This window comes from Nocardia sp. NPDC050413, assembly GCF_040655475.1.
GTDB lineage: Bacteria > Actinomycetota > Actinomycetes > Mycobacteriales > Mycobacteriaceae > Nocardia > Nocardia coubleae.
Map to the genome: position 1 here is coordinate 1 of NZ_JBFAJZ010000008.1, position 57,671 is coordinate 57,671.

Here is a 57,671-nt window from a genome sequence, read left to right on the forward strand (position 1 = left end):
GCATGCGCGAAGCGCGAGTCTCGAGCGCTGTTCGCGCGGCCCCCCAGGGGCCGCGCTCGAGCGCGCCAGCGCTCCAAAAACACAGCCCAATACCTTTGTGGTGCACAAAACACCGAGCGCTTTAGCCCACCATCCTCAGCACTCTAAATAACTCACCCGTCGAGGTAGATCGTCACACTCTCGATACGCGAAGAGCCCGCCGCGAAGCCCACGAACACCACCCCACCCGACTCCCCCTTCCGCACACTGACACTCACCGTCCGCCCGGCCGCGATCATCTTGTCCCACTGCATAGACCGCACCATCTCACCGAATTCCGCAGGGCCCAACGTGTCCCCCGACGCCACCCGCACACTCGCCCGCCCGAGCAACTCCTGAACCCGCCCCGAGTCCCCGCCGGCCGCCGCCACGAACAACCCCCGCACGATCCGCTTCCCGTGCCCACCCACCCCACGCAACGCCCGCATCATCCCCATCGCCCCACCCACCCCGAGCTCCCCGACCAGCTGCGCCCCGAGTTTCGCCCCCGCGAGCACACCGGCCGACCCGGTCCGCATCAACCGCGCGACCATCACCCCCAACTCCCAGTGCGCGGCGAGCCGGATGATCCGCCACCCACCATCGGACGCCACGAGGTCGTAGCGCAGATGCATCGGCACGACAACGGTCGCGCCCGTCGACATGGTCGTCTCGATGTGCAGGTCGCGCACCACCGTGTGCCCGGCGACGATGTCGCGCTCGACGCGAAAGGCGATGGTGTTGGGCGCGATGAAGACGTTGTAGAAGCGCGAGATCGCCTCGGGCCCGATGTGCGCACGCGAGCCGTAGGGGTCGTGCACCGCCGCCTGCTCAGCGAACAGCCCGACCCAGGCGGTCTTGTCGTGGGCAGCCACGGCGCGCGGGGATGCCAGCACCGCCGCCAGCAGGTCTTCAGCGGTCCGGTCGAGCGGCATCTGCGTCCTCCATTGTCGCGTTCCCCCTGCGCGATCCATGATAGAACGTGTTCTAGTTTTGCGTCGGCGATCGTGCCTGACGCCTGGACAGAGGATCTCGATGGACTGGTACACCGGGAACACGACCTACGACACGGTGCTGACCATCGCGTTCGGCTTCGCCGCGTTCGTCATCATCGGCGGGCTGTTCGCGCAGAGCCCGTACGGCCGCTTCGCCTCGAACGCGGTGGGCTTCAATCTGAACCCGAAGCTGGGCTGGTGGCTGATGGAGTTGCCCGCGACCGTGGTGTTCGCGGTGTTCTATCTGAGCGGACCCCACCGCTTCGAGCCCGTCCCGCTGGTGCTGGCCGCCATCTGGGTGCTGCACTACGGCAATCGCGGCTGGTTCTTCCCGCTGTCGATCCGGCACGTGCCGGGCAAGAAGAGCACCTTCAATGTGTCGGTGGTCGGAGCGGGCGTGTTCGTGACTGCGCTGCACGGCTACCTCAACGGCGCGTTCTTCAGCAACGACTACAAGAACCAGTACGGCACCGCCTGGCTCACCGACCCGCGTTTCCTGATTGGGCTGGTCGTGTACCTGGGCGGGTTCGCGCTGCTGGTGCGGTCGGAGTCGATCGTGCGGAATCTGCGGGACAAGAACGACCCGGGCGCCGCCGAGTACCGGGTACCGCACGGCGGCGGCTTCCGCTTCGTCAGCAGCCCGGCCTACCTCGGCGAGCTGATCGCGTGGGCCGGGTTCGCACTGCTCACCTGGTCGCTGGCGGGCGTGGCGATCTTCCTGATCACCGCGGGCAACCTGGTGCCACGCGCCTTCGCCACGCACCGCTGGTACCGCGAGAAGTTCGCCGACTACCCACCGAACCGAAAAGCCCTGATCCCCAAGCTCCTCTGACCAAACCGGCCCCCCGCACTCCCCGACCCCGAGGAGGGGACGCCGCGAAGCGGCGGTCGGCGGCCGTCCCGACGATCAGGCGCCGTGGCGTAGGCGACGAAGGAGCAAGCCACGGTGCCTGATCGTCGGGACCTCATGGGCCGCCGACTCGAGCGCGCCAGCGCTCCAATAACACAGCTCAGTTCTTGGGGAACTTCAGCTGGGACAGGTCGATGCCTTCGAGACCGGGCGGCAGCTGGTCGAGACCGGGCGGCATCTGCGAGAGATCCATCCCCGGCGGCATACCGGCGGGCATACCGGGGAACCCACCGCGCATCTTCGGCGGCGTGGGACCGCGCCCGCCCTTCTTGCCCTTCTTACCCTTCTTGGTGTTGCCGCGGCGCCCGCCGGGCAGACCCATCTGACGGCCCATCATGGCCATCATCTTCTTGGCCTCGAAGAACCGGTCGACGAGCTGGTTGACCTCGGAGACCTGCACGCCCGAACCGTTGGCGATGCGCAACCGGCGGGAGGCGTTGATGATCTTCGGGTTGTCGCGCTCGGCGGGGGTCATACCGCGGATGATGGCCTGCACGCGGTCGAGCTGCTTGTCGTCGACCGCCGCGAGCGCGTCCTTCATCTGACCCGCGCCGGGCAGCATGCCGAGCAGGTTGCCGATCGGGCCCATCTTGCGGATGGCGAGCATCTGGTCGAGGAAGTCCTCGAGGGTGAGCTCACCGCTGCCGATCTTGCGCGCGGTCTCCTCGGCCTGCTTGGCGTCGTAGACCTGTTCGGCCTGCTCGATGAGGGTGAGCACGTCGCCCATGCCGAGGATGCGCGAGGCCATCCGGTCGGGGTGGAAGACGTCGAAGTCCTCGAGCTTCTCACCGGTGGAGGCGAACATGATGGGCGCGCCGGTGACATTGCGCACCGACAGCGCGGCACCACCGCGGGCGTCACCGTCGAGCTTGGTGAGCACGACACCGGTGAAGCCGACACCGTCGCGGAAGGCCTCGGCGGTGCTCACCGCGTCCTGACCGATCATCGCGTCGAGCACGAAGAGGGTCTCGTCGGGGTTCACGGCGTCGCGGATGCCCGCGGCCTGGCGCATGAGTTCTTCGTCGATGCCGAGGCGACCGGCGGTGTCGACGATGACCACGTCGTACTGCTTCGCCTTGGCCTCTTCGATACCGCCCGCCGCGACCGCGACCGGGTCGGCGGCGGTGATACCGAGCGGGTTCTCGCCACCGCCGATGGAGGTGCCGCCGTGCGGGGCGAACACGGGCACGCCCGCGCGCTCACCGACGACCTGCAGCTGGGTGACGGCGCCGGGACGCTGGAGGTCACAGGCCACGAGCAGCGGCTGGTGACCCTGACCCTTGAGCCATTTGGCGAGCTTGCCCGCGAGGGTGGTCTTACCGGCACCCTGCAGACCGGCCAGCATGATGACCGTCGGCGGGTTCTTGGCCAGGTTGAGGCGCCGGGTCTCACCGCCGAGGATGGCGACGAGTTCCTCGTTGACGATCTTGACGACCTGCTGGGCCGGGTTGAGCGCCGCGGAGACCTCCGCGCCCTTGGCGCGTTCCTTCACATTGGCGATGAACCCGCGCACCACGGGCAGCGCCACGTCGGCTTCGAGGAGGGCGAGGCGGATCTCGCGCGCGGTGGCGTCGATGTCGGCCGGTGACAGCCGCCCCTTACCGCGCAGATCCTGCAGTGCACCGGTAAGCCGGTCGGACAGGGATTCGAACACCGATCGCGCTCCTGATCTGAAAGGGACCTCTATTGCCCTCCCAGGGTAATGGGTGTTATTCCCCGGAGCGCACGTGCGGTGGCGCGGTGCGGCGCAATTCGTGGTTCTCGATGTTGACCAGGTACACCGCCTCGCGCCCGGTGAGGCCGAGCTCACGCGAGAGCGCCTCGATCCGGTTCCACTCGGATTCGGCGGAATCGGTGTGGTGGGCGGTGGTCGAGGCGATGGTCATCGCGGCCAGGGCCTGAGCACCGGTGAGGGTGCGGCCCGGCAACCACGAAACCACCCACAGGTCACCGCCGACGCAGCGCGCGATGTGCGCGGTCGCGTCGCTGGTCATCATCGATGCGGAGACGACTTCGATAGCCACGGATCAGCTCCCCTCGAACGAGTGACAGCCGGACCTTTCGAATGCTATAGGTCGATTTTCGACTTATCGGGCAGCGAGTAACCAATACGTAGCAACCCGATAGCAATCGGTGAGTAAACCGTGTCCTAACGTTTCAGGCGTCCGAACCGATGTCGGTGGGCTGCGGCGGGGGTGCCGGGCGGGGAACCACGTCCAGAACGGCCTTTTCGATCCGTTCGCGCAGGGCGGGGCTGTCGGCGTCACCGAGTTCGAGGCAGAACGCGTCGACCACGGCCGTGCCCATCGTGACCACCTTGGCCCAGCGCACATTCGCGCCCGCCGCGGCGAACGCGCCGGCGAGCCTGCTGAGCAACCCGACCCGGTCCTCGGCGCGCAATTCCAGGATCACCTGTCCCGGTGCGGGTGCGGACTGCCAGATCAGGCGTGGCTGGGCGCGCGCGTAGCGGCCGACGGTCTCGGTCTCGCGTTTCGCCAGCGCCGCTTGCAGGTCCAGCGCACCGCTGATGGCCCGGATCAGTTCCTGGCGGAGCAGGCCCGCGTCGGGTGGGTCGCCGAACTTCGGGGTGACGACGAAGGTGTTGATCGCCGAATCGCCCACACCGCCGAGCGAGGCCGACAGCACCCGGAGCGAATGCAGCGCCAGCACGCCCGCCGCGTCGGCGAGCAGACCCGGCTCGTCGGGCGCGATGACGGTGACCACGTGGGTGTGTTTGCCCTCCCCCGCGCTCAGCGTCACATGCACACCACCGGCTTCCGCCTTGGCGACCAGGTCGGGGTCGATCGGTTCCGGTTGCGGCAGCGGCTCGCCCGCCATCACCAACCGGCACCGGCGAACCAGTTCGCCGATCAGCGAGGCCTTCCAGTCGCCCCACACACCGGGCCCCGTCGCCATCGAGTCGGCTTCGGCCAGGGCGTGCAGCAATTCGAGCAGACCCACGTCGCCGCCGAGCGCGTCGACGACGTGGCCGACGGTGGCCGGGTCGTCGAGGTCGCGCCGAGTGGCGGTATCGGGCAGCAGCAGGTGGTGGCGCACGATGGCGCTGAGAGTTCGCACGTCCGAGGGCCACAGGCCGAGCCTGCGCCCGATGTGGGTGGCCAGTTCGGCGCCGACCACGCTGTGGTCGCCGGTGCGCCCCTTGCCGATGTCGTGCAGCAGGGCGCCGAGGATCAGCAGATCGGGGCGGGCCACGCGGGTGCTGAGGCCGGTGGCGTAGGCGACGGTTTCCATGAGGTGGCGGTCGACGGTCCAGGTGTGCAGCGCGTCGCGCGGGGGCAGGTCGCGGACCGCACCCCATTCGGGAAAGAGCCTGCCCCACAAGCCTGTTCGGTCCAGGGCCTCCACCGCGTCGATCGCGCCTCGGCCCGCGCCGAGCAGCACGAGCAGGTCGTCGAGTGCGTCCTTGGGCCAGGGTTCGCGCAGTTCGGGGGCGTCTTCGGAGAGCCGGTTGAGGGTGGTCGCCGACATCGGCAGCCCGGTCTGGGCCGAGGCGGCGGCGACACGCAGGATCAGGCCGGGGTCGCGTTGCGGGCGGGCGTCGCGGGCGAGGACCACCTCCCCGGCGTGCTCGACCACGTCCTCGTCGAGCGGACGCCGCACCGGGAGGCGGCGCAGCCGGGCCAGTCCGCGCCGTGGCAGCGCGTTCGCGGCGGTGCGCAGACCCACGTCGGTCGAATAGCTCACCGTGCGTGCCGAATCGGTGAGGGTGCGGGCCAGGTCGAAACGGTCGCCGATGCGCAGGGCGGCACCGATCTCGTCAGCGTCCTGTGCGCGTAACTGGTCGCGGGCGCGACCTGCCACCCGATGCAGTTCGGTGCGCACGTCGAGCAGGCGGCGGTGCGCCTGCTTCAGACCACCACCGGGCACGTCCGGCCCCAAACCCGGCATGGCGTCGGTCAATTGGGCGATGGCGAGGGCGTCGAGCAGCTGGATGTCGCGCAGCCCGCCGCGACCGTTCTTCAGATCGGGTTCGGCGCGGTGGGCGATCTCGCCGCTGCGCTGCCAGCGGGCGTTCGCCTGGGCGATGAGACCATCGAAGCGGGAACGGATGCCGGTGCGCCATTCCCGGCGCACCCCGCCGATCAGCAGATTGCTCAGGTCCTCGTCGCCGACGATGTGGCGGGCCTCGAGCAGACCGAGCGCGGCGATGGTGTCGTCGGCGGCCACCCGCAGCGCCTGCGGCACCGTGCGCACGCTGTGGTCGAGTTTGATGTGGGCGTCCCACAGGGGGTACCAGAGCTGGTCGGCCACCTCGGCCACCACGGCTTGGTCGACCCCGTCGTGCAGCAGGACGAGATCGAGATCGGAGTATGGCAGCATCTCGCGCCTGCCGAGCCCGCCGACGGCCACCAGAGCCAGCCCACTGTCGGAGGTGATGCCGAGTTCGTTGCCCTTACTGGTGAGCCACAGGTCGAACAGGTCGACCAGCGCGGCCCGCAGAGCCTGTGGATCGAGCCGCGGATTGCGGGTGCCCGCTCCCTCGAGCAGCGCCGCTCTGGCCTTCACCAGGTCGGCCGCCGCGTTGTTCTGTGTTCCACCCTTGCGCTGTTCCACTGCCCCACCACCCATTCATGCGGGCGGCCCCGCCCCGACCGAATCCGGTAGGAGCGGGGCCGCTCGATCGTTCGCCGTGCGACTGCGGCGAATTACAGTGCGTCGGTACCGCGTTCGCCGGTGCGGACCCGGATGATCGTGTCCACCGGGGTCACCCACACCTTGCCGTCACCGATCTTGCCGGTGCGCGAGGCCTCGACGATCACCTCGACGACCTTCTCCACCGAGGCATCGTCGACGACGACCTCGACGCGCACCTTCGGCACGAAGTCGACGGAGTACTCCGCACCTCGGTAGACCTCGGTGTGCCCCTTCTGGCGGCCGTAGCCCTGGACTTCGCTGACGGTCATGCCGAGCACGCCTGCCTGTTCCAGCCCGGTCTTGACGTCTTCGAGCGTGAACGGTTTGACGATTGCCGTAACCAGTTTCATGTTCGTCATGCCTCCTTGACGAGCGAGCGTGCCGTGCCACCCACAGCAGCGAAATCGTAAGCGGTTTCCGCGTGCTCGGACTCGTCGAGGCCCGCGGCCTCGGACTCTTCACTGGCGCGCAGGCCGATCGTGAACTTGATCGCGTACGCGATGACGGCCGTGGCGACCAGCGAGTAGGCCAGAACCACGAAGGCACCGACAGCCTGCAGCTTCAACTGCTCGACCCCACCACCGTAGAACAAGCCGGCGACGCCCGCCGGGGCTTCGCTGGTAGCGACGAGACCGACCATCAGGGTGCCGACCAGACCACCGACCAGGTGGACGCCGACCACGTCGAGCGAGTCGTCGAAGCCGAAGCGGAACTTCAGGCCGACGGCGAGGGCACACAGCGCACCGGAGACGACACCGATGGCCAGGGCGCCGATCACGTTCACCGAGGAACACGCCGGGGTGATGGCGACCAGACCCGCGACGATGCCCGAGGCGGCGCCGAGGGAGGTGGGGTGACCGTCGCGGATCTTCTCCACGAGCAGCCAGGCCATCATCGCGGCGGCGGTGGCGATGGTCGTGGTGAGGAAGGTGGCGCCGGCGATGCCGTTGGCGCCGAGGGCCGAACCGGCGTTGAAGCCGTACCAGCCGAACCACAGCAGACCGGCACCGAGCATCACGAACGGCAGGTTGTGCGGACGGAACGGGGTCTTGGGCCAGCCCTTGCGCTTGCCGAGGATCAGGCACAGCACCAGACCGGCGGCGCCGGCGTTGATGTGGACCGCGGTGCCACCGGCGAAGTCGATGGCCTTGAGGTTGTTGGCGATCCAGCCGCCCGCCTCGGCGGTGTAGCCGTCGAAGGCGAACACCCAGTGCGCGACGGGGAAGTAGACGACGGTGGCCCAGATTCCGGCAAAGACGAGCCACGAACCGAACTTCAGGCGGTCGGCGACCGCACCCGAGATGAGGGCGACCGTGATGATCGCGAACATGAGCTGGAAGGCCACGAAGACCGTGAGCGGGATACCCGAGGTGATCGGGGCCGTCGGGTCCTCCGGGGTCGCGGTGAACAGCGGGATGCCCGGGGAATCGGCGGCGGTGCCACCGAAGATGCTCTTCAGACCGAAGTACTGGAGCGGGTCACCGACCAGGTTGCCCTTGTCCTCGCCGAACGCCATGGAGAACCCGTATAGACACCACAGGACGGTGACGAGCCCCATGGCCGAGACGCTCATCATGATCATGTTCAGCACGTTCTTGCCACGGACCATGCCGCCGTAGAAGAACGCCAAACCCGGCGTCATCAACAGCACGAGCGCTGCCGACGCCAGCATCCAAGCGGTATCACCGGTATCCGGTGTACCGATCAATGGAAATGCCACCTTGTCTTCCTCCTCATCTCGGGCCTCGCCGATGACGGCAAAAGGACCTGTACAGAAGGGTCGCGACTTGGTGTTTCATCCGTTGAGCTGTGGTGTTTCACCTGCGTGAACGGATCGGCCACTTGTGTTGCCACCAGGTTTCGCGAGTTTCGCCACAGCTTGGCAGCTCACCGTGAGGTCGACACGCAGGTGCGGTTTGCCGCCCGTTCGCGCGGCGGGTCGCCGGTGCGCACCTGCCCTGGACACAGCACTGCCCGCCCGGTTCGCGGCGGCCGGGCGGGCAGTGTCGTAGTGCTAGGAAGTGCCGCCGAGCAGGGCGTCGACGAAGGCGCTCGGCTCGAACGGGGCCAGATGGTCGGCGCCCTCGCCCAGGCCGACGAGCTTCACCGGAACGCCGAGTTCGTGCTGCACCTGGAAGACGATGCCGCCCTTGGCGGTGCCGTCGAGTTTGGTGAGCACCACACCGGTGATGTCGACGACGTCGGCGAAGACGCGCGCCTGCATCAGGCCGTTCTGGCCGACGGTGGCGTCGAGGACCAGCAGCACCTCGTCGACCTCGGCCTTCTTCTCCACCACGCGCTTGACCTTGCCGAGTTCGTCCATCAGGCCGGTCTTGGTGTGCAGGCGACCCGCGGTGTCGATGAGCACCGCGTCGACACCGCGATCGATGCCCGCGGTCACCGCGTCGAAGGCGACGGCGGCGGGGTCGGCGGCTTCCTTGCCGCGCACGGTCTCGGCCCCGACCCGTTCGCCCCAGGTCTGCAGCTGGTCGGCGGCGGCGGCGCGGAAGGTGTCGGCGGCGCCGAGCAGGACCCGGCGGCCGTCGGCGACGAGCACGCGGGCGAGCTTGCCGGTTGTGGTGGTCTTGCCGGTGCCGTTCACGCCGACGACCAGCAGGATGGCCGGTTTGTCGCCGTGCGGCAACGCGTGGATGGACCGATCGAGCTCGGGGCGCAGCGCCTCGATGAGCACGTCGCGCAGGGCGGCGCGGGCCTGTTCGGGGGTGCGCACGCTGCGCGCGGCCATCTCCTCGCGCAGGCGGGTGACGATGGCGGCGGTGCTCGCGGTGCCGATGTCGGCGAGGACGAGGGTGTCCTCGATCTCCTCCCAGGAGTCCTCGTCGAGGTCACCACCGCCGAGCAGGCCGAGCAGGCTCTTGCCGACGGCGTTCTGCGAGCGGGCGAGGCGACCGCGCAGGCGGACGAGGCGACCGGTGGTCGGGTCGATCTCCTCGATCTCGGTGGCGACCTCGGGCTGGGCCGGCGCGGTGCTCGGCGCTTCGGGTGCCGGAGCGGGAGTGACAGGTGGCGCGGTGTCCGCCGGGGTGACCTTCGGCGCGGGCGCGGTCTTCGGCGTCTCGATCGGCGCGACCTCGGTAGGCGCGTCGGTCGTCGGCGCGGTGTCGGTAGGCGCGGTTTCGGCGGGCGGGGCCGTCGTGGATGTGGTGTCCGGCGCGGGTTCGGTTGGCGCTACCGGAGTCGTGAGCGAGGAGGCGTCGTCCGGGACGACCACCGGCTCCTCGACCGACACGTCGCCCTCGGGCAGCGGCACATCGGTGATATTGCGGCGCGGGGCATCGCGGGGGACGGCGGCGTCGTCACCGACGTGCGGTTGCCCCTCGGTGTCGGTGCGCTCGACGCGCGGCAGGGGTTCCGGACGCGGCGCGGTAGCCGTCGACCCGCCCTGGGTGAAACTGAATCCGCCGGATGCCGTGTAACCACCGGAGCGGTCCGTCAACTCCTTGTCCGGCTCGGGCGGCGCCAGCGAAATCTGGCGGCGCTTGTACAGGACGAAACCCGCGACGAGCGCCACCAGCAGCACGGCGGCGATCGCGGCGATCAGGATCCACGCTTGCGAACTCACTCGGCCGAGTCTATTCGGCTGCCTCGTCGCGGCACGTCGGCGGCGTCGTCCCGGCGGGTCGGGCGCGGGTTTCGGCGGTGTTCGCCGATCGGCGGAAACACTACAGATTCGTTGTCCTGCGGAACTTCTGGCGTTTCACCCATAGGATCGGCGGAGTGACCGATCGAAACGTGCTTGGGGGGCCGCTGGAAGAGTGCGGCACCGATCCTCTCACGGGCTTCTACCGGGACGGCTGCTGCAGCACCGGTCCGGAGGATCTCGGCAGCCACACCGTGTGCACCGTGGTGACGGCGGAATTCCTGGAACATCAGGCATCCATCGGCAACGACCTCAGCACCCCGCGCCCGGAGAACAACTTCCCCGGCCTGCAGCCGGGCGACCGTTGGTGCGTGGTTGCGGTCCGGTGGCTGCACGCCCACGAGGACGGTGTCGCCGCGCCGGTGGTCCTGGCCGCGACCCACGAGAATGCCCTCGAGGTCATCTCGATGGACATCCTGCGCAAATACGCCGTCGACGTCCCCGACGACGTCAGCGACCTGCTGTAGACGCTCACGCGCGGCGCAGCCGCGGGGAGTTCGACGAGCTGCGGAGCCGGTGGGCTTTCTGACGGCAGGCCGGGGAACAGTAGCGAGCCGGTCTGCCGACCGCCGGCCGGTGGACCGGTGCTCGGCAGACGGGGCACGGCGCCGGACTTTCGCTACTTCTCGCCGTTTCGTCACGGTCGGTTTTCGCGAGTTCCGTTACGGCTGAGGACGGCGTCCGCAGGGCGTCGAGGATGAGCGCGACGGCGGGTGCGACGGGCTCGCCGGCCTGCCGATGCCGTTGGATCGCAACACATCCGGTGAAGATGTCCAGCACGTCGGTGACGGTCACCTCCGCGCGGACCGCGCCCTGACGCTGGGCCGCGACGAGCAGCGCACCGAGGGCACGGTGGAAACGCTCGCCCGCGCCACGAAGCAGCGCGCGCGGCCAGCCGTCGTCGGATTGCACCAGGTCGCACAGGTCTTTGTTGCCCGGCGTCGTCACGATCACATGGGTGCACAGGGCGAAGAAGGCCGCTCCGGGGTCCGGATCGGTCAGGTGTCCGGCGGCCAGCGCCGCCAGCCCGTCGACCCGCTCCTGCATGACCGCTTCCAGAAGCGCGGTCTTCGTGGGGAAATGGCGGTGGACAGTGCCCGCGCCGACACCGGCGCGGCGGGCCACCTCCATCAGCGAGACGCTGGTGCCGCGTTCGGCCAAGGCGCGCTGAGCGGCCGCCAGGATCAGCGCCCGATTGCGGCGCGCGTCGGCCCGCACCGCCGGTTCCGTACCGTCTCGGACCGTCATTTCGTTACGCCTTCCCCACTTCGGACGTGGCATACCCGGTCGGCGCACCCGTACCGTCCGCAATACGGGTCGACCGACCCGATTGTAGACACAGGATCGATCACGAAACGGAGTTCCTCCGCCATGACGTCAGCACTTCCCGTCCTGATCACCGGCGCCACCGGCAAGCAGGGTGGCGTCACCGCCCGCAGGCTGCTCGCCGACGGCCACCGGGTTCGCGCGCTCGTGCGTGACCCGCAGTCCCCCGCCGCTCGCGACCTGGCCGAGGTGGGTGCCGAACTGGTCGTCGGCGACTTCGACGACCCCGCCTCGCTGCGCGTCGCGGCGAAGGGCACTCGGGCCGTATTCCTCGTCCCGCCCGCCGACTACGGGCCGAGCGGGTGGACCGCGGGTGACGAAGCCCGCCGCGGTATCGCCATGATCGAGGCGGCCCGCGCTGCCGAAGTCGACCAGATCGTGTTCTCCGGAATCGCCACCATGGGCCCGGCCGAGTCGTGGGGTCAGGAGGGCAAGCGCCGGATCGAGGACGCGATCCGCGCGGCGGGGCCGCGCTACACCCTGTTGCGGCCGGTGCGGTTCATGGAGAACTACCTGATGCACGGCTCGCCGGTGGACGGCATCCGGGCAGGTGGGGAGCACCGCCACCTGTTCCCGGCCGACCGCCCGTTGCAGATGATCGCGCTCGACGACATCGCCGCCTTCGCCGCGCTCGCGTTCGCGGACCCGGACGGTTGGCACGGTCGTGAACTGGAGCTGGCGGGCGAGGCGATCACGCCCATCGAGGCGGCCGCCGCCATCGCGGTCGCCACCGGCCGGCCGATCCACTACCGCGAGGTCACCGAAGCCGAGGCCGAGGCGATCGGACCCCAGCTCGCCGACACCTGGCGGCTCATCCGCGAAACCGGTGGCTGGCACGCCGATCTAACTGCCCTGCGCGCCCTCCACCCGGGCCTGACGAGTCTGCCGGACTGGCTGGCCCGCGGCGGCGCCGACCGCATCGCCGCCCAGCTGGACGTGACGACGTGATCGTCAGGCCGGAGCGGACGCCTCGACCGGGGCGGCGGAACGGGTGAGCCGCTGGGAGATCACCTGGGTGATGCCGTCGCCGCGCATACTCACGCCGTAGAGAGCGTCGGCGATCTCCATGGTCGGCTTCTGGTGGGTGATGACGATCAGTTGGCTCTTCTCCCGCAGCTGTTCGAACAGGCCGATGAGGCGGCGCAGGTTGGTGTCGTCCAGGGCGGCCTCCACCTCGTCCATCACATAGAACGGGGACGGGCGGGCGCGGAAGATGGCGACCAGCAGCGCCACGGCGGTCAGCGACTTCTCGCCACCGGAGAGCAGCGACAGCCGTTTGACCTTCTTGCCCGGCGGCCGGGCCTCGACCTCGATGCCGGTGGTGAGCATGTCGGACGGGTCGGTGAGCACGAGTCGGCCCTCGCCGCCGGGGAACAACTTCGCGAACACCCCGACGAATTCGCGCTCCACGTCGGCGTAGGCCTCGGTGAAGACCTGCAGGATGCGGGCGTCGACCTCGGCGACCACATCCAGGAGGTCCTTGCGGGCGTTCTTGACGTCTTCGAGCTGGGTGGCGAGGAAGTTGTAGCGTTCCTCGAGGGCCGCGAACTCTTCCAGCGCAAGGGGATTCACCTTGCCGAGGGTGGCGAGGTCCTTCTCGGCGCGTTTGGCGCGGCGCTCCTGGGTGGCGCGGTCGTAGGGCATCGGCTGCGGCGCGGTGACCTGCTCGCCGCGCTCCTTGGCGTCCTCGTATTCCTGCATCTCCAGCGCCGACGGCGGCAACGGCACATCGGGACCGTATTCGGCGACCAGATCGGCCAGCGCGATGCCGAACTGTTCGGAGATGGTGGTCTCGAGCTGTTCGATGCGCAGCGCCGCTTGGGCTTTGGCCACCTCGTCGCGGTGCACGGCGTCGGTGAGCTGGGCCAGCTGGGTGTTGAGGGCGCGCGCCCGTTCCTTGACCTGCTCCACGGCCGAGGCGACTTCCCCACGGCGCCGGACCAATTCGTCACGCCGGGCGGCGGCCGCGGCCACCACCTGCTCGAGTTCCTTCGCGATCTCGGCACCGGACTCGGCCACCGCCGCCGCGACGGCGGCCGCCTGCCTGCGCGCGGCCTGGGCCCGCTCGGCCCGCGCCCGCGCCTCCCGCTCGGCACGCGCGGCGCGACGCAACGAATCCGCTTTGCCCCGAACGGATTCCGCCCGCTCCTCAGCGGTCCGCACCGCCAGCCGTGCCTCGACCTCCATGGTCCGTGCCTCGGCGAGCGCGGCGGCGGCTTCCTCGCGGGCCCGCCCGGCGGTCTCGGTTCCGGCGGTGCCGTAGCTGTCGTCGCTGTCGTCGTGCTCGGTTTCGGCGTGGCGCAGCCGGTCCTCGAGCTCGGCGAGGGAGGCGAGGGACTTCTCCCTGGTCGCTTCGGCCTCGGCGCGCTGGGCGGTGAGCCGTTCGCCCTCGGTCTGCGCGGCGCGCGCGGTCTGGCCCACCCGGGCGAGCCGGTCGTAGATGGCCAGCAGCGCCTGATCGGATTCGTGCAGCGCCATCAGCGCGTGGTCGGCGGCCTCTTTGCGATCGGTCTGCTCGGCGAGCGCACCGGCCAGCGCGGCCTCTAGCTCTTCGGCCCGGCGCTGCGCGGCAGCCAGTTCGGCGGTGGCGGCGTCGATGTCGGCTTGGATCTCGAGCTGACTCGGCATCCGCTCGGAACCGCCGATGACCCACCCCGACCCGGCCAGATCACCGTCACGGGTGACGACCCGCAGTTCCGGTCGCTCAGCGGCCAGCGCCGTGGCAGCTGCCAGATCGTCGACGACTACAACACCTGCGGTGAGCGCGGCCAACGCGGACCGCACCTGCGCGGCACCGTCGACGACATCAGCGAGCCACCTGGCCCCTCCGGGCAGCGGCGCACGCTCGGCGTCTGCCGAGAGCGCACCACCTCGACCCGACCCCACCGAACTACTCCCGGCATCGGCAAGAGCGCGCGTCACAGTCTCGCCCGCCGACGAGCCGCTCGCAGCAGCGGACGAGGCCGAACTCGCGGTGGCGAAGACGAATGCCACCCGACCACCGTCACCCGCTCGCAGCTCACGCACAGCCGCATCGGCGGCCGCGGCGGTCTCGGCGGTGATCGCGTCGGCCAGCGGGCCGAGCAAGGCGGCGAGGGCGGCTTCGAATCCCGCTTCCACGCGCAGCAGGCCCGACAGCCGGTCGCCGACGCCGCTCACACCGTGTTCGAGCAACCAGGCGGCGCCGTCCTTGCGGGCCAGGTTCATCTCGAGCGCTTCGATGCGGGCACCGAGCCGGGCGACGAGTTTGCTCGCCTCGCGGTCCTGCTCGCGCAGTTCACGCACCCGTTCGTCGGCCAATTCCAAGGCGGCGACGGCGTGTTCGTGCTGGGCGTCGAGCCCCTTCTCCCCCGCGTCGAGTTCGCCGAGTTCGTCCTGCACGGTGTCGTATTCGGCCTGGGCGGCCTCGCCGCGGTGCCGGGCATCGGCGATGGCGACCGAGAGCCGCGCGATCTCGGCATCAACGGACTGCGCACGGGTGCGCAGGTTCTCCACCTGACCCGACAGCCTGGCCAGCCCTTCGCGGCGGTCGGCGATGGCCCGCACGGCAGCCAGGTGTGCCTGCTCGGCGGCCTTCGCGGCGTGTTCGCGATCGGCGAGCGCTTCCCGCGCGGCCTCGAGCGTTTCGGCCGCCATCTCCACGGCGTAGCGCAGTTCGGCTTCCTCGGCCTCGATCCGGTCGGCCTCGGCCTCGAGCTGGTCGGGGTCGCGGCCGGTGCCCACGGGTGCCTCGGTGTGCAGGTTGCGGGCTCGATCGGCGGCGATGCGGATGGTCGCGTTGACGCGCTCGGCCAGCGCGGAGAGCTGGAACCAGGTCTGCGCGGCCGCCTCGGCGCTCGGGCTCAGCCGCGACAACTGGAACTCCTGCTGCGCGAGCGCCGCATTGGCGGCGTCGAGCTCGGACTGCACGTTGATCTGCTGCTCGCGCGCGTAGGCCTCTTTGCTCAGCTGCGACTCGAGTTCGCCGCGCCGGGTCACGAGGTCGTCGGCGGCCAGGCGCAGGCGGGCGTCGCGCAGGTCGGCCTGCACGGTCTGGGCGCGGCGGGCCACCTCGGCCTGTCGGCTGAGCGGTTTGAGCTGGCGGCGCAGTTCGGTGGTGAGGTCGGTGAGGCGGGCGAGATTGGCCTGCATGGCGTCGAGCTTGCGGACCGCCTTCTCCTTGCGCCTGCGGTGCTTGAGCACGCCAGCGGCCTCTTCGACGAACGCGCGCCGGTCCTCGGGCCGCGACTCGAGAATCGCCGAGAGCTGACCCTGTCCGACGATCACGTGCATCTCACGCCCGATGCCGGAGTCCGACAGCAGTTCCTGCACATCCATCAGACGGCAACTGCTGCCGTTGATCTCGTATTCGCCCGCGCCGTCGCGGAACATCCGGCGGGTGATGGACACCTCGGCGTAGTCGATGGGCAACGCGCCGTCGGAGTTGTCGATCGTCAGCGTCACCTCGGCACGCCCGAGGGCGGCACGTCCGCTGGTCCCGGCGAAGATGACGTCCTGCATCTTGCCGCCGCGCAGCGCCTTGGCGCCCTGCTCGCCCATCACCCAGGTGAGCGCGTCGACGACATTGGACTTGCCCGACCCGTTGGGCCCGACGACACAGGTGATACCGGGTTCGAAGCGCAACGTGGTTGCGGACGCGAAAGACTTGAACCCTTTCAGCGTCAAGCTCTTCAGATGCAACGCCACCCGCCTCTCCGGGAGTTCTGGCCAGACCTAGGTGCGAGAGGGCAAGACACGCGGCCTGCGGTTGGAACATCGCACCGGGCTGTGTTGCCGCCCGTGTGCTCGCGTGAGCCTATCCGATCGCCGTCGTGGCGCCGTGAACCTCCGGCCGGTCGGTGGACGAAGGGTTGACATTACACAGTGGAGGGTGGACGCTTGGTACCAGCAGATCACTGTGTTTGGTGAACGAGAGGTTGTCGGTATGGACATCACCCCCGGCACGCGCGCGTCCGATGCCGAGCGCAATGCGATCGTGGCCCAGCTGAGCACCCACCTGGCCGACGGCAGACTCGATCTGGCCGAGTACGACCAGCGCGTCGCGAAGGTCTACGCGACCACCACCCGCGACGACCTCGCACTCGTGCTGTCGGACCTCCCGGCCCTCCCGGACAAGCAGCCCGCCACCCCGCCGAAGCAGGCGCCGCGCATCCCCGTGTGGCAGCGCATCGAAGCGGGCAGCTGGCTCGGTGTGAGCATCATCGTGCTGGTCATCTGGGGCCTGATCTCGCTGACCGCAGGCGAACTCACCTACTTCTGGCCGATGTGGGTGATCGGCCCGTGGGGCGCGGTCCTGCTGTTCCGCGTGGTCACCGGCTGGGAGGCCCAGCCGGGCTCGGCCACCCACCTGCGTCAGCTACAGAAGCAGATGAAGCACATCAACCCGCACTAGAGGATCGCGAAGGCCACCACCAGGCCGAGGGCGAAGTGGGCGGCGGCCACGACGAGGACCTCGGGGGTGTAGGTGTCGGCGTGCAGGGTGCGGCCGATGTCGATGCCGGTGACCTTCTCGACCACGCGCACCGAGATCACCTGCGCGACGATGCCGACCAGACCGAACACGACCGCCGTGATCAGCCCCTGCGTCAGCTTGGCGCCCGGATCGGTGGCCAGCACCGCGAACACGACGATGAACGCCATGCTGATCATGCCCGCGGCCGAGACGATGATCGCGTTGGGCTTGCCCGCGATCACCAGGTCGCGCAGCTTGCCGGGGGTGGTCAGGTCGATGGCGAAGAAGCCGATCAGCATCAGTACCAGGCCGATCAGGCAGTACAGGATGATGGCGCCGACGCCTTCACCGAGCGCACTCCAATAACCCGATTCCAGGGCGAGGGCGGTCATCGTGGTCCTTTCGAAACAGTGTTGTGGTCAGTCGACGATGCGGTGCGGGACGAACGCGGCGCCGTCATCGGTGATGAGGCCCGCGGTCTCGCGGATACCGAGCCCGGCGGCGTTGTCACCGACGACCCACGCCCCGAGCACGGGACGCATGCCGTCGAATTCCGGGAGCGGGTCGAGCAATTGGTAGACGAAACCCTCGGCGCCGTACACCCCACCGGTCGCGGTCTCCATGCCGGGACCGACGATGGTCATGTTGGCGCCTTCACGGCCCAGCTTGGGTTTGCGGATGTATTCGGTGAGCTCGTGCGGGTCGTCGAGGTAGGCGGGCAACAGGTTCGGGTGGCCGGGATACATCTCCCACAGGATCGCCAGCAGCGCCTTGTTGCTCAGCAGGGTGGTCCACAGTGGTTCGATCCAGGCGGTCTGCGGGATGCTCGCGACGACGCGTTTGCCGAAGTCGTCGTCGAGGATCCATTCCCAGGGGTACAGCTTGAAGATCGATTCGATCGGCGCCTCGGCCAGGTCGACGAAGCGGCCGAGTTCGGTGTCGAACCCGACCTCCTCGATCGGCAGCGCGACGGTGTCGAAGCCCGCTTCGGCGGCGGTTTCCTGCATATAGGCGGTGGTGACGTTGTCCTCGCCGGTGGCGTCGGCACCCGACCAGGTGAAGTGCAGTTCGGTACCGGGCAGCACGTCACGCAGCTCGCCCCAGCGCTCCACCAGCTTCTCGTGCAGTGAATTCCACTGGTCGCCACCGGGATACACCTGCTGCAACCAGTGCCATTGGATGATGGCCGCCTCGAGCAGCGAGGTGGGGGTGTCGGCGTTGTACTCGAGCAGCTTGGCAGGACGGCGCGCGTCGTAGCGCAGATCGAACCGGCCGTACACGTAAGGGTCACTGCGCCGCCAGGATTCGGCGATCGGGCCCCAACTCCATTCGGGCAGACCGAAATCGGCGTACCGCTCGGTGAGCACCACGTGTTCGGCCGCGTGCAGACACATCGACTGCAGCAGTTCCACATCGGCTTCCAGCGCGAGGATCTCGTCCATCGAGAATTCGTAGTGCACCGATTCGTCCCAGTAGGGCCGTGGCTGACCGCTGGCATCGCGGCCGGGCACGCCGTAGACGAGTCCCTGGCTCTCGATGATCTGCTGCCAGCCCGGCCGGGGCGTACTCGCGACGCGTCGCACTAAGACCCACTCCCGCCGGACTTGCTGCCCAGGCCACCGCGCTGAACGGTGGTGCCGGACTTGGTCTTGATCTCGGCGTTGCGTGGTTTCACCGAGGTGCCCCCGCTCGGCGGCCGGCCGATGGTGGCGTTGCCGCCGTAGTGGTACCGGTACTGCGGCCAGCCGAGCAGGATCAGGCTGCCCATGCCGCCGGAGCTGTCGCTGCGGAAGTTGGTCTTGCCGTCGCCGCAGTGCTCGTCCGGGACGACGACCTCCTGGCCGTTCTGGTCGATCTGCACGCAGGAGGCGGTGACCTGTTCGGGCGCGTTGATCGCCCGGTAGGCGAGGTAGCCGCCGCCGACGAGGGCGGCGACACCGACCACGGCGACACCGCCGATCATCACCCGTTTCCTGGTGCGACGCTTGGCTTCCGCGGCTTCGGCGGCGGCGCGTTCGGCCTGCTCGGCCTGTTTGCGCGCCTTCTCGCGCGCCCGTGCCTCGGCGACCGTCGGCGGGCGGGGCTGGGTGCGGCCCGGTTCCTGCCTGGCCACCCGGCCGGGGCGTGGTTGCGGTGGTTGTTGCGGTGGCGGGGGCCAGGTGGGCGGCGTGCCCGCGGGTTGTTCCGGCGGGGTCGCGGGCGCGCCGGAGTCGGGCGGGGTCCAGGGCGAGGATCCGCCCGGCTCGTCCGGCTGGTCGGGCGAACCAGGGTTGTGTGTGCTCACTGCCGCCTAACCCCCGAAGTCACTTCTACCGCTCCTCGAATCCGGTCATGTCACCGCGCGCGGGCTCCCAGCTTTCCACAACCAGGTCGACCCGCCCAGGCGCCTTGCCGGACCGTAGCAGTTCCAGCAACTTCTCGCCCGAGGTTCGTTGTCCCTCGGCCACCACGTGGACCCGTCCGTCGGCGTGGTTGCGCGCGTACCCGGTGAGACCGAGTTCCAGTGCACGCGAGCGTGTCCACCAGCGGAAACCCACGCCCTGGACGTACCCGTGGACCCACGCGGACAGTCGGACAGGTTCGGTCACAGCGGCTCCTCGGGGTCAGGCGTCGATGTCGAAGTTCAAGGTCACCTTGGTGCCCGCCTTGAGTGTGCGGCCGACGGTGCACACCTTGTCGACGGCGCGCTGCACGGTGACCAGCAGCCGTTCGCGGGCCTCTTCGTCGAGTTCGGACAGATCGAGCTCGAACACCTCGTCGAGCTGCGGGTACAGCTCGTTCTCGCGGTCGGCGTCGCCGGAGACGCGGATGGTCGCGTCGAAGTCGTCGCCGAGGCGACGCGAGAGCGGCAGGTCGGAACTGAGCCCGGTGCACGCGGCGAGGGCGATCTTCAGCAGCTCACCGGGGGTGAACGCGCCGGGCACACCCTGCGAGGCGATCAGTACCTCGGCGCCACGGTTGCTGCGTCCGGTGTAGGCCCGGGTTCCGGTGCGCTCGACCCACAGTTCGACGGGCGCGGTGGTCACGGGTGCGTTCTGCTCAACTGCCATGGATCTGATCCTGGCATGCCCGCCTCCCCGCGACTCATGCCGACCGGCAAGTGCCGCGAAAGTCACGTACCGGACCTGCGTGAATGGGGCTCGAGGGACGAACGTGCCCGACGAGTTACCCATGTGCTGACGAAATCACGCGCCGACTGTCATTCTTGGAAGCGGTAGCCCATGCCTGGTTCGGTGAGCAGGTGGCGGGGGTGGGCGGGGTCGTCCTCGAGTTTGCGGCGCAGTTGGGCGAGATAGACCCGCAGGTAGTGGGTTTCGGTGGCATACGCCGGGCCCCATACCTCGCGCAGTAATTCCTTGCGGCCCACCAGTTTTCCGCGATGGCGGACCAGCATCTCGAGCATTCCCCATTCGGTGGGGGTCAGGTGGACGGGTGCGCCGTTCTTGGTGACCTGTTTGGCGGCCAGGTCGACGGTGAAGGAGTCGGTGACGACCACCGGTTCCGACTCGTCGGCCGCACCCGCACCGCGCCGGACCGCCGCCCGCAACCGGGCCAGCAGTTCGTCCATCCCGAACGGCTTGGTGACGTAGTCGTCGGCGCCCGCGTCGAGCGCCTCCACCTTGTCGGCCGAATCGGTGCGCGCCGAGAGCACGATCACCGGTGCCGAGGTCCACCCGCGCAGCCCGGCCAGCACCTCGATCCCGTCCAGATCGGGCAGGCCGAGGTCGAGGATGACCACATGCGGCTGCTTCTCCGCGGCCACGCGCAACGCGGCGGCGCCGTTGCCCGCGGTGAACACCTCGTACCCGCGCACCGACAGGTTGATCCGCAGCGCGCGCACGATCTGCGGTTCGTCGTCGACCACGAGCACGCGGGTGGCCGACCCGGTCGACCGGGAATCGCCCGGCTGCGGCGTGTCCGTCCCCGATGAGTTGCTCATGTCCTCACTTTCCTAGTCGCGCGGCGGGGGCGGTCGAAGCAGGCGCACCGGCAGGCAGGTCGAGCAGCACCGTCAGGCCGCCGCCGGGCGTGGGTTCGGCGTGGACGGTACCGCCCATGGCCTCGGCGAAGCCGCGGACCACCGACAGTCCGAGGCCGACGCCGGTGGTGTTGTCGCGGTCCCCGAGCCGTTGGAACGGTTCGAACAGGTGCTCCTCGCTGCCCGCGGGCACGCCCGGCCCGGTGTCGACGACTGCGACGACGACCCGGTCGCCCACGCGGTCGGCGGTCACACGTACGGGTGTGTCGCGTCCGGCGTGGCGCAGGGCGTTGTCCAGCAGATTCGCCAGTACTCGTTCGAGCAATCCGCTGTCGGCCGACACCGAGTGCTCGCCCACCTCCACCGTCACCCGGTCCATCGCCGCGCGCCGCAGCCCCCTCGTGCCCATCCCCACGCTGACCAGCGCCCGATGCACCGCCTCGTCCAGATACACCTGCCGCGTCTGCGGGGTGACCACCCCGACCGCCAGTCGCGACGAATCGAGCAGGTTGCCGACGAGGGCGGTGAGCTGGTCGACGGATTCCTCGATGGCCGCGAGCAGCTCGCCGGTGTCCTCGGGCGAGAACTCCACGTCGTCGCTGCGCAGACTCGACACCGCCGCCTTGGCCCCGGCCAGCGGTGTGCGCAGGTCGTGGCTCACCGCCGACAGCAACGCGCGTCGCAACCGGTCGGCTTCGAGGAGCGCGGCCGCCGCCCCCGCCTCTTCGGTGAGGCGCTGCTGACGCACCAAGCCGACGGCCTGGTTCGCCACCGCGTTGAGTACGGGCCGCTCCCCCGGATCGAGCGGATGCCCGGCCAGCAGCAGCAGGCCGGTCGCGTCGCCCGCTTCGATCGCGGTCTCCGCGTCGGCGATCCGATGCGGCGGGTCGGCTCCGACCGAGGCGATCACTTCGTCACCGCAGCGCAGGCTCACCGCGCGTTGCCCGTAGACCTCGCGGACCTGTTCGAGCAGACGCGGCAGGTCGGCGCCGTGCAGCACCGCCCCCGCGAACAGGGTGAGCAGCTCGGCCTGGCGGGAGGCCTTGCGCGCCTGCCTGGTTCGCTTCGCCGCGAGGTCGACGAGCGCCGCCACCGCCACCGCGACGATCAACAGCACGACCACGGTGACGAAGTTGTCCGGTTCGGCGATGGTGAGGCTGTAGCGCGGCGTGGTGAAGAACCAGTTCAGCAGCAGTCCCGACAGCAGGGCCGAGGCGATCGCGGGCAGCACCCCACCGAGCAACGCGACCGCGACGACCCCGACGAAGAACATCGCGCTGAGCCCACCGAGTTGCAGATGCCGGTCGAGCACCGCCCAGCAGAGCACGCTCACCAGCGTGGGCACGAGCAGGGCGGCCACCCAGGCGACAACCGGTTGGCGTGTTCGCAGCGGATTGCGCCGGACCCCACGGTTGGCTTCCTCGTGGGTCACCATGTGCACGTCGATCTTGCCGGAGCGTTGCACCACGGTGGAGCCGATGCCCTCGTCGAGCATCCGGGCCCAGCGCGAGCGCCGCGAGGTGCCGAGGACCAGCTGCGTGGCGTTGACCTCGCGCGCGAATTCCAGCAGGGCGGTCGGCACGTCGTCGCCGGTGACGGTGTGCAGTGAGGCGCCGAGCGCGGCGGCGAGTTCGCGCAGCCGCGCCAGCCGTTGCGCGGACACTCCGGCCAGACCGTCGCCCCGGACCACATGCACCACAACGAGTTCCGCGCTGGATTTCGAGGCGATCCGTCCGGCCCGGCGCACCACGGTCTCCGATTCGGGACCACCGGTCACCGCGACGACCACGCGTTCGCGCGCTTCCCACAGCTCGGTGATGTCGTGGTCGGCCCGGTACTTCGCGAGTGCCGCGTCGACCTGATCGGCCAGCCACAGCAGCGCGAGTTCGCGCAGGGCCGTGAGGTTTCCGGGACGGAAGTAGTTCCGTAGGGCCGCGTCGACTTTGTCCGCGGCGTAGACGTTGCCGTGGGAAAGCCTGCGCCGCAATGCTTCCGGTGTCAGATCGACGAGTTCGACCTGGTCCGCCCCGCGTACCACCGCGTCGGGGACGGTCTCGCGCTGTTCGATGCCGGTGATCTGGGCGACCACATCGTTGAGGCTCTCGAGGTGCTGCACGTTCACCGTGGAGATGACGTCGATCCCCGCGTCCAGAATCGCCTCCACGTCCTGCCAGCGTTTTTCGTGCGCACTGCCCGGCGCGTTGGTGTGGGCGAGTTCGTCGACGAGCACCACGGTGGGCCTGCGCGCGAGCACCGCGTCGACATCGAGCTCGGGCAGTTCGGTGCCCCGGTAACGCACCGCCTTCGGCGGGATCCGCTCGATCCCGTCGAGCAGCTGGGCGGTCTTCGCCCGCCCGTGGGTCTCCACCACGCCCGCCACCACGTCGCGGCCACGCTCGAGCCGCCGGTGTGCCTCACCGAGCATGGCGTAGGTCTTGCCGACGCCGGGTGCGGCACCCAGGTAGATGCGTAGTCGACCGCGTTTCACCGGTTCATCATCGCCCGCGGCACCGTCAACAACCCGCAAAGGCGGCGCCGGAGCGCGCTAAGGATCCGTAAGGAATGCCCGCGCCACCCATCCGAGGGCCTTGACTCGGCGTGGCGCCCCACGGTGGGGCGTGAGGAGGTCGGACATGTCTGTGGTGGTGTTCACGGTGCTCACCGTGGCGGTCTTCGCCCTGCTGGGCCTGATCCAGCGCGGGCTGGAGAAGCTGTGATCGCGAATCTGGTCGGTCTGGTGCTCGCCGCGGGTGTCGCCGTGTTCATGGTGGCGGCCCTGCTCTTCCCCGAGAGGTTCTAGTGACCACGACAACAGCGGGGATCGTCTTCCTCGCGGCCCTTGTGCTCACGCTGGCACTGGCGCACGTGCCGCTCGGTGACTACATGTACCGGGTGTACAGCGGCGAGCGGCATTCCCGTGCCGAGCGGTTGATCTACCGCGCGATCGGCGCGCACCCCGACGTCGAGCAGACCTGGCCGGTGTACGCCCGCAGCGTGCTGGCCTTCTCGGCCGTCGGCGTGCTCGGCTTGTTCTTCTTCCAGCTGGTCCAGGGCGCGCTGCCGCTGCACCTGAACAATCCGGGCACCGAGATGACCCCGGCGCTGGCGTGGAACACCGCCGCCAGTTTCGTCACCAACACCAACTGGCAGAACTATTCCGGCGAGTCGACCCAGGGGCATCTGGTCCAGATGGCCGGGCTGACCGTGCAGAACTTCGTGTCGGCGGCGGTGGGTATGGCGGTGGCCGTCGCGCTGGTCCGTGGTTTCGCCCGCCACCGCACCGGTGAGCTCGGCAATTTCTGGGTCGACCTGGTGCGCGGCACCGTGCGCATCCTGCTGCCGCTCGCGTTCGTCGTCGCGGTCGTGCTGGTGGCAGGCGGGGTGATCCAGAACTTCCACCTGCACGACCAGGTGGCGCAGACACTCGGCGGCGGTGTGCAGACGATCACCGGCGGTCCCGTCGCGAGCCAGGAGGCGATCAAGGAACTCGGCACCAACGGCGGCGGTTTCTACAACGCCAATGCCGCGCACCCGTTCGAGAACCCGACCACGTGGACGAACTTCGTGGAGATCTTCGCGCTGATGCTGATCGCGTTCTCGCTGCCGCGCACCTTCGGGCGCATGGTCGGCAGCACGAAGCAGGGCTACGCGATCGTCGCGGTGATGGGAACCATCGCGCTGGTGAGTGTTTCGTTGCTCAGCATGTTCCAGTTGCAACACCATGGAACCGTTCCCACCGCCGTCGGTGCGTCGATGGAAGGGGTGGAAACCCGCTTCGGCGTGGCCGATTCGGCCGTGTTCGCCGGGGCGACGACCCTCACCTCGACCGGTGCGGTGAATTCCTTCCACGACTCCTACACCAGCCTCGGTGGCCTGGTGACCATGGTGAACATGCAGCTGGGCGAGGTCGCGCCCGGCGGGGTGGGTTCGGGCCTCTACGGCATGCTGATCCTGGCCGTCGTCACGGTGTTCGTCGCGGGCCTGATGGTCGGGCGCACACCGGAATACCTCGGCAAGAAGATCACGCCGCGCGAAATCAAGCTCGCCGCCACGTACTTCCTGGTGAGCCCGCTGATCGTGCTGGTCGGGACGTCGGTCTCGACGGCACTGCCCGGGCCGCGCGACAGCATGCTCAACAGCGGACCGCACGGGTTGTCGGAAGTGCTGTACGCCTTCACCTCCGCCGCCAACAACAACGGTTCGGCCTTCGCCGGGCTGTCCGGCAACACCACCTGGTTCAACACCGCGCTCGGACTGGCCATGCTGTTCGGCCGGTTCGTCCCGATCATCGTCGTGCTCGCGCTGGCCGGTTCGCTGGCCGCGCAGTGCCACACGCCCGCCTCCTCGGCCGGCACCCTGCCGACCCATCGGCCGCAGTTCGTCGGCCTGGTGGTGGGGGTGACGGTGATCCTGGTCGCGCTCACCTTCCTGCCCGCCCTCGCGCTCGGGCCACTCGCCGAAGGAATTCACTGACATGTCCGTTCCCACCCTCGCTTCCCCGCGCACCGAGCGGCCCGCCCGCGGCGTTTTCGACCCGACGCTGTTGCGCACGGCGCTGCCCGAGGCGATCCGCAAACTCGACCCGCGCAGCCTCTGGAAGAACCCGGTCATGCTGATCGTGGAGATCGGCGCGGCGTGGTCGACCGTGCTGGCGGTCGCCGAACCGTCGTTCTTCGCCTGGGCCGTCGTCGCCTGGCTGTGGCTCACGGTGGTCTTCGCGAATCTGGCCGAGGCCGTCGCCGAGGGGCGCGGCAAGGCGCAGGCCGAGAGTCTGCGAAAAGCCAAGACCGACACCGTCGCCCGTCGGCTCACCGACTGGGCGCCGGGCGCCCCGATCGTCGAGGAGCGGGTCGCCGCCCCTGAACTGCGTCGCGGTGACTTCGTGGTGGTGGAGGCCGGCCAGGTGATTCCCGGCGACGGCGATGTGGTCGAGGGCATCGCATCGGTGGACGAATCCGCGATCACCGGTGAATCGGCGCCGGTGATCCGTGAATCCGGTGGCGACCGTTCGGCGGTCACCGGCGGCACCACCGTGCTCTCCGACCGCATCGTCGTCCGCGTCACCCAGGAACCCGGCGCCAGTTTCATCGACAAGATGATCGCCCTGGTGGAAGGCGCGAACCGGCAGCGCACGCCCAACGAGATCGCGCTGAACATCCTGCTGGCCGCGCTGACGATCATCTTCGTGTTCGCGGTCGCGACCTTGCAGCCGCTGGCGATCTTCTCGAAGTCCAACAACCCGGGCGTGGCCGACACCCTGGCGCTGGACGGCGACGGCATCACCGGCATCGTGCTGGTGTCGCTACTGGTCTGCCTGATCCCCACCACCATCGGCGCCCTGCTCTCGGCCATCGGCATCGCCGGGATGGACCGGCTGGTGCAGCGCAATGTGCTCGCCATGTCGGGACGTGCGGTGGAGGCGGCGGGTGATGTGAACACACTGCTGCTGGACAAGACCGGAACCATCACCCTCGGTAACCGCCAGGCCGCCGAGTTCGTCACCGTGCCAGGCATTCTCGATGACGAGCTGGCCGATGCGGCGCAGTTGTCGAGCCTGGCCGACGAAACCCCCGAGGGCCGATCGATCGTCGTCCTCGCCAAGGAAGTGTTCAACATGCGGGAGCGCGGCGCGGGGGAACTGCCAGGCGCGGTCTGGGTGGAGTTCACCGCCCAGACCCGCATGTCCGGCGTCGATCTCGCCGACGGGCGCCGCTTGCGCAAGGGCGCGGCCGGTGCCGTCGCCGAATGGGTTCGCGCGCAAGGCGGTTCGGTACCGGCCGAAGCGTCCACCATCGTCGACGGTATTTCCGCGTCCGGCGGAACCCCACTGATGGTCGGTGAGGTCGACGGCGGCACCGCCCGCGTGCTCGGCGTCGTCCACCTCAAAGACGTGGTCAAACAGGGCATGCGGGAACGCTTCGACGAAATGCGGCGGATGGGCATCCGCACGGTGATGATCACGGGCGACAACCCGTTGACCGCCAAGGCGATCGCGGACGAAGCGGGTGTCGACGACTTCCTCGCCGAGGCGACACCGGAGGACAAACTCGCTCTCATCAAGAGGGAACAGGACGGCGGCCGCCTGGTCGCGATGACCGGCGACGGCACCAACGATGCCCCCGCCCTGGCCCAGGCCGATGTCGGCGTGGCCATGAACACCGGCACCTCGGCGGCCAAAGAGGCGGGCAACATGGTCGATCTGGACTCGGATCCGACCAAGCTGATCGAGATCGTGGAGATCGGCAAACAGCTGCTCATCACCCGTGGGGCGCTCACCACGTTCTCCATCGCCAACGACATCGCCAAGTACTTCGCGATCATCCCGGCCCTGTTCGTGCCGCTATTCCCCGGCCTGGACGCGCTGAACATCATGCGGTTGGCCAGTCCGCAGTCGGCGATCCTGTCGGCGGTGATCTTCAACGCGATCGTCATCGTCGCACTCATCCCGTTGGCCCTGCGCGGTGTCGGATACCGGCCGAGCAGCGCCTCGGTCCTGTTGCGCCGCAACCTGACCGTCTACGGGCTGGGTGGCATCGTCGCGCCGTTCCTCGGCATCAAAGTCATCGATCTGTTCGTCCAACTCCTTCCCGGGATGTCCTGACATGCGTACTTCGACCTGGTTCCGCCAGCACCTGGCCGCCCTGCGTGCCCTGCTGGTACTCACCGCGATCACCGGAATCGTCTATCCCCTGGCTGTTTTCATGATCGCCCAGCTGCCCGGTCTGGATCACCGAGCCGCCGGATCGCTCGTCGAGCGGGACGGGAGGCTGGTGGGCTCGAGCCTGATCGGGCAGGCGTTCACCGATGCCGACGGCACCGCCCTCGGCCAGTACTTCCAGAGCCGTCCGTCGGCGGCGGGCGAGGGCTACGACCCGCTCGCCTCCGCCGCGAGCAATCTCGGCCCGGAGGACATCGTCGACACGGCCGACCGGACCAGCCTGCTCACCGCCGTCTGCGCGCGTTCCGTGGAGGTCGGCGACCGTGAGGGGGTCGACGGCCGTCGCCAGTTCTGCACGGAAAGCGGGGTGGGCGCGATTGTCTCGGTGCTCGGTCCGCGCGATGCCGACGGTGACGTGTCGCGGCCGGAGCGGGTGGTCAGCGTCAACGAGCCGTGTCCGACGCGCCCCTTCACCGCCACCTTCCGTGGTGTCGCGGTGGAATGCGCGCGAACCGGCGAGGACTACTCGACGGGTGTGCTCGTTCCCCTCCGCGGCGACGCACCGGCTCACCCGGCGGTGCCCGCCGACGCGGTGACGGCGAGCGGCAGCGGCCTCGACCCGCACATCTCCCCCGAATACGCCGCCATCCAGGTCGACCGGGTGGCCCGGACGCGCGGCATTTCCCCCGAGCAGGTGCGCGCGGTACTCACCGAGCACACCCACGGCCGCACGCTCGGCTTCCTCGGTGAACCACGCGTGCATGTCCTCGAGCTCAATCTCGCACTGGACGAACAGTTCCCGCTGTCGCGCTGAAACGGATGCGCCGGGCACCACGGGGTGCCCGGCGCATCGCCGCGCTATTCGATCACCAGTTCCCAACCCTCGGGCAGGCTCGCGGTGAGTATCTCGGTGCCACGCACTTCCATGTCGATCGTGTCGGTGCCGAGCCGGAAATCGGCCAGGCGCACGATGCCCCACGAGGCGGGGACGCGCGGGCGGACCGTCAGGGTCTTGGCGGGGACGTCCGGGTCGATGCCGACGAAGGAACGGATGAGCAGCAGCGGCGCGGCGCTGGCCCAGGCCTGCGGGGAGCAGGAGGTGGGGTACGGCACGGGTGCGGCGAAGCGTCCACGGGGGAAACCGCAGAACAGCTCCGGCAGGCGGCCGTCGAAAGCCGCTGCCGCGTCGAGCAGCCCGGCCGAGAGCTGGGTGGCCAGTTCGATCGCGCCCGGCACGTGCTGATACCGCATGAGCCCGGCCACCGCGATGGCCGTGTCGTGCGGCCACACCGAACCGCAGTGGTAGCTCATCGGGTTGTAGGCACCCATGTTGGAAGCCAGTGTGCGCAAACCGAATCCGGAGTCCATCTCCGGCGAGGACAGGTGCCGGATCAGGATCTCGGCGTGCTCGTCGGTGGCGATTCCCGACCACAGGCAGTGGGCCGCGTTGCTGGTGAGCGCGTCGACCTGGCGCTTGTTGCCGTCCAAGGCCACGGCGTACCAACCACACTGGGGTAGCCAGAACTGCTCGGCGAATTTCGTGCGCAAGGCGACGGCGCGTTCGCGCATCTTGCGGGCCAGCGGTTCGTCGTCGAAGGCGTCGGCGAGTTCGGCGCGCGCCAGCAGCGCCGCGTAGACGTACCCCTGCACCTCGCACAGCGCGATCGGCGCCTGCGCGAGCTGGCCGCTCGCGAAATTGATGCCGTCGAAGCTGTCTTTCCAGCCCTGGTTGATGAGTCCACGGTCGGTGGCGCGTACATATTCGACGAAACCGTCGTCGTCGCGGTCACCGAAATCGGTGATCCAGCCGATGGCGGCGTCGGCGGCGGGCAGCAGGGTGGCGATCGACGCGGGATCGGCGCCCCAGCGCAGACATTCGGCGAGCAGCATCACGAACAGCGGGGTGGCGTCGACCGTGCCGTAGTAGATCTGGCCGCCGAGAACCTGCCCGACGGCCGGACCACGGCGCATCTCGTGCATGATGCGGCCCGGTTCCTCCTCGACCAGCGGATCCACTGTCTCGCCCTGCAATTCGGCCAGCTGCTGCAGCGTGCCGAGGGCGAGGTCGGTTTCCAGCGGCAGCGACATCCAGGCAGTGAGCAACGAGTCGCGACCGAACAGGGTCATGAACCAGGGCGCGCCCGCCGCGACGAACGGCCGGCCGGTTCCGGAATCGCTGTGGATCTGCAGTGCGCCGAGATCGCTTTCGCTGCGCCGCAGTATCCGGTTGAGCATCAGGGAGTCGCTGGTGATGTCGGTGGCCGTGGCCCGCCAGGCCTGGATCTTCTTCACCGGTTCGCTCGCCCGGTAGCGTTCGCCCACCGAACCCTGCATCGGCGGGCGCTGGGCCGCGCCTGCGGGCAGGGCCGCGATCTCGGTCTGCCAGCGACCGCCCGCGGGCACGACGATGCGCCAGATCATGGTGCCGGGCAGCACCATCGGCTCCACCGTCGAGGTGAGGGCGAGCCCGCGCGCCAGGTCGGCGCGGTCGTGCAGCAGCAGTTCACCGTCGGCGGTGGTCATCTCCGCGCGGCGCCCGCCCGCACGGCCCTCCTTCACCGAGAACAGGTCGACGAAGTCGGCGTCGACGTGCACCTCGAGCACGACCGCGGTGGCTTCGCGGCTCATGTTCTCGAGGGTGATCACCTCGTGCATGCCCTCGGCGACGAGCCGGTCGCGCACCACCAGCAGGGTGCTGTCGGCCATGCCCGCCTGGGGCGGCCTACGCAGCACGAAACGCGCCGCGAAGGCTTCCGGGCTCAGCACCGACAGCGGCTCGGGCTTCTTGCCGTCGACCAGCAGTTCCCAGCGCGAGATGACCCGTGCGTCACGGAAGAACAAACCCTGTGGTTTGCCCGGCTCCACGTCGCCGAGCCGGTCCGAGAGGCAGAAGGTGCCGCCCTCGACCAGGGTCACATTGCCGCCGTGGCCGCCGAGCCCGGCCGGTTCACCCGCGTTCAGCGGAGTCGGGCTCGGCTGCGCGTCGCTGTGGCTCATGCGCGCCCGGTGGTCGCCGCGACGGACGGCATCGCGAAGGCGCCGCCGTATCCGATCGTGGTGCGCGCCAGAATTTCCCGGTACACCTGTTCGTAGCCACGGCCGAGGGTGTCGGCGCCGAAGTTCGCCTCCACGTGCTCCCGGCAGGCAGCCGGGTCGTAGGTGGCGACCTCGTGGATCGCGGCGGGCAGTTCGGCGGGATCCTCGCAGATGCGCGCGGTGACACCGTCGATCAGCACCTCGCTCACCGCGCCGCCGCGCAGGGCGACAACCGGTGTGCCACAGACCATTGCCTCGATCATCACCATGCCGAACGGCTCCTCCCAGCGAATGGGGAACAGCAGACACCGAGCTCCGGCCAACAGTTTACGCTTGGCGGTCGCGTCGGCGAGGCCGAATACATGATCGTCCGCGGTGAGCCGGGGGCGCACGTATTCCTCGAAGTAGGCTATTTCCGGCGGTTCGGAGCACTTGCCCGCCAGGATCAGCGGGATACCGGCCTCGTGGGCGGCGTCGAGGGCCAGGTGCGGGCCCTTGTCCATCGAGAAGCGGCCGAGGAACAGCGCGTAGTTGTCCTTCTCCGGCTGGAAGGGCCACTGATCCGGGCGGAGCGCGTTGTGCACGCGACCGGCCCAGCCCAGATCCGGCGCCAGTTCGCGCTGCCGATCGCTGATGGCGATCAGCGAGCACTCCCCGCCGAGTTCGCGGTAGTAGCGGTAGCAGTCGTCCTGGACGGGGCCGTGGACGGTGACCACGGTCGGCAGGCCGAGATTGGCGTAGGCGGGAGCGTTGAGCGGTCCGGCGAACGTGTGGTCGTGCACGAGGTCGATGCCCTCGGTGTCGGCCAGTCGCTCGATCGCGCGGCGCACGCGCAGCGCGTGGACCACCTCCGGGAACGGGTCGCCGAGCCGCTCGGGCACGATCCGGTCCCACAGCGGGACGAAATTCGCTTTGGTACCGGCCTCGCCCGCACCGAACAGGGTGACGTGGTGGCCGCGCTCACACAGGGAATCGACCAATTCGGCGACAACGGCTTCCACCCCGCCGTACGCCTTGGGGGGAACATCGAAATACGGTGGCACGACCATCGCAATTCGCAGTGGGCCACCATTGTGCTCGATCGAATAGAGATCAGAACTGGAGAACCCGGTCGGCGACATTGCCGACATATCTGTACTCATGACCTTCCTTCCAGGGACACAACCTCGCAACACTTGCGCGAAACAAGAGATGGCCGCCTCGGCGGGGTGGAGACCGAGAGCTTCACCGCCGTCCATGGGGCATGGTTGGCCTGGCCAGGCGCGGAGCGCACCGCTGGGGTGCCCGCCTGATCAGAGGGGCCGTCAAGGAACGTACCCCGCTACCGGAAAGTAAACCAGCATGTTGCTGGTTTTGTTGTACGCGATTCCCTGCCGCGACAGCAGATTCCGCCGTCACGGCCGGTCTACGCCGTACAGAGAATTGTCACGGCCGAGTCGCGCCGCGGTCAACCGGCGGCCGTAGCGCACTGAGCGACCGATCAGCACACTTCGATTACGGTTCGCATTCTGATCGCTTGGCCAACTCCAGGCAGGCGATGCCACCGAATTCGGCGACGACGAGCCGCCCGTCACCATAGACGAGATAGTCGACGAATTTGGCCGCCAGCGATCCGGCGGGCATGTTGCCGCCCGGATAGTCGTGGAAGACGAATTCCACCGAGTAGAACGGGTAGCTCCGGTCGGCCACACGGGTTTTGGTCGCGGCCTGACCGTTGATGGTCACCGCGCGCAACTCCTCGCCGACGGTCGTCGCCTCGAGATAACCCACCGCGCCCGGCGTCGCGGCGACGACCTCGGCCATCTCCCCGGTCGAGCCGACCTCGCAGTGCACCAGTCGTGCTCTGCCCGCACAGAATTCGGGATGGTAGAGGGGGCGCTGCCAGTCGAGCAGCCGGGCTTCGAGGGCGAACCGCGACCCCGATCCGTGCTGGCGATCCACCACGACCACGGGCAGATCCGGACCACCGAGCATTCGCCAGTTGTCGATCTCACCGCGGAACAGGCGCTGGATCTGCGCGGTCGACAGATCGGCGATGCCGAGGTCCGGGTGGGTGACGACCGCGAACGGCGCCACCGCGAAGGGCGTTTCGAACAGGTCGGGGAAGGTGTCGCGTTTGGGGCCCTCACCGATGGCGACGGTGTTCGGTGCTTGCTCCGGTTTGTCGAGGACACGCAGACCGTCGCTGGTACCGGCGAAATCGAAGGTGAAGTCGGCACCGGAACAGTGGGTTTCGTAGTTTTCGGCGACCTCGCGGACCATCTTCTCCATGGCGGTGGAGCCGACGAGGGTGAGGTTGCCGTCGGCGCAGTAGCTCGGTGGTGGGTCGGTGCGCGTCAGGGCGACGCCGAGCTGGACAAGGACGAGGACCAGCAGGAAGATGCTGAGCGCGATCAAGGGCCACGATTGTGAACCGCTGCGCGTCGTTTTCGCCTGCTGCGCACTACCGCGCAGGCCTGTCAGCGTCGGCTTGTCGAACGCGGCGAGCCCGCGTTTGTTGTTCAGTACGGCGAGGATCTTGTAGTGGCCCTTACGGTCGATCGGCGCCTTCGGCAGGTCGACGATGCCTTCGAGCGTGTCGCCCGCATCGACGTTGCGCCAACCTATTCCCGACTCCGGCCCGAGGCTGCCCGCGTAGACGCCATCCAGTTCCGTGACCGCGACCGCGACCACCTGGCGGCCCGGGAATGTCAGGTGCAGACCGGCTTTCGGAAGTGCGGGGTCGGCAAGGGCGTAATCGTCCTTTTCGATGGGCAGCGATCCGACATTCTCGATGCGCACCAGCGCCAGCGACAACTTGTGCAGTTCCAAGTCGTCGCCGCCGGGCGCCCCTGTCTGCAGATTGCGCAACGCCCCGGTGACATCGACCTCGCCCGGCGAACTCGGCGCGGGAAACTGGATCTGACCGGTCACCGGAGTGTCCATCTGCACCCGGAACCCGATGCGCTTGTAACCGGGGAACACGAACTGCCGCAGGAAGGTCGCGACCGCGACCACCACGCCGAGCACCGACAGCACGATCTCGATCGGAAAGTTCACCAGTCCCCCACACCACTCGTCCGAATCGAGTTGTATCAGAGGGAAACCCGCTGGCCGGCCGCCGACATCAGCTGTTGGGCAAACCTTCACCCACCGGATTCCGCCGTCCAGGCGAGCAGGTCGTCCAGCGGCCACGTGTTGACGACCCGATCCGCCGTCACCCCGTGCGCGACGGCACGTTCGCATCCGTAGCCCTGCCAGGACAACTGGCCCGGTGCGTGGGCGTCGGTGTCGATGCTGAAGTAGCAGCCGACCTCGACGGCGAGGTCGATCAGCCGCCCGGGTGGGTCGCGGCGTTCGGGGCGGCTGTTGATCTCCACGGCCGTGCCGTACTTGCGGCACGCCTCGAAGACGAGTTCGGCGTCGAACTGGGATTCGGGGCGGGTGCCGCGCCCGCCTTCCACGAGCCGGCCGGTGCAGTGGCCGAGCACATCGACATTCGGGTCGGCCACGGCGTAGACCATGCGTTTGGTCATGGTCGCGCTGTCGTCGCGCAGGTGCGAGTGCACGCTGGCGACCACGATGTCGAGCCGTTCGAGCAGGTCGGCGCGCTGGTCGAGGGTGCCGTCGTCGAGGATGTCGACCTCGATGCCGGTGAGGATGCGGAAGGGGGCGAGTTCGTCGTTGAGTTCGGCGATCACGTCGAGCTGGCGAAGCAACCGTTCGGCCGACAACCCGTTGGCGACTTTCAATCGCGGGGAGTGGTCGGTGAGTGCGCAGTACTCGTGGCCGAGTGCGGCGGCCATGCGCATCATCTCGCCGATCGGGCTGCCGCCGTCGGACCAGTCGGAGTGGGTGTGCAGGTCACCGCGCAGCACGGTGCGCAGGGGTTCGCCCGCGGGGCCGATGGGTTCGGCGGCGGCGCGCAGGTCGGCCAGGTAGGCGGGGATCTCACCGGCACAGGCCTGTTCGATGACCGTGGCGGTCTTGGGCCCGATTCCGGGCAGGTCCTGCCAGCTGTGTTCGGCCGCGCGCGAGGCTCTTTCGCCCTCCGACAGCCCCTCGACCACGTCGGCGGCCCGCCGGTAGGCCTTCACCCGATGGGTCTGGGCGCGCGATCGTTCGAGCCAGAACGCGATCTCGCGCAGGGCGGCAACCGGATCGAGGCCCGTCATCGCTACCGGATCCGGCCGTACTTGAGGAAGGCGACACCGTCGGAATACACCCGGCTGGTGATCACCCGGAAGCGTTCGGGCTCGGGCAGTTTCATGCCCCCACCGAACAGCGGCCTGCCGGTGCCGAGCAGCACCGGATACAGCTTCAGGAACACCTGGTCGATCTCGGGCAGCAGGGTCTGGGCGAGTTCACCGCCACCGCAGAGCCAGATACCCAGGCCTGCTTGCTTTTTGAGATCGCGCACCGCCGCGACCGGATCGCCCGAGATCACCTCGACACCGGGTGCGGGCGGCTCGGGCATCGTGGTCGACACGACGAACTGGCGCAGATGCTCGTACGGGCTCGCGGTGCCGGTGCGCACCCCGAAGTCGTGGGCCTTGCGGCCCATGATGACGGTGTCGAAGTAGATATTGCCCGCCGCGACCCCGCGCGCCTCGCGCACCTTGGTGGGCAGCGTCTCCGGGTATTGCGAGATGATCGATGGCACGTGATCACCGCCCACCGGGAAGAAATCCACCGACCCGTCCTCGGCGGCGATGAAGCCGTCGATCGTCGATGCCACGAAATACGTCAGCTTGCGCATACCCGTCCTCCTGGGACCCCACCTGCGGCAGATCTGTCAGGGAAACGGTATCGCGCGGCGATCAGCACCGACGAGGCTTCCGCTGACACGTCGGACAGGAAAACGACGAGCGATTCATGAATTGCTCACGGATCAGCAGCGCACCGCACCGGTCGCACGGTTCGTTCTCGCGGCCGTAGGCGGCCAGTGACCGGGAGAAATACCCGGATTCGCCGTTCACGTTCACATACAGCGCGTCGAACGAGGTACCGCCGACGGCCAGTGCCTCGGTCATCACGGCGGTGACGGCGTCGAGCAGGGTGCGCAGCCCGGGGCGGGTCAGGCTCGCGGCGATGCGGGTGCCGTGCAGTCCGGCCCGCCACAGGGCCTCGTCGGCGTAGATGTTGCCGATGCCCGAGACCACGGTCTGATCGAGCAGCACCCGTTTGATCTCGGTGTTCTTGGCCCGGATCGCGACGACGACGGCTTCGCGATCGAAACGCGGATCGAGCGGGTCGCGGGCGATGTGGGCGACGGTGTCGGGGACGACGCTTCCGTCGACCTCGACGAGACCGGCCAGCGACCACCCGCCGAACGTGCGCTGATCGACGAACCGCAGTTCGGCGCCGTCGTCGAGGACGGCCCGAATGTGGGCGTGCTTCTCGACCGGTGCGGCGGCGGGCTGAACCAACATCTGACCGCTCATCCCAAGATGCACGACCAGGGCCAGGTCCATTCCGGTTGCCGACGCTGGGTCGCCGCTGTCGGTCCGGTGTGGCCGGGGCGTGTCGAAGGTGAGCCAGAGATATTTGCCGCGACGGTGGGCGGCGTCGATGCGCAGCCCGGTGAGCTGCGCGGACAGGTCGGCCGGACCCGCCACATGCCTGCGCACAGCACGCGGATGGGTGACGGTCACGTCCTTGATCACCCGGCCGACGGCGTGCTCGGCCAGACCGCGCCGCACCACCTCGACTTCGGGAAGTTCCGGCACGTCAGGCTTGGGCGGCTTCGTCCGCGGCGGCGGTCTTCTCGGTGAGCGCCTTGTAGGCGGCACCGGCGGCCTTCTGCTCGGCTTCCTTCTTGGAGCGGCCGACACCCGAACCGTACGGATTCCCGGCGATCACCGTGGTGGCGGTGAACTCCTTGTTGTGATCCGGGCCGGTGGAGGTGATCTCGTAGGCGGGCACGCCGAGACCGCGTTCGGCGGTGAGTTCCTGCAAGCTGGTCTTCCAGTCGAGGCCCGCGCCCATGCGTGGACCGCGCTCGAGGAGATCGGCGAACAGGCGAAGCACCACACCACGCGCGACCTCGATGCCGTGCTCGAGGTGCACCGCACCGAGCAGCGACTCCATGCCGTCGGCGAGGATGCTCGGCTTGTCGCGGCCGCCGGTGAGCTCTTCGCCCTTGCCGAGCAGCAGGTATTGACCGAGTCCGCCGTCGCCGAGGCCACGCGCCACTTCGGCGAGCGCGTGCATGTTCACCACACTGGCGCGCAGCTTCGCGAGTTCACCCTCGGACTTCTCCGGGTGCTCGGTGTAGAGGCGTTCGGTGATGCTCAGGCCGAGCACCGAGTCGCCGAGGAATTCCAGGCGCTCGTTGGTCGGCAGGCCACCGTTCTCGTACGCGTACGACCGGTGCGTCAGCGCGAGGCGCAGAAGCTCCGGTCGTACGTCGACACCGAGGGCGGCGAGGAGACTGGCGTGATCGGTCACGTCGCTACGTTTGATCGGACGATCAGACAGCAGCGGTGACCTGGCGGCCCTTGTAGGTACCGCAGGACGGGCACGCGATGTGCGGGAGGGTCTTCTCACCGCAGGCACGGTTCGGGCAGGTGACCAGGGTCGGCGCGACGGCCTTCCACTGGCTGCGCCGCGACCGGGTGTTGGAACGGGACATCCGGCGCTTGGGAACAGCCACGGCTACTTCTCCTCTTGGTTTTCGCTGACCACACGGGCGTCGTCTGCCCCGGGAGCGGATCGGTCTTGGGGGGTGGAACCCTCGGCGGGATCGCCGGTGCCGGGCGCCTCGGTGGCGAACGATGCCAACTTGGCCCAGCGGGGATCCAGTATCTCATGCCCATGATCGGGACCGGCAATCGCCATCCGCACACCGCATTCGGGGCACAGGCCCGCGCAGTCCGGCGTGCACAGCGGCTGCAGCGGAAGCTCCAGCCCGATGGCGTCGAGAATCACCGGCTCGAGGTCGATGAGGTCGTCTTCCATGCGGTAGACCTCGGCGTCCTCGGTCGTCTGCTCGGTCTTGCTGTCCGGATACGCGAACAGTTCCGTCAGACGAACCTCGACCCGGTCCTCGAACGGCTCGAGGCAGCGCGAGCACTCCCCGACCGTCGGCCCGGACACCGTGCCGGTGACCAGCACACCCTCCGAGACGGCCTGCAACTGCAGGTCGAGGTCCACCTCGGCGTCGGCCGGGATGGCGATCAGGTCGAGACCCATCCGCTCGTGCTCGGTGGCGGTGCGCCGCACCTCCCGCATGGTTCCCGGCCGACGGCCGAGATTGCGGACATCCAGCACGAAACCCGCGTCGGACACAGGACCGTTGCTGGTCTTGTGCGGACGCGAAGGCGAACCGGAACGGGCGGACATCACAAACTCACTTCTGCTGAGGGGATCGTGGGCAACCACTCAACAGTAATGCAGGACCCCGCCCGAATTCAAAACGTCACCGGCGGTGCTCGGCGGCGTATTCGGGATAGTCGGGCGCCGGAGCGCCGCGCATGTGCCTGCGGCCCCGGGTGATCGTGCGCCGGGTGGTGGTGAGCGTCTCCTCGAGTGCGGCGAGTTTGCCGTCGAATTCGGCCATCCGCTGATCGACGTATTCGTCGCATTCGGCGCGGACCCGGTCGGACTCTGCCTGCGCCTCGTCGATCAGGCGCGCGGACTCGGCGTGTGCGGCCCGCACCACCTCGGTCTGCGAGACCAGCCGGGCCTGCTCGGCCTCACCGTCGGCGACCGAGCGTTCGTAGGAGGCCTTACCCGCCTCGATGGCCCGGTCGGCGTCGATCTGGGCGCGGCCGGTGAGTTCGTCGTATTCGGCGTTGCCGTCGGCGACCACCTGGTCGGCCTCGGCCTGGGCGGCGGCGACGAGCCGGTCGGCGTGCGCGGTGGCCTCGGCGACCATGCGGTCGGCGTGGGCTTTGGCGTCGGCCAGGATCCGGTCGGCCTCGGCGCGAGCGTCCTCGACGGTGGTGCGGGCCTGCTCGTTGGCGGAGGTGATGGTGGTCTCGGCGCCCGCGCGGGCGTCGCCGACGATCTTGTCGCGGTGGTCGAGTACGTCCTGGGCGTCGTCGAGTTCGCCGGGCAGGGCGTCACGGACGTCGTCGAGGAGTTCGAGGACATCACCTCGGGGCACGATGCAGCTGCGGGTCGGCGGGATGCCGCGCGCCTCCTCGACGATGGCGACGAGCTCGTCGAGTGCTTCGAATACGCGATACATGCTCACTACCCTCCTGCGGACTCACGGCGAAAACGGCTACCGCCGTGCCCAGTCTGCCCGTGATCGGCCGGTGTGCCGAATGTCGGCGCGGTGTGTCGCGACAGTGTCCGAGATCGCACGAATATCAAGTGGAGTGCAACCCTCCACTTCGCTACGATCGAAGGGCACGACAACGGCGTCGACGCCTGTACCGCGATCGGAGCGATCATGACCGTCCTGGAAACACCGAAGTATCCGGTGACGAGTGTTTTCACACCCTGGTTCGCTCCGTATCCCACGACGATGCCCACACCGCCCGCGGTCCGCCCGCGCCTCGACCGCGCGCTGCGCTATGTGCGTGACGACCGCGCCTTCCCCCAGCTCATCCGCTTCGCCCTGGTCGGCGGCGCCAGCAATATCGCCTACGTGCTGCTGTTCTTCGCGATGATCGGCACGGGCCCGCTGGTGGCCAATGTGGTCGGCTCGATCGTGAGCACCGTGATCGCCAACGAACTGCACCGTCAGCTCACCTTCCACGCCGCCGATCGCGTCGGCTGGTTCACCGCGCAGTGGGAAGGTGGTGGGCTCGCCCTGCTCGGGCTGGTCATCACGACGGCGAGCCTGGGCGCGCTCGGCGTCTGGGCCCCCGGTCTCGGCGATGTCGCCCAAGCGCTGGCCGTCCTCACCATCACCGCCGCCGTCGGCGGTCTGCGCTTCCTGGCGCTACGGGGCTTCGTCTTCTAGGCGCGTCGCTCGGCCAGGCGGTCGAGGAGACGCTTGTGGACGGCCGGGGGGAGCATGTCGGTGACGTCGCCGCCGTACGCCGCCACTTCCTTCACCAGAGAGCTGGACAGGAAGCTCAGTGACGGGTTGGTGGCGATGAAGAAGGTGTCCACGCCCGCCAGCTTGTGGTTCATCTGGGCCATCTGCAGTTCGTAGCCGAAGTCACCCGCGTCACGCAGACCCTTGACGATCGCGCTGACGCCCTCCTCCTTGGCAAAGTCCACCAGCAGCCCCTGCCACGACGCGACGCGCACGTTGGGCAGGTGCGCCACCGATTCACGCAGCAGTTCCATGCGCTCCTCGACGGTGAACATGCCCTGCTTCTTGGGGTTCACCATCACGGTGACGATGACCTCGTCGAATTGCGCGGCGGCGCGGGTGAACACGTCGAGGTGACCGTTGGTGACCGGGTCGAAGGAACCGGGGCACAGTGCTGCAGCAGCCATAGCTCAGACGCTAGCACCGAACTCGGCGAGCTCGATCCTCGTCTCCCCGTATTTACGTGCCTTCAGCACCGAATACCCTGCGGGCCAGGTGATTTCGGGCGATCGGATGGAACGTTCCACCACCACGAGCGCCTCGGGTGCGAGCCAGCCGTGTTCGGCGAGGGCACGCAGGTCGGCGGTGACGTCGTCGGTGCTCACGTCGTAGGGCGGGTCGGAGAACACCACGTCGTACGCCACGGGAGCCGGACGCGCCAGTACCGAGGAGACGCTGCCGAGCCGCAGTTCGGCGCCGGGCAGGTTCAGCTCGGCGATATTGGCGCGCACCACCGCACCAGCCTTGCGATCGGCCTCGATCAGTAGCGCCTGGGACGCTCCGCGCGAGAGGGCTTCCAACCCGAGCGCACCCGATCCGGCGTACAGGTCGAGTACCCGCGCGCCGTCGAGATCGAGCCGGGCGTCGATCGCGCTGAACAGCGCCTCACGCACCCGGTCGGAGGTGGGCCGGGTACCGACGGGCGGCACCGCGAGGCGCCGCCCGCCGGCCACACCGGCGATGATGCGGGTCATTCCGACTCGCGCGCGGCCAGTTCCACCAGCAGATCCCCACCTTCGACCTGCTGCACCTTGGCGGTGGCGATGCGCCGGACCACGCCGGCGCGCGGCGCGGTGATGGCCGCTTCCATCTTCATGGCCTCGATGGTGCCGACGGTGTCACCGGCGTTGATGGTGTCGCCCTCGGTCACCGCGAGGGTCACCACACCGGCGAACGGTGCCGCGATGTGACCGGCGTTGTTCTTGTCGGCCTTCTCGGCGGCAGGTACCTCGGAGGCGACTGACCGGTCACGCACCGCGATCGGGCGCAGCTGCCCGTTCATGATGCACATGACCGTGCGCATGCCCTTCTCGTCCGGCTCGGAGATGGCTTCCAGGCCGATGAGCAGGGTGACGCCCTTCTCCAGCTGCACCCGGTGCTCCTCGCCGCGGCGCAGACCGTAGAAGAACTGGTTCTCCGACAGGCCGGTGGTATCGCCGTACTTGTCGCGATGGGCCAGGAATTCAGCGGTCGGGCCGGGGAACAGCAGCCGGTTGAGGGTGGCGCGACGCTCCTCGGACGAGCCGTCGAGGGCCTGCTGGTCGGCCGGGCTCAGCGGGGTCTCCGGCTTGGGTTCGTTGCGCCCGGCCAGCGCCTTGCTGCGGAACGGTTCGGGCCAGCCACCGGCCGGTTCGCCGAGTTCGCCGCGCAGAAACCCGATCACCGAGTCCGGGATGTCGTAGCGGCCGGGGTCGGCGGCGAAGTCCTCGATGTCGACGCCGGAACCGACCAGGGCGAGGGCCAGATCGCCGACGACCTTCGACGACGGCGTCACCTTGATGAGGCGGCCGAGGAGCCGGTCGGCCGCCGCGTACTTGGCCTCGACCTCCTCGAACCGGTCACCGAGACCGAGCGCGATCGCCTGCTGACGCAGGTTCGACAGCTGACCGCCGGGGATCTCGTGGGTGTACACGCGACCGGTCGGTGCGGGCAGACCCGACTCGAACGGCGCGTACACCTTGCGCAGCGCCTCCCAGTACGGCTCGAGATCGCACACGTTCTGCAGGTTCAGGCCGGTATCGCGCTCGGTGTGCGCGGCCGCGGCGACGATCGCCGACAGCGCGGGCTGCGAGGTGGTACCCGCCATCGCGGCGCTCGCACCGTCGACCGCGTCGGCACCGGCTTGCCAGGCGGCGAGGTAGGTGGCGAGCTGACCGCCGGGTGTGTCGTGGGTGTGCACGTGCACGGGCAGATCGAAGTTGCTGCGCAACGCGGTGACCAGCTTCGCGGCCGCCGGTGCGCGCAGCAGGCCGGCCATGTCCTTGATGGCCAGGACGTGGGCGCCCGCGTCGACGATCTGTTCGGCCAGCTTCAAGTAGTAGTCGAGCGTGTAGAGCTGCTCGTCGGGGTTGAGCAGGTCGCCGGTGTAGGACATGGCGACCTCGGCGATCGAGGTGCCGGTCTCACGGACCGCGTCGATGGCCGGGCGCATCTGGTCGACATTGTTGAGCGCGTCGAAGATGCGGAAGATGTCGATGCCGGTGGTGGCGGCCTCGGACACGAACGCCCGCGTCACCTGCTCCGGGTACGGCGTGTAGCCGACGGTATTGCGGCCGCGCAGCAGCATCTGCAGACAGATGTTCGGCACCGCCTCGCGCAGCGCGGCGAGGCGCTCCCACGGATCCTCGTGCAGGAAGCGAAGCGCCACATCGTAAGTCGCGCCGCCCCACGCCTCGATCGACAGCAGCTCGGGGGTGAGCCGGGCGACGTGGCCCGCCACACCGAGCAGGCCGTTGGTGCGCACCCGGGTGGCGAGCAGCGACTGATGCGCGTCGCGGAAGGTGGTGTCGGTGACGCCGACGGCCTTCTGCTCGCGCAGGGCCTTCGCGAAACCTTCCGGTCCGAGGGCGAGCAGACGCTGGCGCGAACCGTCCGGCGGCGGCACCGTCAGGTCGACGGCGGGCAGCTTGTCGTAGGGGTACACCGTGGTCGGGCGGTCACCGTTGGGCTTGTTGACGGTGACATCGGCCAGGTAGGTCAGGATCTTGGTGCCACGGTCGGCCGACCCGCGCGAGGTGAGCAGCTCCGGTCGCTCGTCGATGAACGAGGTGGTCACCCGGCCCGCCTGGAAATCGGGGTCGTCGAGCACCGACAGCAGGAACGGGATATTGGTCGTCACGCCACGGATGCGGAACTCGGCCAACGCGCGGCGCGCACGAGCGGCGGCCGCGGGCAGGTCGCGGCCACGGCAGGTGAGCTTGACCAGCATGGAGTCGAAGTAGGCACCGATCTCCGCGCCCAGGTTCGCGCCGCCGTCGAGACGGATGCCCGCGCCGCCGGGCGTGCGGTAGGCGGTGATGCGCCCGGTGTCGGGACGGAAACCGTTGGCCGGGTCCTCGGTGGTGATGCGGCACTGCAGCGCGGCGCCGCGGATCGCCACCTTGTCCTGGCTCAGGCCGAGGTCGGCGAGGGTTTCCCCGGCGGCGATGCGCAACTGCGACTGGACCAGGTCGACATCGGTGATCTCCTCGGTCACCGTGTGCTCCACCTGGATGCGCGGGTTCATCTCGATGAACACGTGGTTGCCGCGCTCGTCGAGCAGGAACTCGACGGTGCCCGCGTTGCTGTACCCGATCTGGCGGGCGAAGGCGACGGCGTCGGCGCAGATCCGCTCGCGCAGCGCCGGGTCGAGGTTCGGGGCGGGCGCGAGCTCGATGACCTTCTGGTGGCGACGCTGCAGCGAGCAGTCGCGCTCGAACAGATGCATCACATTGCCGTGCTGGTCGGCCAGGATCTGCACCTCGATGTGGCGGGGGTTCACCACCGCCTGCTCGAGGAACACCGTCGGGTCGCCGAAAGCCGACTCGGCCTCGCGCGAGGCCGCTTCGATCGACTCGCGCAGCTGCTCCGGCGCGGCGACCCGGCGCATACCGCGCCCGCCACCACCGGCCACGGCCTTGACGAAGATCGGGTACTCGAGCTGCTCGGACGCGGCGAGCAGCTCGTCGATGTCGGCGCTCGGTTCGCTCGACTTCAGCACCGGCAGACCGGCGGCCCGGGCGGCCTCGATCGCGGTCGCCTTGTTGCCCGCCATCTCCAGCACCTGGGCCGACGGGCCGATGAAGGTGATGCCCTCGCGTGCGCAGGCCGCGGCGAGGTCCGGGTTCTCCGACAGGAATCCGTAACCGGGGTAGATGGCGTCGGCGCCCGCGCTCTTGGCCGCGTCGATGATCGCCTCGATCGAGAGGTACGCCCGGACCGGGTGCCCCTCCTCGCCGATCTGATACGACTCGGCCGCCTTCAGCCGGTGGACGGAGTTGCGGTCCTCGTGCGGGAAGACCGCGACCGTTCCGATGCCGAGTTCGTAGGCCGCGCGGAAGGCACGGATAGCGATCTCACCGCGATTGGCGACCAAGACTTTCGAGAACATTGGACCACGGTACCCGGCCGCATCGACCCGTCCGGCACGCAAGGTGGGTTCGCAGCATTCTTCACCGTCGCCCCCGCCCACCTGCGAACCGGCGGTTACGCGGCCGTCACATCTCACCGCCGCGCGCCGGCTCCGGTGCGATCGGCACCCACGATCGCTTCGCATATTACGCACGAGTAATCCACGGCAGAATCCCTTGCGGGACTGCACTTCTCCTAGGGCATTCCACACTTTCAGCGAACATTGCGAACCAGCGGCGCTAGGATCCTGGCGTGCGGAAGATGTACGCGGGGGCCAGACTTCGACGGCTACGCGAAGAACGACGGATGACCCAGGCCGCGCTGGCCAAATCGCTCGATCTCTCGCCGAGTTACCTCAACCAGCTCGAACGCGATCAGCGTCCGCTCACCATTCCCGTTCTCCTGAAACTGAATTCGACCTTCGACCTGGACGTGCAGTTCTTCGCCGCCGATTCCGACGCGCGGCTGGTCTCGGACCTGCACGAGGTGCTGGTCGAGGCGGCGGGTGGCGGCGACACCGCACCGATCACCGAGGTGGAGGAGCTGGCCACCCGGTTGCCGGAGGTGGCGCGGATCGTCATCGCCATGCACCGGCGGCTGCGCGCGGCCACCGATCAACTCGATCTGCTCTCCTCCCGCGTCGACACCCCGACCGGCGCGCCGGGCACACCGCTGCCTTACGAGGACGTCCGGGACTTCTTCTACGACCACCGCAACCACATCGCCACCCTCGATCACGCCGCCGAGCAGCTGTTCGAGGAATCGGGGCTGAGCATCGGTTCGCTTGACCGGCAGCTGGCGCGGATCGCCGAGGAACGCGCGGGCGTCACCGTGCTCGTGCGAGGCGACGGCGCCGACCCGTCCATCCCCAAACGCCACTACGACCCGGACACGCGAACGCTCACCCTGGCCCGGCGGCTGCGGCCCGGGCAGCGCGCGTTCCAGATCGCGTCCACGCTCGGCCTGCTGCTCTACGGCCGCGAGATCGACAATGTGCTCGCCGAATCCCGGGCCCTGGTCGGGGAGTCGCGCACGCTGGCGCGGGTGGGGCTGGCCAACTACTTCGCCGGGGCGCTGATCCTGCCCTACGGACGGTTCCTGCGGTCGGCCGAGGAGCTGCGCTACGACGTCGACCTGCTCGGGCTGCGGTTCGAAGTCGGGTTCGAAACGGTCTGCCACCGGCTGGCGACGCTGCAACGACAGGGTCAGCGTGGGGTGCCGTTCTTCCTGGTACGCACCGACCGTGCGGGCAATATCTCGAAACGCCAATCCGCCACGGCTTTTCACTTCTCGCGGGTGGGCGGCAACTGCCCGCTGTGGGTCACCCACGAGGCCTTCGCCCACCCGGGACGCATCCTCACCCAGGTCGCGGAGATGCCCGACGGGCGCCGCTATCTGTGGATCGCGCGCACCACACCCGCCACGGCACAGGGATACGGCACCGCGGCGAAGAACTTCGTCGTCGCGCTCGGGTGCGATATCGAGTACGCCGACCGACTGGTGTACTCGCAGGGGATACAGGTGGACGACCCGAATATCGCCGTGCCGATCGGGGCCGGGTGCAAGGTGTGCGAACGGCCCGCCTGCCCACAGCGGGCGTTCCCGCAGATCGGCCGGCCCTTGGCGGTCGCCGAGCACACGGCGACGGACCTACCGTATCCGCGTCTGCCGCGGTGAACCCTGGGCGGGCGTGCCGGTCGACCCCTGCGCCGAGCCTCGGCGGCTGGTAGGCGTGCGGGCGGTTTCGCGACATCGGCCGCGCCGAACGTCTGTGCGGGGACGCCGGGCACACCGCGTGGGTCCTCTCGGAACTCCTAAGACTTGGCGAGGTACTCGAGTCGTTCGCCGTCGACAGCGGCGTTCATCATTCCCGCCAGGCCTGGGTGTTTCACCAGGCCCGGGTCTTCGGCGACGATCCGGCGAGCCAGATCCTGGGCGGCGGTGATGACCTCGAGATCGTCGAGCAGGGAGAGCAGGCGCAGCGAGCGCGCGGTGCCGGACTGGGCCGAACCGAGTACGTCGCCCTCCCGGCGCTGACGCAGGTCCAGCACCGACAGTTCGAAGCCGTCGGTGGTGGCGGAGACCGCTTCCAGCCGGGCCATCGCGGTACCGCCGGGCGCGGCATCGGTGACCAGCAGGCACAGGCCGGGGTGTTTGCCGCGGCCGATGCGCCCGCGCAGCTGGTGCAGCTGGCTCACGCCGAACCGGTCGGCGTCGACGATCACCATCACGGTGGCGTTCGGCACGTCGACACCGACCTCGACGACGGTGGTGCACACCAGCACGTCGATCGCGCCGTCGTTGAACTGGCGCATCACGTGGTCTTTCTCGTCGGACGGCAGCCGTCCGTGCAGCAGTCCCACGCGCACACCCGCGAGCGGCCCGGTACTCAGCGTCTCGTACATGTCGACCGCGGCCTGGGTGGTCGGGCCTTCCTTCTCTTCGGCCTTTTTTCCCTTGGCCGGTGGCGCGTCCGGGTCCTCGCCGATGCGCGAGCACACCACATAGGCCTGCCTGCCCTGGCCGACCTCTTCCACGATGCGTTCCCATGCCCGCTCCACCCAGGCCGGATGCAGTTTGCGCGCAACGACTTTCGACGTGATCGGCGAACGGCCCTTGGGCAACTGGGTGAGCGTGGATGTTTCCAGATCACCGAGGGTCGTCATCGCGATCGTGCGCGGGATGGGGGTGGCGGTCATGACCAGCAGATGCGGACTCACGCCGCCTTTCGCCTTGGCGCGCAGCGCGTCTCGCTGCTCGACGCCGAAACGGTGCTGTTCGTCGACCACCACGAGACCGAGGTCGAAGAACTCGACCGCGTCCTGGATGAGGGCATGGGTGCCGATGACGATGCCCGCCTCGCCGGTCATCGCGTCGAGCAGCGCGGACTTCTTCGCCGCCGCCGACATGGAGCCGGTGAGCAACACCACCTTGGTGGAATTCTCGGCGGCGCCGAGTTCGCCCGCGGTGCCGAGATCGCCGAGCATCGCCCGCAGCGACCGATAGTGCTGCGCGGCAAGAACTTCCGTCGGGGCGAGCAGGGCGCATTGGCGCCCGGCGTCCACCGCTTGGAGCATGGCGTGCAGGGCGACGATCGTCTTACCCGAACCCACCTCGCCCTGCAGCAGGCGATGCATGGGGCGGGTGCGCGACATGTCGTCGGAGATCTCGTCGATCACCTGCCGCTGGCCTTCGGTGAGTTCGAAGGGCAACCGCTGGTCGAAGTCGGCGGCGATGCCGTCGGTGCGTGGCGGGCAGGCGGGTGCGGTACGACCCTCCACCTCGTGACGGCGTTCGGCCAGCACCAGTTGCAGGGCGAGTGCCTCGTCGAAACGTAGACGGTCCCGTGCCCGCTCGATATCGAGCTTGTGTTCGGGCAGGTGGATCAGGCGCAGAGCGTCCGACACCTCGAGCAGGTTGCGCTCCTCGCGCAGTTCGGCCGGGAGCGGGTCCTCGATCGGGTCGAGCTGGTCGAGGACCTGCCGGATACAGGCCAGCAGATCCCAGCTCTGCACCTTCGCCGTCGCCGGATACACCGGGACGAACTCCCGTTCGAAGAACGAAGCGTCCACTCCCCCGGCACCTTTGGCGCTCTGAGCGAGCCCGCGCAACGCACCGCTGCCGCGCACGGACGTGAGCTGCTCCACGCCCGCCTCGGCCTTGTCGGGCAGAATCAGGTAGTCGGGGTGCGAGAGGTTCCAGCGGTCGGGGCGCCACCAGTGCACGGTGCCCGACATCATCGCCCGGACACCGTCTTTCACCAGATAACGGACTTTGTCGCCGTTGAAGAAGGTGGCCTCGATCGGCCGGGCGGCGCCGGTGTCGAGCTGCACCTTCAGCAGTGAGCCGCGGCGATTCTTCATCGGGCGCAGTTCGGTTTTCGTGATCCGGCCGATGACGGTGATGTGGGCACCCTCTTCCGGTTCCTCCTCCGTCAGCGGCTGCCCCTGGGTGGCGTACCGCGCCGGGTAGTGGCGCAGCAGGTCTTCGACGGTGGTCATGTCGAAGGCTTCGGCCAGGCGGTCGGCGGCCTTCACGCCGAGTACGTGGTCGAGCCGGTCGCTCAGTGTCGTCATCGTCTACTCGACCCCAATCTGCACCAGATCCGCTTGCTGCCCACCGGAATACACCACCACATCCACGCCGGGGAATCCGGCGCGCACATGATCGGCGAGAATCTGCCCCAGTTCGTGCCCGGCGCCCGCGCCCATCAGCAAGGTCACCAGTTCCCCACCGAGACCGAGCATCCGGTCGAGCAGGATGCGTCCCGCGCCGACCACGTCCGGGTCGATCACCACCACATCCTCGCCGACCAGGCCCAAACCGTCACCGGGAGAACAGGTTCCGACCATCGTCAGCGCACGCACCCGGGCCGCCCGCAGCGCACCCCAGCGGGTGGTCGCCGCCGCCTCCGACATGGCGAAGGCGTCGTCTACGGCGATCCGCCCCCGATCGTGCACCGCGAGCGCGGCGAGCCCCTGCACCATCGACGCGCTCGGCAACAACAGCACGTCGCGCGAACCGTCACGCGCGGCCACACCGACGGCGACCAATTCCTGCGCGGGCAGCGCACCGTTGGGCAGCACCAGCACCTCGCGGTGCGGCATCGCCCGGATCGTCCGCAGGAGGATGTCGGCGTCGAAGGCCTCGTCCTCGCGCAACACCACCGCGCCCGCGTCCTCGAAAAGCTCCGCGGCATCGGCACCGGCCACGACGGCGACGACCCCTCGGTCAGCGAGCCCATCGGTGGAAAGGGTGGTTCGCCCCACCGAGCTCGCCTCGACCGGAACCGACTCCGGGTGATCGCCGATGCCGTTGTGCGCTGTGACCGCGAAGCTTTCGACCCGGATGGCGCTCAACGCCCCGACCGCGAGCCCCGCCTCGATCGCCGCGCCCGCGTCACGGCAGTGCACATGCGCCGACCAGGTGGTATCCCCGTCGCCGACCACGACGACGGAATCGCCGAGCACCGCCAATCGCTCCCGCAGTATCCCCGCGCCCGCGTCATCGGTGCCGGAGATCACATACATGACCTCGAAATGCGGGTCGGCGCCGCGTCCCCGTTCCTCGTCTCCCCGTAGACCGTCGCGGTCTACGCGCACCCCGTCACGGCCACGGAACGACTCGTTTTGGTCGCGGCCCGGCCCGCCATCAACCGTGCACGCCTCAGCCCAGCGCCCCGGCGCCTCGTCGTCCCAGCGCCCCCGCGCCTCGTCATTCCAGCGGCCCGGCGCCTCGTCGTGGTCACCGCATGTCCCGGCGTGGCCGCCGAGGTCACGACCACCGTGCGACGCACCACGATCACGACGGGCATCGGACCCACCCGGAGGCGCGCCGACCGAGCTCGGCGGCTGCCCACCACCGCGTCCGCGCTCGGAGGCGCTGATCGACTGCCCGTCCCGACGCTGCGCACCCGCTGCCGGTGACGCGCCGCCACCTCGCTCACGGGCGTAGGTATGGCGTTCGGGAGCCACACCACACACCTCGCCGACGAGGCAGTCCAGCAGCACCAGCAGACCGCGCGCGCCGGCGTCGACCACGCCCGCCGCCCGCAGCACACCCAGCTGGGCGGGAGTCTCGTTCAGCGCGCGAGCCGCGCCGTCGGCCGCCGCCTTCGCCACACTCTCCAGCGAGGAGGCTCCGGACTCGGCGGCAGCGACGGCGGCCCGATCGAGCACCGTCAGAATCGTCCCCTCCACCGGCGCACTCAACCCCTGCCGCACCAGCACCGCCGCCCGCCGCAAGGCCACCCGCAGCCGCTCCCCGGTCAACGGCCCGTCCACCACCACCTCGGCGATCCCCCGCAACACCTGCGAAAGAATGATCCCGGAATTGCCCCGCGCCCCGGCCGTGGCGCCACGGGCCAGCGCCTTCGCCACCTCCCCGGCCCGACCATCGCCCAGCGCGCCGCCGCACGAGTCGGTCGCATAACGCGTCTGCCCCAGCTCGGACTGCAAGCGCGACTGCTCCTGCGCACCGCCGTCGGCCGCGGCGGCAGCGACGGCGGCCCGCATCGTGGCCAGAAGGTTGGTTCCGGTGTCGGAGTCGGCGATGGGGAACACATTGAGGGCGTCGATCTCGGCACGGCGCGACTCCAGCTCGGCGCAGCAGGACCTGGCCCACGACAGCAGCGCGGCGCCGTCGAGCGCCTCGGGCACCTGCGTCACCGTCACCTCGTTCCCCGTCGGCCGTGCTCGCCCGCCGAGCATCGCAGCCAGGTTAGCGCCAGCGACCGACAGCGGTATCCTGACCACGGACGCACCACGTGTCCGCGCCGTCGAGCAGGACACCCGGTTTGGAAGTTCCCGGCCGGGCCCGCTACGCTTGCAGGGTTGCCTCGTGCGGCCTCGACAGGTCTGCGCTGGCCGATGCAAGTCGGCAAGGCATTTGACGACATCAGTTTCCGGTTCAGCGGCACACGTGCGCGCTGACCGCTTATGACATGAAGGAGCTCGCGACATGGCTGCCGTTTGCGACGTCTGCGCCAAGGGCCCCGGTTTCGGGAAGTCGGTCTCGCACTCGCACCGGCGCACCAACCGTCGCTGGAACCCGAACATCCAGACCGTGCGTGCGCAGGTTGCCCCTGGCAACACCCGCCGGATGAACGTGTGCACCTCCTGCCTGAAGGCGGGCAAGGTCGTCCGCGGCTGATTTCCGGCCCGTACATTCTGCCGACAGTGCCCCGGCACCCTTCATGGGTTGTCCGGGGTTTTGTCGTCGAACGGGTGATTCGTGGTTGAGTGGCGGATCGTTCCGGCGAGCGCCGCGCACATCCCAGCGCTCGCGGCCTGCCACATCGCCAGCTGGCGGGAGGCCTACGACTCGCTGGTCCCCGCCCACCTGCTCGCCGCGTTCGATCTCGACAGTTCGGCCATCACCTGGGAACGTCGCCGCACCGACGACCGCTATCGGTTGCTCGTCGCCTGTCACGGCGACGACCTGATCGGCTTCGCCGCCGCGTCACGACAGCCGACCGGCAGCGAACTGGAAGCGCTGTACGTGCGCGCCGCCTGGCACGGCACCGGCGTCGCCGACGACCTGCTCGCGGCCACCGTTCCCCATGCGCCATGCACTCTGTGGGTGCTCGGCAACTATCCGCGCGCGCACGCCTTCTACTGCAGGCACGGATTCAGGGATACGGGTCTGCGCCGCACCGACCCGTTCACGCTGCTGCCCGAACAACAGTGGCGACGCGCCCCTCGCTAATGTGACGGGCATGAGTAGCGAACCGGTCGTCGTCGACGGCGTACTGCACCTGACCATCGCCACCGCGGCCGCGGGCACCTCCCTCGATTTCGACCTGATCAACGCGGGCACCGCCGCCCTGCGTTCGCTGGGCGACGAGGTGGGCGCGATCCTGATCACCGGTGCGGGCGCCAACTTCTGCGCAGGCGGCAATGTCCGCCACTTCGCCGGTGCCGACGACCGAGGCGCTTTCCTGCACGAGCTGGCCACCCAGCTGCACGACTTCGTGCGCGCCCTGACCGCCGCACCCGTCCCGGTCGTCGCGGCGGTGCACGGCTGGGCGGCCGGTGCGGGCATGAGCCTGGTGTGCGCGGCCGACGTCGCCATCGGCGGCCCGTCGACCCAGATGCGTCCCGCCTACCCCGGCATCGGCTTCACCCCCGACGGCGGAATGTCGTGGTCGCTGCCGCGCATCGTCGGCGCCGGCCGGGCCCGCGAGATCCTGTTGACCGACGCCGTGATCGGCGCCGAGCAGGCCGAACGACTCGGGCTGCTCAGCCGGATCGTCCCCGACGACGAGATCCGCACCGAGGCCCTGCGCGTGGCCACCGGCTTCACCTCCGGCCCCCGCGCCGCCTACACAGCCATGAAAAAGCTGCTGGCCCAGTCGCCGACGGCAACATTGGACCAGCAGCTCGACGCGGAACGCGACAGCATCGCCGCCGCCGCGAACAGCAGCACCGGGCGCGAAGGCGTCGACGCCTTCGTCGCCAAGCGCAAGCCGGACTATCGCGGAGTCGACTGACTCAGCAGGCGGCGCCCAAGGCGCTGAAGGTGTTCTGCAGGATGCAGGTGATCTTGGCGTTGACGCCGGAGGAGATGGTCGAGGTGCCGGTGGAGGTCCATTCCTCGCCGACGGGGCTGGTCGCGACCGGGGTCGCCTGCTCGTTGTAGGGCTCGAGCTGCAGGCCCGCGGCCGAGGCCGAGCCCGCGCCCGCGGTGATGGCGGCGGCGACGGCGACGGTCGCCAGTGCGGCGCGAACGGTTGTGGTGTGCATCCGGTTGTGCTCCTTCATCATTTTCTTCTCGTGCGGGCGGCACCCCGGGTCAGGGCAACCGCCAGTCGACAGGATCGGCGCCGAGTTCGTCGAGCAGTTCGTTGACCCGGGAGAAGGGTCGCGACCCGAAGAACCCGCGCGAGGCGGACAGCGGCGAGGGGTGTGCCGATTCGATGTAGGGGACCTCGGCGGCGACCAGGGTCGGCTTCAGCGAGCCCGCGTCCCGGCCCCACAGCACGGCGACGAGCGGTTCGTCGCGGTCGACGAGCGCGCGAATCGCCTGCTCGGTCACCGCTTCCCAGCCCTTGCCACGATGTGAGGCCGGGGTGCCGGGGGTGACGGTGAGCACTCGGTTCAGCAGCAGCACACCCTGATCCGACCACGGGCTCAGGTCGCCGCACTTGGGCGTATCGAAGCCGAGATCCTTGGTGTACTCGGCGAAGATGTTGGACAGGCTGCGCGGGATCGGCGAAACATCCGGCGCGACAGAGAAACTCAGTCCCATCGCATGGCCGGGAGTCGGGTAGGGATCCTGGCCGACGATCAGCACGCGCACCGCGTCGAACGGGCGCCGGAACGCGCGGAGCACGTTCTCCCCAGCGGGTAGATATCCGCGTCCGGCGGCGTTCTCCGCGCGCAGGAACTCACCCATCTCGCTGATGCGGTCGGCAACCGGTTCCAGGGCCCGGGCCCAGCCCGGGTCGATGATCTCCGACAGTGGTTTGGCACCCATGACCGCACAACCTATCGTTTGCCGGGCTCGGCCGTAGCGCCCGCCCCACGGAACGATTCCCACCCGGTGGCACCGGCGGGCCGCGCGCCGTCGACGGTGACGCCGCTGCCTGCGGTAACGACCCCGATGGGCCGCCAGCCCGGCGGCAGCGCGATCGCGGGCGACCACGTGCCGACGAACGCGTGGTCCTCTCCCCCGGCCAGAATCCATTGCCCCGCATCGGCTTCGAGCCGGGCGGCGACGGCGTCGAGTTCGGGGTCGGTGAGGGCGGCGGCGTGCACGTCGATCGCGACGCCGGAGGCGGCGGCGAGGTGGCCGAGGTCGGCGAGCAGCCCGTCGGAGACATCGGTGAGGGCGTTCGGGACGTGGACGCCGAACACGTCGATGACCTCGGAGTAGGGCGGCTGCGGAACCCGATGTGCCGCAAGCGCATGCGCAAATGCCGGGTCGGAAAGATCTGCCCCGCCGGACAATACGGCCAGACCAGCGGCCGACCAGCCGAGTTCGCCTGCGACAGCGACGATATCGCCCTCGACCGCACCGGAACGGGTGAGCGCACCCTGCCCACCGAGATCACCGAACGCGGTCACCGAGATCACCAACTGCTCGCTGTGCACCAGGTCGCCACCCGCGATGGAACCGCCGGCCCGCACGGCCTCGGTCCACATGCCGTCGGCGATGCCCTCGACGACTCGTACCGGAGTATCGGCGGGGCAACCGAGCGCGACCACGAAGCCGGTGGGACGCGCCCCCATCGCCACCACGTCGGCGGCGTTCTGCGCGATCGCCTTGCGCCCGATATCGGCGGGCGTCGACCAGTCGAGCCGGAAGTGCCTGCCCTCCACGAGCATGTCGGTGCTCACCACGAACCGGCCGTCGGGCGCGGCGAGCAGCGCGGCGTCGTCGCCCGGGCCGAGCAGCACATGCGCGGCCTGCTCGCGACCGGCGTTGATCCGGTCGATCAAGGCGAATTCACCCAGCTCACGCACCGTCTGCGAACGGCTGTCCTCGCTGATGACCGACTCCTTCCCGCTGTGCTTCCGACCGACGAAATCGCCACGACGGTACCCTTTCGGAGGCGATCGGGCACCACCGACGGTGCGCGGCGCAGGCGACCAGGAAGGACCACGCGGCTATGGCGGAATCGTCGGACCCGACAGCGGACGATCGCGACGAGGCGACCGGGCCCGAGGACACCGCTGGACCGTCAGCCCTCCGCAAAGCCGCTCCAGAAGCGGAACCCGACGAGAGCCCTGACGCCGAGAGCGCCACCGACGACGCACCGGCCGCTGACAGCCAGTACTCCCCCGCACTGATCGCCACCGCTGTCGCCCTGCCCATCGTGCTGATCGTCGGCGTGCTCATAGCCGCCTTCCTGATCCTGCGCGCCCCCGTCGAACGCGAACCCCTCGCGCTTGGACCGGTCCCCGCCCCCGCCGCCGACGGCCCCGCCTGCGCGGCCCTGCTGCCCGCCCTGCCCGCCGACCTTGGCGACTACACCAAATCCACCCTCGCCGAACCGGCGCCGCCCGCAACCCGCGCCTGGCAACTGCCCGAGGGCGGGGAAGCGATCGTGCTGCGCTGCGGCCTCGACCGGCCGCTCGAATTCAACCGTGCCTCACCGCTGCAGGAGGTCAACGGGGTGAAATGGTTCCAGGTTCGCGACGAGACGGCCAAGACGGGCACATGGTTCGCCGTCGATCGCGAAACCTACATCGCCCTGACGGTCCCCGACGGATCGGGCACAGCCGCGGTGCAAACGGTCTCCGACACGATTACCGCGACCCTCCCCGCCCAACCGATCAACCCTGGCGAGCTGTAATTTTGGCGGCTGGCGCCGCGGGATTTTCGGCCTGGGAGGCCTCGAATCCGAAGGGCGATACTTCGGCTTCGCCGTTACGTCTCGCCCTTCGGATCCGAGGCGGCCGAAAATCCGTGGTGGTCGGCCGGTGGTTCAGCGCAGGCCGGTGCCTCGGGCTACGGCGGTTTCGATGAGGGTGGAGACCAAGGTGGGGTAGTCGATGCCGGTTGCTTCCCACATGCGGGGGTATTGGGAGATGGGGGTGAAGCCGGGCATGGTGTTGATCTCGTTGATGACCGGGCCGTCGGCGGTGAGGAAGAAGTCGACGCGGGCCAGGCCCTGGCAGTCCAGCGCGCGGAAGGCACGCACCGACAGGGCGCGGATCTCGTCGGCGACGGCGTCGTCGAGCTTGGCGGGCACGTCGAATTCGCACACGTCGTCGAGGTATTTGGTGGCGAAGTCGTAGAACTCGGGGGCCGCGGCGTCGGCGTCGGGCATGCGGATCTCGGAGACGACGCTGCCGCGCACGTCGCCGTCGGCGAATTCGAGGACACCGCACTCGACTTCACGCCCGACGATGCCTGCCTCGACGATCACCTTGGGATCGTGGGCGCGGGCGGTGGCGACGGCGTCGTCGAGGGCCGACCAGTCGGTGATCTTGGTGATGCCGATGGAAGAGCCGCCGCGCGCGGGTTTCACGAAGGCGGGCAGGCCGATGCGGTCGCGCTCCTCGGCGGTCATGGTCTGCGTGCCGGGACGTAACACCACCTGCACACCGACCGGGAGCGATTCGGCGGCCAGCAGTTTCTTGGTGAATTCCTTGTCCATCCCGGCCGCGCTGGCCAGCACACCGGCACCCACATAGGGCACCCCAGCCAGCTCGAGCATGCCCTGCAGCGTGCCGTCCTCGCCGAACGGGCCGTGCAGGATGGGGAAGACCACATCGACGGTGCCGAGCGTGGCGGTCGGATCGTCCAGGGCGACGAGCGCGCCGGAACGGCCGGGGTCGGCGGCCAGGGTGAGCGCGGTGCCCGCGGCATCGACGGCGGGCAGTTCGCCGTGGCTGAGCGTGAGTTCGCCGATCCCCTCGGCAAGCACCCAGCTGCCGGTGGTGGTGATCCCGATGGGCACCACCTCGTAGCGCCGCGGATCGAGGTTGCGCAGGACGCTGCTCGCCGACACACACGAGACGGCGTGCTCGCTGCTGCGCCCGCCGAACACCACAGCTACCCTGATCCGTTCCGTCATGAACGTCACCGTAGTAGGTTCGCGCCGCCGCGGCGGCATCGGCCTTATTCGGGTTTCATGCGCCTGCCGAGCAGGCTGCCGACGGCCTCGTTCACCGAAAGTCCCTCGTGGCACACCTTGTGCACCGCGTCGGTCAACGGCATCTCCACCTGGTGTTCGGCCGCGAGCGCCCGCACCGATGTGCACGACTTCACACCTTCGGCGACCTGACCGTTGGTCGCCTCCTGCGCGGCCTGCATCGACCCGCCCTGGCCGAGCACATACCCGAAGGACCGGTTGCGCGACAGCGGCGAGGTGCAGGTGGCGACGAGGTCACCCACGCCGGCGAGCCCGGCCAGCGTCACCGGTTGCGCGCCGAGCGCCACCCCGAGCCGCATCACCTCGGCCAGCCCGCGGGTGATGAGACTGGCCACGGAGTTGTCGCCGAGTCCCATGCCCGAGGCGATACCGCAGGCCAGGGCGATGACGTTCTTGCACGCGCCGCCGATCTCGCAGCCCACCACATCGGTATTGGTGTAGGGCCGGAAATAGCCGGTGGCACAAGCATGTTGGGCCTGCTGTGCGCGTTCGGTGTCGGTGCAGGCGATCACGGTGGCCGCGGGCTGGCGTTCGACGATCTCGTGGGCGAGATTGGGTCCCGACAGCACCGCGATGCGGCCCTGCTCGGCGCCGGTCACCTCCGCGATCACCTGGCTCATCCGCAGCAGCGTCCCGGTCTCGATGCCCTTGGCCAGGCTCATCAGCGTGGCATCGGCGCCGATATCGTCCTTCCAGTGGCCCAGATTGGCCCGCAGGGACTGCGACGGCACCGCGAGCACGACCAGCTCCGCGCCGTCGAGCGCGATCCGGTGATCATGGGTGGCCCGCACGGGGGGCAACTGCACGCCCGGCAGGTAGAACGGATTCTGATGCTCGGTGTCGAGCGCGCGAGCCACCTCTTCGCGCCTGGCCCAGATCGTCACCTCGGTACCCGCCTCGGCCAACACCTTCGCGAATGCCGTACCCCACGACCCAGCACCCATAACCGCAGCCCTCGTCATCAGCCCAATATGCCATGCAAGGATCGAGACCATGCACACCGTGCACGCCGTGATGGCGGTCAAGCACCGAGACCGGGCCAAGAGCCGGTTGTCGGCCGTGCTCAGCGCCGACCAGCGCGCCCGGCTGGTGCTCGCCATGTTCGCCGACACCGTCGAGGCGGCCGCCGCCGTGCCGGCGATCGGTTCGCTGACCGTCGTCACCCCCGACGCCGTCGTCGCCGCCCGCGCACGCGAACTCGGCGCGCACGTCCTGGCCGAGCCGCCCGCCGACCGCGACCCCCTCAACACCGCCCTCACCGCCGCGGCCGAGGACGTGCGCCACCGCAGTGGCCCGGTCCGCCTGCTCGCGCTGCAGGCCGACCTGCCCGCCCTGCGCACCGCCGAACTCACCGACTTCCTCGCCGTCGCGCCCGCCACCCGCGCGGTGGTGATCGATCACACGGGGACCGGCACTTCGGCATTGCTGGCCGGTACCGCACCGGATGCGCTGGCACCACGTTTCGGCCCCGATTCGGCCCGCGCCCACCGCGAATACGGCGCCGTCGTCGTGCC

General features: G+C 69.1%; 51 protein-coding genes (1 of these 51 running past the window's edge). 15 read left to right on the top strand and 36 right to left on the bottom strand.

Annotation, left to right across the window (positions count from 1 at the left end; genetic code table 11):
• Positions 1 to 152: 152 nt before the first annotated feature.
• Positions 153 to 953, bottom strand: coding sequence for a nuclear transport factor 2 family protein (locus AB0I19_RS19535; protein ID WP_357150424.1), 801 nt, complete (start codon positions 951 to 953; stop codon positions 153 to 155).
• A 100-nt stretch (positions 954 to 1,053) separates the two neighbouring features.
• Here AB0I19_RS19535 and AB0I19_RS19540 point away from each other — a divergent pair, with 100 nt between their 5' ends.
• Positions 1,054 to 1,845: a 3-oxo-5-alpha-steroid 4-dehydrogenase gene (locus AB0I19_RS19540; RefSeq protein WP_357150425.1), complete on the top strand. Its 792-nt coding sequence runs from the start codon at positions 1,054 to 1,056 to the stop codon at positions 1,843 to 1,845.
• A gap of 178 nt (positions 1,846 to 2,023) precedes the next feature.
• Here the strand turns inward: AB0I19_RS19540 and ffh are convergent, their stop codons facing one another.
• From ffh to ftsY, 6 genes are all read right to left on the bottom strand, one after another.
• Positions 2,024 to 3,577, bottom strand: coding sequence for a signal recognition particle protein (ffh, locus tag AB0I19_RS19545; RefSeq protein WP_067493421.1), 1,554 nt, complete (start codon positions 3,575 to 3,577; stop codon positions 2,024 to 2,026).
• A 55-nt stretch (positions 3,578 to 3,632) separates the two neighbouring features.
• The gene (locus AB0I19_RS19550; protein ID WP_225279181.1) at positions 3,633 to 3,947 is read right to left on the bottom strand and encodes a hypothetical protein; all 315 of its coding nucleotides are present in this window, start codon (positions 3,945 to 3,947) and stop codon (positions 3,633 to 3,635) included.
• 133 nt (positions 3,948 to 4,080) lie between these two features.
• Entirely contained in the window at positions 4,081 to 6,498 is a 2,418-nt protein-coding gene (locus AB0I19_RS19555; protein WP_357150426.1) for a [protein-PII] uridylyltransferase, read from the bottom strand.
• A gap of 92 nt (positions 6,499 to 6,590) precedes the next feature.
• Entirely contained in the window at positions 6,591 to 6,929 is a 339-nt protein-coding gene (locus AB0I19_RS19560; protein ID WP_067493492.1) for a P-II family nitrogen regulator, read from the bottom strand.
• 5 nt (positions 6,930 to 6,934) lie between these two features.
• Complete coding sequence (locus tag AB0I19_RS19565) at positions 6,935 to 8,299, bottom strand: ammonium transporter (RefSeq protein WP_067493415.1); 1,365 nt, start codon at positions 8,297 to 8,299, stop codon at positions 6,935 to 6,937.
• A gap of 294 nt (positions 8,300 to 8,593) precedes the next feature.
• The gene (gene ftsY / locus AB0I19_RS19570) at positions 8,594 to 10,162 is read right to left on the bottom strand and encodes a signal recognition particle-docking protein FtsY (RefSeq protein ID WP_357150427.1); all 1,569 of its coding nucleotides are present in this window, start codon (positions 10,160 to 10,162) and stop codon (positions 8,594 to 8,596) included.
• Between the two features lie 155 nt (positions 10,163 to 10,317).
• Between ftsY and AB0I19_RS19575 the strand changes: the two genes are divergently transcribed.
• The gene (locus AB0I19_RS19575) at positions 10,318 to 10,707 is read left to right on the top strand and encodes a DUF2237 domain-containing protein (protein ID WP_019048221.1); all 390 of its coding nucleotides are present in this window, start codon (positions 10,318 to 10,320) and stop codon (positions 10,705 to 10,707) included.
• Between the two features lie 4 nt (positions 10,708 to 10,711).
• On the opposite strand, the gene AB0I19_RS19580 is transcribed toward AB0I19_RS19575, so the two are convergent.
• Positions 10,712 to 11,488 (bottom strand): helix-turn-helix domain-containing protein, encoded by a 777-nt coding sequence (locus AB0I19_RS19580; RefSeq protein WP_357150428.1) that lies wholly within the window; start codon positions 11,486 to 11,488, stop codon positions 10,712 to 10,714.
• A gap of 123 nt (positions 11,489 to 11,611) precedes the next feature.
• Here AB0I19_RS19580 and AB0I19_RS19585 point away from each other — a divergent pair, with 123 nt between their 5' ends.
• Positions 11,612 to 12,514, top strand: coding sequence for an NmrA family NAD(P)-binding protein (locus tag AB0I19_RS19585; protein WP_357150429.1), 903 nt, complete (start codon positions 11,612 to 11,614; stop codon positions 12,512 to 12,514).
• 3 nt (positions 12,515 to 12,517) lie between these two features.
• On the opposite strand, the gene AB0I19_RS19590 is transcribed toward AB0I19_RS19585, so the two are convergent.
• Positions 12,518 to 16,246, bottom strand: a complete 3,729-nt coding sequence (locus AB0I19_RS19590) for an AAA family ATPase (RefSeq protein ID WP_357150601.1) — start codon at positions 16,244 to 16,246, stop codon at positions 12,518 to 12,520.
• Positions 16,247 to 16,490: 244 nt separating this feature from the next.
• Between AB0I19_RS19590 and AB0I19_RS19595 the strand changes: the two genes are divergently transcribed.
• Complete coding sequence (locus tag AB0I19_RS19595) at positions 16,491 to 16,958, top strand: DUF1707 domain-containing protein (protein ID WP_357150430.1); 468 nt, start codon at positions 16,491 to 16,493, stop codon at positions 16,956 to 16,958.
• Here AB0I19_RS19595 and AB0I19_RS19600 read toward each other — a convergent pair.
• The 7 genes from AB0I19_RS19600 to AB0I19_RS19630 form a co-directional block, all read right to left on the bottom strand.
• Entirely contained in the window at positions 16,955 to 17,410 is a 456-nt protein-coding gene (locus tag AB0I19_RS19600; RefSeq protein WP_357150431.1) for a DUF350 domain-containing protein, read from the bottom strand. The genes AB0I19_RS19595 and AB0I19_RS19600 overlap by 4 nt on opposite strands.
• Before the next feature lie 27 nt (positions 17,411 to 17,437).
• Positions 17,438 to 18,601, bottom strand: coding sequence for a glutathionylspermidine synthase family protein (locus tag AB0I19_RS19605; protein ID WP_067493406.1), 1,164 nt, complete (start codon positions 18,599 to 18,601; stop codon positions 17,438 to 17,440).
• A complete protein-coding gene (locus AB0I19_RS19610) occupies positions 18,601 to 19,302 on the bottom strand; it encodes a hypothetical protein (RefSeq protein WP_357150432.1) in 702 nt (233 codons plus the stop codon). Before AB0I19_RS19610 ends, AB0I19_RS19605 begins: the two co-directional genes overlap by 1 nt.
• A 25-nt stretch (positions 19,303 to 19,327) precedes the next feature.
• Positions 19,328 to 19,606 carry an acylphosphatase gene (locus AB0I19_RS19615; protein ID WP_067493403.1) on the bottom strand — a complete coding sequence of 93 codons (279 nt, stop codon included), beginning with the start codon at positions 19,604 to 19,606 and terminating at the stop codon, positions 19,328 to 19,330.
• A gap of 15 nt (positions 19,607 to 19,621) precedes the next feature.
• Positions 19,622 to 20,068, bottom strand: a complete 447-nt coding sequence (locus AB0I19_RS19620) for an OsmC family protein (RefSeq protein ID WP_067636773.1) — start codon at positions 20,066 to 20,068, stop codon at positions 19,622 to 19,624.
• A 149-nt stretch (positions 20,069 to 20,217) separates the two neighbouring features.
• Positions 20,218 to 20,958 carry a response regulator gene (locus AB0I19_RS19625; RefSeq protein ID WP_357150433.1) on the bottom strand — a complete coding sequence of 247 codons (741 nt, stop codon included), beginning with the start codon at positions 20,956 to 20,958 and terminating at the stop codon, positions 20,218 to 20,220.
• Positions 20,959 to 20,962: 4 nt separating this feature from the next.
• Positions 20,963 to 23,485, bottom strand: a complete 2,523-nt coding sequence (locus tag AB0I19_RS19630) for a sensor histidine kinase KdpD (protein ID WP_357150434.1) — start codon at positions 23,483 to 23,485, stop codon at positions 20,963 to 20,965.
• 130 nt (positions 23,486 to 23,615) lie between these two features.
• Between AB0I19_RS19630 and AB0I19_RS19635 the strand changes: the two genes are divergently transcribed.
• From AB0I19_RS19635 to AB0I19_RS19650, 4 genes are all read left to right on the top strand, one after another.
• Positions 23,616 to 23,714, top strand: a complete 99-nt coding sequence (locus AB0I19_RS19635) for a potassium-transporting ATPase (protein WP_357150435.1) — start codon at positions 23,616 to 23,618, stop codon at positions 23,712 to 23,714.
• 82 nt (positions 23,715 to 23,796) lie between these two features.
• Positions 23,797 to 25,470, top strand: coding sequence for a potassium-transporting ATPase subunit KdpA (gene kdpA / locus AB0I19_RS19640; RefSeq protein ID WP_357150436.1), 1,674 nt, complete (start codon positions 23,797 to 23,799; stop codon positions 25,468 to 25,470).
• Position 25,471: 1 nt separating this feature from the next.
• The gene (gene kdpB, locus AB0I19_RS19645) at positions 25,472 to 27,598 is read left to right on the top strand and encodes a potassium-transporting ATPase subunit KdpB (RefSeq protein ID WP_357150437.1); all 2,127 of its coding nucleotides are present in this window, start codon (positions 25,472 to 25,474) and stop codon (positions 27,596 to 27,598) included.
• Between the two features lies 1 nt (position 27,599).
• Positions 27,600 to 28,469 carry a potassium-transporting ATPase subunit C gene (locus AB0I19_RS19650; RefSeq protein ID WP_357150438.1) on the top strand — a complete coding sequence of 290 codons (870 nt, stop codon included), beginning with the start codon at positions 27,600 to 27,602 and terminating at the stop codon, positions 28,467 to 28,469.
• A gap of 44 nt (positions 28,470 to 28,513) precedes the next feature.
• On the opposite strand, the gene AB0I19_RS19655 is transcribed toward AB0I19_RS19650, so the two are convergent.
• The 10 genes from AB0I19_RS19655 to AB0I19_RS19700 form a co-directional block, all read right to left on the bottom strand.
• Positions 28,514 to 30,652, bottom strand: coding sequence for a glycogen debranching N-terminal domain-containing protein (locus AB0I19_RS19655; RefSeq protein WP_067493389.1), 2,139 nt, complete (start codon positions 30,650 to 30,652; stop codon positions 28,514 to 28,516).
• Complete coding sequence (locus tag AB0I19_RS19660) at positions 30,649 to 31,812, bottom strand: glycosyltransferase family 4 protein (RefSeq protein WP_357150602.1); 1,164 nt, start codon at positions 31,810 to 31,812, stop codon at positions 30,649 to 30,651. The genes AB0I19_RS19655 and AB0I19_RS19660 overlap by 4 nt, the downstream gene beginning before the upstream one ends.
• Before the next feature lie 373 nt (positions 31,813 to 32,185).
• Positions 32,186 to 33,730, bottom strand: a complete 1,545-nt coding sequence (locus AB0I19_RS19665) for a substrate-binding domain-containing protein (protein ID WP_357150439.1) — start codon at positions 33,728 to 33,730, stop codon at positions 32,186 to 32,188.
• Between the two features lie 86 nt (positions 33,731 to 33,816).
• Entirely contained in the window at positions 33,817 to 34,845 is a 1,029-nt protein-coding gene (locus AB0I19_RS19670) for a PHP domain-containing protein (RefSeq protein ID WP_357150440.1), read from the bottom strand.
• Between the two features lie 2 nt (positions 34,846 to 34,847).
• Positions 34,848 to 35,429: a dihydrofolate reductase family protein gene (locus AB0I19_RS19675; RefSeq protein ID WP_067636794.1), complete on the bottom strand. Its 582-nt coding sequence runs from the start codon at positions 35,427 to 35,429 to the stop codon at positions 34,848 to 34,850.
• Between the two features lie 61 nt (positions 35,430 to 35,490).
• Positions 35,491 to 36,399, bottom strand: a complete 909-nt coding sequence (gene mutM / locus AB0I19_RS19680) for a bifunctional DNA-formamidopyrimidine glycosylase/DNA-(apurinic or apyrimidinic site) lyase (RefSeq protein WP_357150441.1) — start codon at positions 36,397 to 36,399, stop codon at positions 35,491 to 35,493.
• A gap of 1 nt (position 36,400) precedes the next feature.
• Entirely contained in the window at positions 36,401 to 37,120 is a 720-nt protein-coding gene (rnc, locus tag AB0I19_RS19685; protein ID WP_225279164.1) for a ribonuclease III, read from the bottom strand.
• Between the two features lie 22 nt (positions 37,121 to 37,142).
• Positions 37,143 to 37,325: a 50S ribosomal protein L32 gene (gene rpmF, locus AB0I19_RS19690; RefSeq protein ID WP_022565580.1), complete on the bottom strand. Its 183-nt coding sequence runs from the start codon at positions 37,323 to 37,325 to the stop codon at positions 37,143 to 37,145.
• 2 nt (positions 37,326 to 37,327) lie between these two features.
• A complete protein-coding gene (locus AB0I19_RS19695) occupies positions 37,328 to 38,014 on the bottom strand; it encodes a DUF177 domain-containing protein (RefSeq protein ID WP_067493375.1) in 687 nt (228 codons plus the stop codon).
• A 76-nt stretch (positions 38,015 to 38,090) separates the two neighbouring features.
• The gene (locus AB0I19_RS19700; protein WP_067493372.1) at positions 38,091 to 38,864 is read right to left on the bottom strand and encodes a DivIVA domain-containing protein; all 774 of its coding nucleotides are present in this window, start codon (positions 38,862 to 38,864) and stop codon (positions 38,091 to 38,093) included.
• A gap of 282 nt (positions 38,865 to 39,146) precedes the next feature.
• On the opposite strand from AB0I19_RS19700, the gene AB0I19_RS19705 reads away from it, so the two are divergent.
• Positions 39,147 to 39,587: a GtrA family protein gene (locus tag AB0I19_RS19705; RefSeq protein WP_357150442.1), complete on the top strand. Its 441-nt coding sequence runs from the start codon at positions 39,147 to 39,149 to the stop codon at positions 39,585 to 39,587.
• On the opposite strand, the gene coaD is transcribed toward AB0I19_RS19705, so the two are convergent.
• Genes coaD through AB0I19_RS19720 form a run of 3 tightly spaced genes read right to left on the bottom strand, consistent with a single transcriptional unit; the run spans position 39,584 to position 44,034 of the window.
• Positions 39,584 to 40,072 carry a pantetheine-phosphate adenylyltransferase gene (gene coaD, locus AB0I19_RS19710; RefSeq protein WP_357150443.1) on the bottom strand — a complete coding sequence of 163 codons (489 nt, stop codon included), beginning with the start codon at positions 40,070 to 40,072 and terminating at the stop codon, positions 39,584 to 39,586. The two genes, AB0I19_RS19705 and coaD, sit on opposite strands and share 4 nt — an antisense overlap.
• A gap of 3 nt (positions 40,073 to 40,075) precedes the next feature.
• Entirely contained in the window at positions 40,076 to 40,639 is a 564-nt protein-coding gene (rsmD, locus tag AB0I19_RS19715; protein ID WP_357150444.1) for a 16S rRNA (guanine(966)-N(2))-methyltransferase RsmD, read from the bottom strand.
• The gene (locus tag AB0I19_RS19720; protein WP_357150445.1) at positions 40,636 to 44,034 is read right to left on the bottom strand and encodes a pyruvate carboxylase; all 3,399 of its coding nucleotides are present in this window, start codon (positions 44,032 to 44,034) and stop codon (positions 40,636 to 40,638) included. Before AB0I19_RS19720 ends, rsmD begins: the two co-directional genes overlap by 4 nt.
• 272 nt (positions 44,035 to 44,306) lie before the next feature.
• On the opposite strand from AB0I19_RS19720, the gene AB0I19_RS19725 reads away from it, so the two are divergent.
• Positions 44,307 to 45,731, top strand: a complete 1,425-nt coding sequence (locus AB0I19_RS19725) for a short-chain fatty acyl-CoA regulator family protein (RefSeq protein ID WP_357150446.1) — start codon at positions 44,307 to 44,309, stop codon at positions 45,729 to 45,731.
• Positions 45,732 to 45,868: 137 nt separating this feature from the next.
• Here the strand turns inward: AB0I19_RS19725 and recG are convergent, their stop codons facing one another.
• Positions 45,869 to 48,130, bottom strand: a complete 2,262-nt coding sequence (gene recG / locus AB0I19_RS19730) for an ATP-dependent DNA helicase RecG (RefSeq protein WP_357150447.1) — start codon at positions 48,128 to 48,130, stop codon at positions 45,869 to 45,871.
• Positions 48,131 to 48,133: 3 nt separating this feature from the next.
• Positions 48,134 to 50,263, bottom strand: a complete 2,130-nt coding sequence (locus tag AB0I19_RS19735; RefSeq protein ID WP_357150448.1) for a DAK2 domain-containing protein — start codon at positions 50,261 to 50,263, stop codon at positions 48,134 to 48,136.
• A gap of 250 nt (positions 50,264 to 50,513) precedes the next feature.
• On the opposite strand from AB0I19_RS19735, the gene rpmB reads away from it, so the two are divergent.
• The 3 genes from rpmB to AB0I19_RS19750 all read left to right on the top strand — a co-directional run bounded on the left by rpmB (position 50,514) and on the right by AB0I19_RS19750 (position 52,044).
• Complete coding sequence (gene rpmB, locus AB0I19_RS19740) at positions 50,514 to 50,705, top strand: 50S ribosomal protein L28 (protein WP_011210730.1); 192 nt, start codon at positions 50,514 to 50,516, stop codon at positions 50,703 to 50,705.
• A gap of 81 nt (positions 50,706 to 50,786) precedes the next feature.
• Positions 50,787 to 51,260: a GNAT family N-acetyltransferase gene (locus AB0I19_RS19745; RefSeq protein WP_357150449.1), complete on the top strand. Its 474-nt coding sequence runs from the start codon at positions 50,787 to 50,789 to the stop codon at positions 51,258 to 51,260.
• Positions 51,261 to 51,270: 10 nt separating this feature from the next.
• Positions 51,271 to 52,044: an enoyl-CoA hydratase-related protein gene (locus AB0I19_RS19750; RefSeq protein ID WP_357150450.1), complete on the top strand. Its 774-nt coding sequence runs from the start codon at positions 51,271 to 51,273 to the stop codon at positions 52,042 to 52,044.
• Position 52,045: 1 nt separating this feature from the next.
• Here the strand turns inward: AB0I19_RS19750 and AB0I19_RS19755 are convergent, their stop codons facing one another.
• From AB0I19_RS19755 to AB0I19_RS19765, 3 genes are read right to left on the bottom strand one after another with little or no spacing between them, the layout of a single operon-like run.
• On the bottom strand, positions 52,046 to 52,297 hold the full coding sequence (locus AB0I19_RS19755; RefSeq protein ID WP_357150451.1) for a hypothetical protein: 252 nt from the start codon (positions 52,295 to 52,297) through the stop codon (positions 52,046 to 52,048).
• A gap of 49 nt (positions 52,298 to 52,346) precedes the next feature.
• The gene (locus tag AB0I19_RS19760; protein WP_067493352.1) at positions 52,347 to 53,030 is read right to left on the bottom strand and encodes a uracil-DNA glycosylase; all 684 of its coding nucleotides are present in this window, start codon (positions 53,028 to 53,030) and stop codon (positions 52,347 to 52,349) included.
• A gap of 11 nt (positions 53,031 to 53,041) precedes the next feature.
• A complete protein-coding gene (locus AB0I19_RS19765) occupies positions 53,042 to 54,046 on the bottom strand; it encodes a thiamine-phosphate kinase (RefSeq protein WP_357150603.1) in 1,005 nt (334 codons plus the stop codon).
• 119 nt (positions 54,047 to 54,165) lie between these two features.
• On the opposite strand from AB0I19_RS19765, the gene AB0I19_RS19770 reads away from it, so the two are divergent.
• Positions 54,166 to 54,852 (top strand): DUF3515 family protein, encoded by a 687-nt coding sequence (locus AB0I19_RS19770; protein ID WP_357150452.1) that lies wholly within the window; start codon positions 54,166 to 54,168, stop codon positions 54,850 to 54,852.
• 132 nt (positions 54,853 to 54,984) lie between these two features.
• Here the strand turns inward: AB0I19_RS19770 and AB0I19_RS19775 are convergent, their stop codons facing one another.
• Both AB0I19_RS19775 and AB0I19_RS19780 read right to left on the bottom strand, forming a co-directional pair.
• The gene (locus AB0I19_RS19775; RefSeq protein ID WP_067493476.1) at positions 54,985 to 56,079 is read right to left on the bottom strand and encodes a D-alanine--D-alanine ligase family protein; all 1,095 of its coding nucleotides are present in this window, start codon (positions 56,077 to 56,079) and stop codon (positions 54,985 to 54,987) included.
• Positions 56,080 to 56,123: 44 nt separating this feature from the next.
• Positions 56,124 to 57,119: an NAD(P)H-dependent glycerol-3-phosphate dehydrogenase gene (locus AB0I19_RS19780; protein ID WP_357150453.1), complete on the bottom strand. Its 996-nt coding sequence runs from the start codon at positions 57,117 to 57,119 to the stop codon at positions 56,124 to 56,126.
• A 31-nt stretch (positions 57,120 to 57,150) separates the two neighbouring features.
• On the opposite strand from AB0I19_RS19780, the gene cofC reads away from it, so the two are divergent.
• Positions 57,151 to 57,671 carry the 5' portion of a 2-phospho-L-lactate guanylyltransferase gene (cofC, locus tag AB0I19_RS19785; RefSeq protein WP_357150454.1) on the top strand. 151 nt of this gene lie beyond the right edge of the window, so only the first 521 of its 672 coding nucleotides appear in the window; the start codon lies at positions 57,151 to 57,153; the stop codon falls past the right edge of the window.

Excerpts from the sequence above, each read along its gene's own strand:
- AB0I19_RS19595 (WP_357150430.1), top strand. The coding sequence starts at position 16,491 with ATGGACATCACCCCCGGCACGCGCGCGTCCGATGCCGAGCGCAATGCG.
- coaD (WP_357150443.1), bottom strand. The coding sequence starts at position 40,072 with ATGGCTGCTGCAGCACTGTGCCCCGGTTCCTTCGACCCGGTCACCAAC.
- AB0I19_RS19755 (WP_357150451.1), bottom strand. The coding sequence starts at position 52,297 with ATGCACACCACAACCGTTCGCGCCGCACTGGCGACCGTCGCCGTCGCC.
- AB0I19_RS19600 (WP_357150431.1), bottom strand. The coding sequence starts at position 17,410 with ATGACCGCCCTCGCCCTGGAATCGGGTTATTGGAGTGCGCTCGGTGAA.
- AB0I19_RS19655 (WP_067493389.1), bottom strand. The coding sequence starts at position 30,652 with ATGAGCCACAGCGACGCGCAGCCGAGCCCGACTCCGCTGAACGCGGGT.
- AB0I19_RS19775 (WP_067493476.1), bottom strand. The coding sequence starts at position 56,079 with ATGACGGAACGGATCAGGGTAGCTGTGGTGTTCGGCGGGCGCAGCAGC.
- AB0I19_RS19650 (WP_357150438.1), top strand. The coding sequence starts at position 27,600 with ATGCGTACTTCGACCTGGTTCCGCCAGCACCTGGCCGCCCTGCGTGCC.
- recG (WP_357150447.1), bottom strand. The coding sequence starts at position 48,130 with ATGACGACACTGAGCGACCGGCTCGACCACGTACTCGGCGTGAAGGCC.
- AB0I19_RS19760 (WP_067493352.1), bottom strand. The coding sequence starts at position 53,030 with ATGGGTGCCAAACCACTGTCGGAGATCATCGACCCGGGCTGGGCCCGG.
- AB0I19_RS19585 (WP_357150429.1), top strand. The coding sequence starts at position 11,612 with ATGACGTCAGCACTTCCCGTCCTGATCACCGGCGCCACCGGCAAGCAG.
- AB0I19_RS19770 (WP_357150452.1), top strand. The coding sequence starts at position 54,166 with ATGGCGGAATCGTCGGACCCGACAGCGGACGATCGCGACGAGGCGACC.
- AB0I19_RS19720 (WP_357150445.1), bottom strand. The coding sequence starts at position 44,034 with ATGTTCTCGAAAGTCTTGGTCGCCAATCGCGGTGAGATCGCTATCCGT.
- AB0I19_RS19580 (WP_357150428.1), bottom strand. The coding sequence starts at position 11,488 with ATGACGGTCCGAGACGGTACGGAACCGGCGGTGCGGGCCGACGCGCGC.
- AB0I19_RS19675 (WP_067636794.1), bottom strand. The coding sequence starts at position 35,429 with ATGCGCAAGCTGACGTATTTCGTGGCATCGACGATCGACGGCTTCATC.
- AB0I19_RS19540 (WP_357150425.1), top strand. The coding sequence starts at position 1,054 with ATGGACTGGTACACCGGGAACACGACCTACGACACGGTGCTGACCATC.
- rpmB (WP_011210730.1), top strand. The coding sequence starts at position 50,514 with ATGGCTGCCGTTTGCGACGTCTGCGCCAAGGGCCCCGGTTTCGGGAAG.
- AB0I19_RS19750 (WP_357150450.1), top strand. The coding sequence starts at position 51,271 with ATGAGTAGCGAACCGGTCGTCGTCGACGGCGTACTGCACCTGACCATC.
- AB0I19_RS19700 (WP_067493372.1), bottom strand. The coding sequence starts at position 38,864 with ATGTATCGCGTATTCGAAGCACTCGACGAGCTCGTCGCCATCGTCGAG.
- AB0I19_RS19620 (WP_067636773.1), bottom strand. The coding sequence starts at position 20,068 with ATGGCAGTTGAGCAGAACGCACCCGTGACCACCGCGCCCGTCGAACTG.
- AB0I19_RS19660 (WP_357150602.1), bottom strand. The coding sequence starts at position 31,812 with ATGTCGCCGACCGGGTTCTCCAGTTCTGATCTCTATTCGATCGAGCAC.
- AB0I19_RS19670 (WP_357150440.1), bottom strand. The coding sequence starts at position 34,845 with ATGACGGGCCTCGATCCGGTTGCCGCCCTGCGCGAGATCGCGTTCTGG.
- AB0I19_RS19735 (WP_357150448.1), bottom strand. The coding sequence starts at position 50,263 with ATGCTCGGCGGGCGAGCACGGCCGACGGGGAACGAGGTGACGGTGACG.
- kdpB (WP_357150437.1), top strand. The coding sequence starts at position 25,472 with ATGTCCGTTCCCACCCTCGCTTCCCCGCGCACCGAGCGGCCCGCCCGC.
- AB0I19_RS19705 (WP_357150442.1), top strand. The coding sequence starts at position 39,147 with ATGCCCACACCGCCCGCGGTCCGCCCGCGCCTCGACCGCGCGCTGCGC.
- AB0I19_RS19625 (WP_357150433.1), bottom strand. The coding sequence starts at position 20,958 with ATGAGCAACTCATCGGGGACGGACACGCCGCAGCCGGGCGATTCCCGG.
- rsmD (WP_357150444.1), bottom strand. The coding sequence starts at position 40,639 with ATGACCCGCATCATCGCCGGTGTGGCCGGCGGGCGGCGCCTCGCGGTG.
- AB0I19_RS19535 (WP_357150424.1), bottom strand. The coding sequence starts at position 953 with ATGCCGCTCGACCGGACCGCTGAAGACCTGCTGGCGGCGGTGCTGGCA.
- AB0I19_RS19695 (WP_067493375.1), bottom strand. The coding sequence starts at position 38,014 with ATGTCCGCCCGTTCCGGTTCGCCTTCGCGTCCGCACAAGACCAGCAAC.
- AB0I19_RS19780 (WP_357150453.1), bottom strand. The coding sequence starts at position 57,119 with ATGACGAGGGCTGCGGTTATGGGTGCTGGGTCGTGGGGTACGGCATTC.
- AB0I19_RS19560 (WP_067493492.1), bottom strand. The coding sequence starts at position 6,929 with ATGAAACTGGTTACGGCAATCGTCAAACCGTTCACGCTCGAAGACGTC.